The organism is Salinispora fenicalii (assembly GCF_000514815.1).
Classification (GTDB): domain Bacteria; phylum Actinomycetota; class Actinomycetes; order Mycobacteriales; family Micromonosporaceae; genus Micromonospora; species Micromonospora fenicalii.
Genome location: NZ_AZWQ01000024.1, coordinates 56,246 through 112,860, shown reverse-complemented (window position 1 = coordinate 112,860; position 56,615 = coordinate 56,246). Strand labels below are relative to the sequence as shown.

General features: G+C 69.3%; 50 protein-coding genes and 2 pseudogenes (2 of these 52 running past the window's edge). 23 read left to right on the top strand and 29 right to left on the bottom strand.

Translation table 11 applies throughout. The features are described 5' to 3' along the window. Nucleotides 1-444, bottom strand: the 5' portion of a protein-coding gene (locus B116_RS0113735) for a UTRA domain-containing protein (RefSeq protein ID WP_027660409.1). Its footprint begins 129 nt before the window's first position; only the first 444 of its 573 coding nucleotides appear in the window; its start codon is at nucleotides 442-444; its stop codon lies beyond the left edge, outside the window. Nucleotides 445-560: 116 nt separating this feature from the next. After that, nucleotides 561-1,721, bottom strand: coding sequence for a pyridoxal phosphate-dependent aminotransferase (locus tag B116_RS0113730; protein ID WP_027660408.1), 1,161 nt, complete (start codon nucleotides 1,719-1,721; stop codon nucleotides 561-563). 66 nt (nucleotides 1,722-1,787) lie between these two features. Between B116_RS0113730 and B116_RS0113725 the strand changes: the two genes are divergently transcribed. Both B116_RS0113725 and B116_RS0113720 read left to right on the top strand, forming a co-directional pair. Then, the gene (locus tag B116_RS0113725; RefSeq protein WP_018723314.1) at nucleotides 1,788-2,333 is read left to right on the top strand and encodes a helix-turn-helix domain-containing protein; all 546 of its coding nucleotides are present in this window, start codon (nucleotides 1,788-1,790) and stop codon (nucleotides 2,331-2,333) included. Between the two features lie 409 nt (nucleotides 2,334-2,742). Then, on the top strand, nucleotides 2,743-3,381 hold the full coding sequence (locus B116_RS0113720) for an MIP/aquaporin family protein (protein ID WP_027660407.1): 639 nt from the start codon (nucleotides 2,743-2,745) through the stop codon (nucleotides 3,379-3,381). 44 nt (nucleotides 3,382-3,425) lie between these two features. Here the strand turns inward: B116_RS0113720 and B116_RS0113715 are convergent, their stop codons facing one another. From B116_RS0113715 to B116_RS0113705, 3 genes are all read right to left on the bottom strand, one after another. Further along, a complete protein-coding gene (locus B116_RS0113715) occupies nucleotides 3,426-4,418 on the bottom strand; it encodes a tyrosine-type recombinase/integrase (RefSeq protein ID WP_027660406.1) in 993 nt (330 codons plus the stop codon). Between the two features lie 474 nt (nucleotides 4,419-4,892). Further along, nucleotides 4,893-7,286, bottom strand: a complete 2,394-nt coding sequence (locus B116_RS0113710) for an ATP-binding cassette domain-containing protein (protein ID WP_027660405.1) — start codon at nucleotides 7,284-7,286, stop codon at nucleotides 4,893-4,895. 80 nt (nucleotides 7,287-7,366) lie between these two features. Continuing rightward, complete coding sequence (locus B116_RS0113705; protein WP_027660404.1) at nucleotides 7,367-8,095, bottom strand: SDR family oxidoreductase; 729 nt, start codon at nucleotides 8,093-8,095, stop codon at nucleotides 7,367-7,369. Nucleotides 8,096-8,224: 129 nt separating this feature from the next. On the opposite strand from B116_RS0113705, the gene B116_RS0113700 reads away from it, so the two are divergent. After that, nucleotides 8,225-8,917, top strand: a complete 693-nt coding sequence (locus B116_RS0113700) for a hypothetical protein (protein WP_027660403.1) — start codon at nucleotides 8,225-8,227, stop codon at nucleotides 8,915-8,917. 75 nt (nucleotides 8,918-8,992) lie between these two features. Here the strand turns inward: B116_RS0113700 and cydB are convergent, their stop codons facing one another. After that, the gene (cydB, locus tag B116_RS0113695) at nucleotides 8,993-9,991 is read right to left on the bottom strand and encodes a cytochrome d ubiquinol oxidase subunit II (protein ID WP_027660402.1); all 999 of its coding nucleotides are present in this window, start codon (nucleotides 9,989-9,991) and stop codon (nucleotides 8,993-8,995) included. 16 nt (nucleotides 9,992-10,007) lie between these two features. Continuing rightward, on the bottom strand, nucleotides 10,008-11,420 hold the full coding sequence (locus tag B116_RS0113690) for a cytochrome ubiquinol oxidase subunit I (RefSeq protein WP_018723321.1): 1,413 nt from the start codon (nucleotides 11,418-11,420) through the stop codon (nucleotides 10,008-10,010). A gap of 171 nt (nucleotides 11,421-11,591) precedes the next feature. Between B116_RS0113690 and B116_RS0113685 the strand changes: the two genes are divergently transcribed. From B116_RS0113685 to B116_RS0113670, 4 genes are all read left to right on the top strand, one after another. Then, nucleotides 11,592-12,359, top strand: a complete 768-nt coding sequence (locus B116_RS0113685; RefSeq protein ID WP_027660401.1) for a lysophospholipid acyltransferase family protein — start codon at nucleotides 11,592-11,594, stop codon at nucleotides 12,357-12,359. Nucleotides 12,360-12,423: 64 nt separating this feature from the next. Further along, on the top strand, nucleotides 12,424-13,194 hold the full coding sequence (locus B116_RS0113680; protein ID WP_027660400.1) for a glycerophosphodiester phosphodiesterase: 771 nt from the start codon (nucleotides 12,424-12,426) through the stop codon (nucleotides 13,192-13,194). 19 nt (nucleotides 13,195-13,213) lie between these two features. Then, nucleotides 13,214-14,608: an MFS transporter gene (locus B116_RS0113675; RefSeq protein WP_018723324.1), complete on the top strand. Its 1,395-nt coding sequence runs from the start codon at nucleotides 13,214-13,216 to the stop codon at nucleotides 14,606-14,608. 54 nt (nucleotides 14,609-14,662) lie between these two features. Beyond that, complete coding sequence (locus B116_RS0113670; protein ID WP_026321912.1) at nucleotides 14,663-15,361, top strand: thymidine kinase; 699 nt, start codon at nucleotides 14,663-14,665, stop codon at nucleotides 15,359-15,361. A 27-nt stretch (nucleotides 15,362-15,388) separates the two neighbouring features. On the opposite strand, the gene B116_RS0113665 is transcribed toward B116_RS0113670, so the two are convergent. Then, entirely contained in the window at nucleotides 15,389-15,847 is a 459-nt protein-coding gene (locus B116_RS0113665) for an Rv0361 family membrane protein (RefSeq protein ID WP_018723326.1), read from the bottom strand. Between the two features lie 82 nt (nucleotides 15,848-15,929). On the opposite strand from B116_RS0113665, the gene B116_RS0113660 reads away from it, so the two are divergent. From B116_RS0113660 to B116_RS0113645, 4 genes are all read left to right on the top strand, one after another. Further along, a complete protein-coding gene (locus B116_RS0113660) occupies nucleotides 15,930-16,934 on the top strand; it encodes a Gfo/Idh/MocA family oxidoreductase (RefSeq protein WP_027660399.1) in 1,005 nt (334 codons plus the stop codon). Nucleotides 16,935-17,011: 77 nt separating this feature from the next. Further along, nucleotides 17,012-18,178, top strand: coding sequence for a 3-dehydroquinate synthase family protein (locus B116_RS0113655; RefSeq protein ID WP_027660398.1), 1,167 nt, complete (start codon nucleotides 17,012-17,014; stop codon nucleotides 18,176-18,178). After that, a complete protein-coding gene (locus tag B116_RS0113650) occupies nucleotides 18,175-19,086 on the top strand; it encodes a sugar phosphate isomerase/epimerase family protein (RefSeq protein WP_027660397.1) in 912 nt (303 codons plus the stop codon). The genes B116_RS0113655 and B116_RS0113650 overlap by 4 nt, the downstream gene beginning before the upstream one ends. 74 nt (nucleotides 19,087-19,160) lie before the next feature. Further along, a complete protein-coding gene (locus B116_RS0113645; protein WP_018723330.1) occupies nucleotides 19,161-20,093 on the top strand; it encodes an LLM class F420-dependent oxidoreductase in 933 nt (310 codons plus the stop codon). A 36-nt stretch (nucleotides 20,094-20,129) separates the two neighbouring features. Here the strand turns inward: B116_RS0113645 and B116_RS0113640 are convergent, their stop codons facing one another. From B116_RS0113640 to B116_RS0113620, 5 genes are all read right to left on the bottom strand, one after another. Then, nucleotides 20,130-21,128 carry a tyrosine-type recombinase/integrase gene (locus B116_RS0113640; protein WP_018723331.1) on the bottom strand — a complete coding sequence of 333 codons (999 nt, stop codon included), beginning with the start codon at nucleotides 21,126-21,128 and terminating at the stop codon, nucleotides 20,130-20,132. Nucleotides 21,129-21,141: 13 nt separating this feature from the next. Continuing rightward, the gene (locus B116_RS0113635) at nucleotides 21,142-22,113 is read right to left on the bottom strand and encodes a hypothetical protein (RefSeq protein ID WP_018723332.1); all 972 of its coding nucleotides are present in this window, start codon (nucleotides 22,111-22,113) and stop codon (nucleotides 21,142-21,144) included. A gap of 143 nt (nucleotides 22,114-22,256) precedes the next feature. Then, nucleotides 22,257-23,927, bottom strand: a complete 1,671-nt coding sequence (locus tag B116_RS0113630) for an RCC1 domain-containing protein (protein WP_027660396.1) — start codon at nucleotides 23,925-23,927, stop codon at nucleotides 22,257-22,259. 131 nt (nucleotides 23,928-24,058) lie between these two features. After that, nucleotides 24,059-25,231, bottom strand: coding sequence for an MFS transporter (locus B116_RS0113625; protein WP_155255750.1), 1,173 nt, complete (start codon nucleotides 25,229-25,231; stop codon nucleotides 24,059-24,061). 165 nt (nucleotides 25,232-25,396) lie between these two features. Further along, nucleotides 25,397-25,849 carry a MarR family winged helix-turn-helix transcriptional regulator gene (locus tag B116_RS0113620; RefSeq protein ID WP_027660394.1) on the bottom strand — a complete coding sequence of 151 codons (453 nt, stop codon included), beginning with the start codon at nucleotides 25,847-25,849 and terminating at the stop codon, nucleotides 25,397-25,399. Nucleotides 25,850-25,949: 100 nt separating this feature from the next. Here B116_RS0113620 and B116_RS0113615 point away from each other — a divergent pair, with 100 nt between their 5' ends. Continuing rightward, nucleotides 25,950-27,002, top strand: coding sequence for a bifunctional NAD(P)H-dependent oxidoreductase/GNAT family N-acetyltransferase (locus B116_RS0113615; RefSeq protein WP_027660393.1), 1,053 nt, complete (start codon nucleotides 25,950-25,952; stop codon nucleotides 27,000-27,002). 91 nt (nucleotides 27,003-27,093) lie between these two features. Here the strand turns inward: B116_RS0113615 and B116_RS0113610 are convergent, their stop codons facing one another. Beyond that, nucleotides 27,094-27,417: a GYD domain-containing protein gene (locus B116_RS0113610; protein ID WP_018723337.1), complete on the bottom strand. Its 324-nt coding sequence runs from the start codon at nucleotides 27,415-27,417 to the stop codon at nucleotides 27,094-27,096. 185 nt (nucleotides 27,418-27,602) lie between these two features. Here B116_RS0113610 and B116_RS0113605 point away from each other — a divergent pair, with 185 nt between their 5' ends. Then, the gene (locus B116_RS0113605; protein WP_033665632.1) at nucleotides 27,603-28,214 is read left to right on the top strand and encodes a TetR/AcrR family transcriptional regulator; all 612 of its coding nucleotides are present in this window, start codon (nucleotides 27,603-27,605) and stop codon (nucleotides 28,212-28,214) included. Here B116_RS0113605 and B116_RS0113600 read toward each other — a convergent pair. Genes B116_RS0113600 through B116_RS0113585 form a run of 4 tightly spaced genes read right to left on the bottom strand, consistent with a single transcriptional unit; the run spans nucleotide 28,166 to nucleotide 31,861 of the window. Then, the gene (locus tag B116_RS0113600; RefSeq protein ID WP_027660392.1) at nucleotides 28,166-29,464 is read right to left on the bottom strand and encodes a glycosyltransferase 87 family protein; all 1,299 of its coding nucleotides are present in this window, start codon (nucleotides 29,462-29,464) and stop codon (nucleotides 28,166-28,168) included. The two genes, B116_RS0113605 and B116_RS0113600, sit on opposite strands and share 49 nt — an antisense overlap. Further along, nucleotides 29,461-30,132, bottom strand: coding sequence for a class I SAM-dependent methyltransferase (locus B116_RS0113595; RefSeq protein WP_018723340.1), 672 nt, complete (start codon nucleotides 30,130-30,132; stop codon nucleotides 29,461-29,463). Before B116_RS0113595 ends, B116_RS0113600 begins: the two co-directional genes overlap by 4 nt. Next, nucleotides 30,132-30,851, bottom strand: coding sequence for a polysaccharide deacetylase family protein (locus tag B116_RS0113590; RefSeq protein WP_027660391.1), 720 nt, complete (start codon nucleotides 30,849-30,851; stop codon nucleotides 30,132-30,134). Before B116_RS0113590 ends, B116_RS0113595 begins: the two co-directional genes overlap by 1 nt. Further along, a complete protein-coding gene (locus tag B116_RS0113585; RefSeq protein WP_027660390.1) occupies nucleotides 30,848-31,861 on the bottom strand; it encodes a glycosyltransferase family 2 protein in 1,014 nt (337 codons plus the stop codon). The genes B116_RS0113590 and B116_RS0113585 overlap by 4 nt, the downstream gene beginning before the upstream one ends. Before the next feature lie 343 nt (nucleotides 31,862-32,204). Between B116_RS0113585 and B116_RS0113580 the strand changes: the two genes are divergently transcribed. The 7 genes from B116_RS0113580 to B116_RS0113550 are packed head-to-tail and all read left to right on the top strand — an operon-like array spanning nucleotide 32,205 to nucleotide 40,947. Next, the gene (locus B116_RS0113580; protein WP_082312807.1) at nucleotides 32,205-33,521 is read left to right on the top strand and encodes an aspartate aminotransferase family protein; all 1,317 of its coding nucleotides are present in this window, start codon (nucleotides 32,205-32,207) and stop codon (nucleotides 33,519-33,521) included. Continuing rightward, nucleotides 33,515-34,558 (top strand): NAD-dependent epimerase/dehydratase family protein, encoded by a 1,044-nt coding sequence (locus B116_RS0113575; protein ID WP_027660388.1) that lies wholly within the window; start codon nucleotides 33,515-33,517, stop codon nucleotides 34,556-34,558. The genes B116_RS0113580 and B116_RS0113575 overlap by 7 nt, the downstream gene beginning before the upstream one ends. 15 nt (nucleotides 34,559-34,573) lie before the next feature. Then, nucleotides 34,574-35,575, top strand: coding sequence for a UbiA prenyltransferase family protein (locus tag B116_RS0113570; RefSeq protein ID WP_027660387.1), 1,002 nt, complete (start codon nucleotides 34,574-34,576; stop codon nucleotides 35,573-35,575). A 14-nt stretch (nucleotides 35,576-35,589) separates the two neighbouring features. Continuing rightward, nucleotides 35,590-36,600 (top strand): glycosyltransferase family 2 protein, encoded by a 1,011-nt coding sequence (locus B116_RS0113565; RefSeq protein ID WP_027660386.1) that lies wholly within the window; start codon nucleotides 35,590-35,592, stop codon nucleotides 36,598-36,600. Then, entirely contained in the window at nucleotides 36,597-37,619 is a 1,023-nt protein-coding gene (locus tag B116_RS0113560; protein ID WP_027660385.1) for a glycosyltransferase family A protein, read from the top strand. Before B116_RS0113565 ends, B116_RS0113560 begins: the two co-directional genes overlap by 4 nt. Next, nucleotides 37,616-38,839: an endonuclease/exonuclease/phosphatase family protein gene (locus B116_RS0113555; RefSeq protein WP_027660384.1), complete on the top strand. Its 1,224-nt coding sequence runs from the start codon at nucleotides 37,616-37,618 to the stop codon at nucleotides 38,837-38,839. Before B116_RS0113560 ends, B116_RS0113555 begins: the two co-directional genes overlap by 4 nt. 17 nt (nucleotides 38,840-38,856) lie before the next feature. After that, a complete protein-coding gene (locus tag B116_RS0113550) occupies nucleotides 38,857-40,947 on the top strand; it encodes a glycosyltransferase (protein WP_027660383.1) in 2,091 nt (696 codons plus the stop codon). A 117-nt stretch (nucleotides 40,948-41,064) separates the two neighbouring features. Here B116_RS0113550 and B116_RS0113545 read toward each other — a convergent pair whose 3' ends face one another. Continuing rightward, nucleotides 41,065-42,960 carry an AfsR/SARP family transcriptional regulator gene (locus B116_RS0113545; RefSeq protein ID WP_027660382.1) on the bottom strand — a complete coding sequence of 632 codons (1,896 nt, stop codon included), beginning with the start codon at nucleotides 42,958-42,960 and terminating at the stop codon, nucleotides 41,065-41,067. A 626-nt stretch (nucleotides 42,961-43,586) separates the two neighbouring features. Here B116_RS0113545 and B116_RS25125 point away from each other — a divergent pair. Continuing rightward, nucleotides 43,587-44,003 (top strand): annotated as a pseudogene (locus B116_RS25125) (class I SAM-dependent methyltransferase); the annotation flags it as partial. Nucleotides 44,004-44,179: 176 nt separating this feature from the next. Further along, nucleotides 44,180-44,746, top strand: coding sequence for a hypothetical protein (locus tag B116_RS0113535; protein WP_026321920.1), 567 nt, complete (start codon nucleotides 44,180-44,182; stop codon nucleotides 44,744-44,746). 35 nt (nucleotides 44,747-44,781) lie between these two features. Here the strand turns inward: B116_RS0113535 and B116_RS0113530 are convergent, their stop codons facing one another. From B116_RS0113530 to B116_RS0113520, 3 genes are all read right to left on the bottom strand, one after another. After that, complete coding sequence (locus B116_RS0113530; RefSeq protein ID WP_018723353.1) at nucleotides 44,782-45,561, bottom strand: endonuclease/exonuclease/phosphatase family protein; 780 nt, start codon at nucleotides 45,559-45,561, stop codon at nucleotides 44,782-44,784. A gap of 164 nt (nucleotides 45,562-45,725) precedes the next feature. After that, on the bottom strand, nucleotides 45,726-46,229 hold the full coding sequence (locus tag B116_RS0113525; protein ID WP_018723354.1) for a peptide deformylase: 504 nt from the start codon (nucleotides 46,227-46,229) through the stop codon (nucleotides 45,726-45,728). 99 nt (nucleotides 46,230-46,328) lie between these two features. Continuing rightward, complete coding sequence (locus B116_RS0113520; RefSeq protein ID WP_027660381.1) at nucleotides 46,329-47,753, bottom strand: membrane protein; 1,425 nt, start codon at nucleotides 47,751-47,753, stop codon at nucleotides 46,329-46,331. 454 nt (nucleotides 47,754-48,207) lie between these two features. Here B116_RS0113520 and B116_RS25120 point away from each other — a divergent pair. Then, a pseudogene (locus tag B116_RS25120) lies at nucleotides 48,208-48,567 on the top strand (hypothetical protein); the annotation flags it as partial. 594 nt (nucleotides 48,568-49,161) lie between these two features. On the opposite strand, the gene B116_RS0113505 reads toward B116_RS25120, so the two are convergent. The 7 genes in view from B116_RS0113505 to B116_RS0113475 are tightly spaced (at most 46 nt apart) and all read right to left on the bottom strand, a layout consistent with a single transcriptional unit that may run on beyond the window. After that, nucleotides 49,162-51,246: a glucosidase family protein gene (locus tag B116_RS0113505; protein ID WP_027660380.1), complete on the bottom strand. Its 2,085-nt coding sequence runs from the start codon at nucleotides 51,244-51,246 to the stop codon at nucleotides 49,162-49,164. After that, nucleotides 51,239-52,216 (bottom strand): sugar kinase, encoded by a 978-nt coding sequence (locus B116_RS0113500; protein ID WP_027660379.1) that lies wholly within the window; start codon nucleotides 52,214-52,216, stop codon nucleotides 51,239-51,241. Before B116_RS0113500 ends, B116_RS0113505 begins: the two co-directional genes overlap by 8 nt. Beyond that, nucleotides 52,213-52,818, bottom strand: a complete 606-nt coding sequence (locus tag B116_RS0113495; protein ID WP_018723359.1) for a bifunctional 4-hydroxy-2-oxoglutarate aldolase/2-dehydro-3-deoxy-phosphogluconate aldolase — start codon at nucleotides 52,816-52,818, stop codon at nucleotides 52,213-52,215. The genes B116_RS0113500 and B116_RS0113495 overlap by 4 nt, the downstream gene beginning before the upstream one ends. After that, nucleotides 52,811-53,788, bottom strand: coding sequence for an acetylxylan esterase (locus B116_RS0113490; RefSeq protein ID WP_018723360.1), 978 nt, complete (start codon nucleotides 53,786-53,788; stop codon nucleotides 52,811-52,813). The genes B116_RS0113495 and B116_RS0113490 overlap by 8 nt, the downstream gene beginning before the upstream one ends. Beyond that, nucleotides 53,785-55,044 carry an enolase C-terminal domain-like protein gene (locus B116_RS0113485; protein WP_027660378.1) on the bottom strand — a complete coding sequence of 420 codons (1,260 nt, stop codon included), beginning with the start codon at nucleotides 55,042-55,044 and terminating at the stop codon, nucleotides 53,785-53,787. The genes B116_RS0113490 and B116_RS0113485 overlap by 4 nt, the downstream gene beginning before the upstream one ends. Nucleotides 55,045-55,090: 46 nt before the next feature. Beyond that, the gene (locus B116_RS0113480; protein WP_018723362.1) at nucleotides 55,091-55,891 is read right to left on the bottom strand and encodes an SDR family NAD(P)-dependent oxidoreductase; all 801 of its coding nucleotides are present in this window, start codon (nucleotides 55,889-55,891) and stop codon (nucleotides 55,091-55,093) included. Nucleotides 55,892-55,925: 34 nt separating this feature from the next. Then, nucleotides 55,926-56,615 carry the 3' portion of a carbohydrate ABC transporter permease gene (locus B116_RS0113475; protein ID WP_018723363.1) on the bottom strand. 126 nt of this gene lie beyond the right edge of the window, so 690 of the gene's 816 nt are visible here — the last part of the coding sequence; its start codon lies beyond the right edge, outside the window; the stop codon is at nucleotides 55,926-55,928.

Here is a 56,615-nt window from a genome sequence, read left to right as displayed (position 1 = left end):
GACCGGCTCACCGTCGCCGCCAGAAACACCCACCCGAATGATCTCCACCACCGGAAGGCTCACCGCGACCTCCAACAGGGCGGCCTCCCGCGTACTGGGCATCCGCGCGCGGTGGATCTCCATCCAGGTGATCGGCCAGTGACCTCCGGCCTCCAGCCGGTGTTGCCAACCGTCCGAACCGGCGGCAGGGGAGTCCAGCCCGAGCACGGCGGCTGCCCGCGGATGGAGCCAGGAGGTTGTGACCTGGAAGGGCGGCTCCGCCTCGGGCCCGCTGACCCGGAGCCGGCGCATCACCCGAGTACCGGGCTCAACCTTGAGCAGCTCGGCGATACGCGAATCGGTGAGGGGTGCAACAGCCACCACCGGCGCGATGTGCTCCCGCCACACCTCCTGAGGGGTAGCCGGCGGGAAGGAGTAGCCGGTGGCGGCGGCGTTCCGCTTCACCAGATCCCCCCGGGGCCGGCGTGGGCGGGCCGTTCCATACCGCACAATGACCCCCGAACCTAGCCGCCCCCTACTTCTTCTACACCCAGCAGCCGGCCGAGGTGACCGAACGCGGATTATCCGATGGCCTGACGGAAGCGGTCAGCCAGGCTGGCAAGCCGGTCGACCGGTTCGTTGGCGAACACGATCCGCAGGTAGCGCGCGCCGCTGGGGCCCCAGCCGTCCATCGCCGTGGCCGCCACCTTCGCCCGGTCGAACAAGAGCCCCGCCAGCGCGGCAGGCGTCAACCCCAGGGGCCGGGTATCCACGAGCAGCGACCAGCCCCCGTGTGGCCGAACGACCGGATAGTCCGAAAGCTGCTGCAGGACCATGTCGCCGCGCTGCTGCCATTGTTGGGTGGCGGCGGTGACATCGGCCTCGGCGTCGGGCGCGTCGAGCGCGGCGGCCACCGCCCCCTGCGCCAGCCCAACCTGGCAGACCACATTGGTCAGGCCGACAAGCTTGATGTCGGCGAGAATCGCGGCCGGGGCCACCACCCACCCGACCCGCCAGCCGATCAGCCGCAGTTCCTTCGATGCCGAACCAACGGTGATGGTGCGCCCGGCGAGGCCAGCATGAGCTGCTGGATGGCTGGGAGGAAGGCCGTCGAAACGGATCCGCTCCATGGCCGCGTCGTAGATCAGCCAGGCATTGTGCCGCGCGCAGGCAGCAGCCAACGCGGACCAGTGCTCGGCGTTCAGGACCAGCCCGGAGGGCATGGCCGGACCCATCATCAGCACCGCGGCGGTGTTGGGTCCCACCGCGCTGGCGAGGTGTTCCGGATCCACCACCCAGCCGGCCGGCGTGGGCTTGGCGGGCACGAAGCACGGCACCCCACCGGCGAGCCGGACCCGATTGACCAGGCCGGCGTAGATGGGGTCAACCAACACCACCTCCTGACCCGGCTCCACGGTCGCCAGCAAGGTGTTCAGGATGCCGTTCAGTCCACCGGCCACGCTGACGCACTCGGTGTCAGGGTCGTACCGTCGGCCAGCGATGCGCGACACGTGAGCTGCGGCGGCCGCGCGCAGGGAGCGCTGCCCCTGGAATGGTAGATAGCTGTTGGCCGCGTCGTCGTCGATCGCGGCCCGGGTCGCGGCGACCGCCACGGCCGGTGGCTTCAGGTCGGTGTCCAGATTCTCCAGCCGAAGAAAGTCCGGGTCGGCTACCGCGTCCGCGGCGTCGCCGACCAGGTCAACGCCGATGCCTGGGATGTCGCGTAGGCGGCTGACGGTCATGTGACACTCCTCAACGTCCCACTCCGTTCGTTTCGCTGGAACGAACGTAGCACTAAAGTGGTACGCATGGATCTGGCGCGTACGGTCGGCTCGAATGTGCACCGGCTGCGAAACACTGCTGGCATGTCCCTGGCCGACCTGGCCGCAGCCGGCGACCTCAGCAAAACCACCCTGCACAGCATCGAGCAGGGACACGGCAATCCCACCCTCAGCACCATGTGGGCCCTGGCCACAGCACTGCGGGTGTCGCTCGGCGAACTACTGGAGACGCCCACCCCCAACACCGACGTCGTACGCGCCGACGACCAACAGCCCCGCATCAGTGGGGACGCGGTCAGCGCCCGCCTACTCCACCGCATCCACCTGCGCGGCACCGTGGAGGTCTACGACATCGACGTGGCCCAGACCACCCAGCACTCGCCCGCCCACCTGCCCGGCGTGCAGGAGTGCCTCATCCTCACCCACGGAAGCGTCACCACCGGCCCTGCCGACGCCACCGCCACCCTGGCCGAACGCGACTCCATCCGGTTCGACGCCAACCGCCCACACCAGTACCAGGGCCATGGACAGCGCAACCGGGCGGTCCTACTCATGTTGCACCCCGAACCCTGACGGTCGCCACGTTCTCTGATCTCCGCCAGAAGGTACGTGGATCGACGGCGGGATCCTGCTAAATCTATGCAGTCCCTGCTAAAACGCATCCACTTCGGTCTTCACCGCGATGACCATCACCAGCCTCGGCCTCGCCGTGATGGTGCCCAGCCGGCCTACACCACCTACGCTGCCCGAGTCGGACGCTTCCTCCCTGGCATCGGCCGCAGCACCAAAGCTAGATCAACCCCTTAGCGAGGTATCGCTCACAAGGCACCATGGCCATTGCCTTCGGGGCAGACCGTCGGGAACCCGTCGGCGATCATCGCGCCAACACCCAACGATGTCTCTCAATCATGACACTACTTCGTAAGATTTGCATTAATCAATACATGTAGTGTCGGCGAGGGGATCGACAAGGGAGGCGGCAATGCGTCGGTACGCGACCGAATTCATCGGAACATACTTCCTGCTCCTGACGATCGGCCTGGCCGTCACCACGATGAACGCCCTGGCGCCAGTGGCAATAGGCGGAATTCTCATGGTCATGATTTACGCCGGCGGGCATATCTCCGGGGCCCACTTCAACCCCGCCGTAACACTGGCTGTTCTCATCCGTGGCCGCATCAAGAGAGCCGACGCCGGAGGGTACATCCTGGCTCAACTCCTCGGCGGCCTAACCGGCGCGGTGACCAGCCAACTCATCCTCGACAACGCAAAGCCGACAGCGCTGTCACCGGCAGGGCGCGAGATCTGGATGGCACTGGCGGTAGAAGCCCTCTTCACCTTCGCCCTCGCCTACGTGGTGCTCAACGTCGCCACCAGCCGCAGCCACCCGGACAACTCCTTCTACGGCCTGGCAATCGGGGGCACCGTCCTGGTAGGGGTGGTCACGGTCGGTGGAATCTCCGGCGCAGCATTCAACCCGGCAGTCGCCTTCGGCGGCGCCGCCATCGGCCTCTTCGCCTGGTCAGCAATCTGGATCCACCTACTCGCCCAAGCCGTCGGCGCGACGCTCGCGGCGATGACCTTCCTCACCCTCAACGAGGAAGACCGCAAGCCCGTCTGACACCGGCGCGGCTGGCCCCTTCGCACCACGGGCCAGCCGCCGCCTCACGTCGACAACAACTCCGCCAGCACCCGATGGGTGCGATTCGCACGCACCGCCGCCCGCTGCTGACCCGCCGTCACCTCAATGTATGCCTGCGAAGACGCCAGCGACACATGCCCCAGTAGCCGCATGATCTCCGCCGCGCTCGCACCATCCTCAGCCAGCCGCGTCGCGAACGTGTGCCGCAGCGCGTGCAGCCGCGCCCCCTGCGGCACCCGGTCGCCAATTCCCGCCCGCCGAAAGCAGGAGTCCACCAGATACTGCAACCCACCCCGGCGCAGCGGACCCCCGCGCCGATCCAACAGCAACGGCGCGTCCGGACGCACACTGCGGGAACCAAACCGGCGACGGCAACTATCCAGATAGTCCGCCAGCACCTGGTCCAACTCCGGCTCCACCGGCACCACCCGTGGCCGCCCACCCTTACCGGCCACATCAAGCCGCCGCTCGCCGACCCGCCCCGCCAGGGACGCCACCCGAAGTGCCAGCATCTCGGCCATCCGCAACCCGCCACACAACGCCAGCGCCAACACCGCTAGGTCCCGCTGCGGCCAGGGGTCTCGCTGCCGGCCGTTGACCTGGGTTACGGCCGTCAACAACTGCTCAGGAGTGTCCGCTCCGCGCAGTGGTTTGGGCCGGGGTAGGGGCGCGCGAGGACGTCCCACCGCTGGCATCGGGTTACCAGCGACGACTCCGTCCGCCACCAGGAACACGAAGAAGCTGTTCCAGGTGGACCAGGCACGATGCACCGACGCGGCGGAGCGGGTGGCGGCAAAGTGGGCGAACGCCGACCGCAGCGTGCGGGAGTGGAGCGCCGTCAACGGCAGGTCGTCCAAGGGGAGGGGAGGGGTGTGTGTGTCGGCGGCGATGCTCGCCACCGTACGCAGGTCCCGCCGGTACGCCGCCACGGTGTGCGGAGAGGGTTTGCGGGTTGCGCGATCAGTCAGGAACTCCTCGATCAGCCGTACTACCGGTTCACCCGACCTATGCTGCATAAGGAACATTATGCATGAAACTCGCGTTTTGGACAGGGGGGTGATACTGAGGACGCCCTGACGGGGGTGGGAGCGCCGGGCTCGCCGGCAATGCGAGGGTCGCGCGGGGCGATAGAAGTGCCGGGCCGTACGCGACGGCGGGAGTGTTCTGTGCGGGCGGGGGCCGCCATGCGGTGGCTGCCCGGACCATGGTGGAGCTCCAGCCCAAGATCGTGATGCTGCCCTGCGGGGTGAAACCCGAGGAGCCGAACAACCACACGCATCCGGGCCGAGCTCGACCGGGGCGCGCATTCTGGCGGGTCGAGCTCGATCTAGGCGCGTGCCTGGCGGGGAGGCCCCCGATCGTCAGAGGGGAGCTGTCAAGCCGTCTTACTTGACATAATGTGCATTATCGAATGTTGGCCGGCACTCAGGTCGGAGTCACCACGCAGGGCGCGGCGACTCCGGGGTAACGCCCCGAGCGCCGGCGCGCGCTCATGGGCTGACGTAGGCGGCGAGGTGCTCGCCGGTGCGGGTGCTCCGACTGGCGACCAGGTCGGCCGGCGTACCGTTGAAGACGATCTGGCCGCCGTCGTGACCGGCTCCGGGCCCGAGGTCGATGATCCAGTCGGCGTGGGCCATCACCGCCTGGTGATGCTCGATGACGATGACTGACCGGCCGGCGTCAACCAGCCGGTCGAGCAGTCCGAGGAGCTGTTCGACGTCGGCGAGGTGTAGCCCAGAGGTTGGCTCGTCCAGGATGTAGATCTCGCCCTTGTCGCCCATCTGGGTGGCGAGCTTCAACCGCTGGCGTTCGCCACCGGAGAGTGTGGTGAGAGGCTGGCCGAGGCTGAGATAGCCGAGCCCGACATCAGCAAGTCGATCAAGTATTCGGTGCGCGGCCGGGGTGCGTGCCTCGCCCGCGCCGAAGAACTCTCGGGCCTCGGCGACCGGCATCGCGAGCACTTCGGCGATGTTGCGGCCGCCGAGTGAGTACGCCAGCACCGAGGTCTGGAAGCGTTTGCCCTGGCACTCCTCGCAGGTGGACTCGACGGAGGCCATGACGCCCAGTTCGGTGTAGATGCTGCCGGCGCCGTTGCACGTGGGGCAGGCGCCCTCGGAGTTGGCGCTGAACAGGGCCGGTTTGACGCCGTTGGCTTTGGCGAACGCTTTACGGATCGGGTCGAGTAGGCCGGTGTAGGTGGCCGGGTTGCTTCGTCGGGAGCCGCGGATGGCACCCTGGTCGACCATGATCACGCCGTCGCGGCCGGCGACGGATCCGTGGATTAGTGAACTCTTGCCGGAGCCGGCGACGCCGGTGAGGACGCAGAGCACGCCGAGTGGGAGGTCAACGTCGACGTTGCGGAGGTTGTGCGTTGTCGCGCCACGGATCGGCAGGGTGCCGTTGGGTGTGCGTACCGATGGCTTCAGGGTGGCGCGGTCGTCGAGGTGCCGGCCGGTGGTGGTGACGCTGTGGCGTAGGCCGTCCAGGGTGCCTTCGAAGCAGACGGTGCCGCCGGCGGCGCCAGCACCGGGTCCGAGGTCGACGATGTGGTCGGCGATGGCGATGGTCTCGGGTTTGTGTTCGACGACGAGGACGGTGTTGCCCTTGTCCCGTAGGCGTAGCAGCAGGTCGTTCATGCGACGGATGTCGTGTGGGTGCAGGCCGATGGTGGGCTCGTCGAAGACGTAGGTGATGTCGGTGAGTGCGGAGCCGAGGTGGCGGATCATTTTGGTGCGTTGGGCCTCTCCCCCGGACAGGGTTCCGGTGGGCCGGTCGAGGGAGAGGTAGCCGAGGCCGATCTCGGTGAAGGAGTCGAGGAGGTGGCGTACTCCGGTCAGGAGTGGGGCCACAGTCGGTTCGTCGAGGTCTCGCAGCCAGCTGGCCAGGTCGCTGATCTGCATGCGGCACAGGTCGGCGATGCTCTTGCCGTTGATTGTGGAGGAGCGCGCTTCGATGCCCAGTCGGGTGCCGTCGCACTCGGGGCAGGTGGTGAAGGTGATGGCGCGCTGCACGAAGGCGCGCAGGTGTGGTTGGAGCGAGTCGACGTCCTTGGAGAGCATGGATTTCTGGATGCTCGGGATCAGGCCGGTGTAGGTCAGGTTGATGCCGTCGATTTTGACTTTGGTGGGTTCCCGGTGGAGTAGGTCGTGTAGCTCCTGCTGGGTGTACTTTCCGATGGGCTTGTCGGGGTCAAAGAAGCCGCAGCCGCGCAGAATGCGTCCGTACCAGCCCTCCATGCTGTAGCCGGGGATGGTCAGTGCGCCTTCGTTGAGGGTGCGGCTGTCGTCGTAGAGCGCGGACAGGTTGAAGTCGGTGACCGCACCCATGCCCTCGCAGCGGGGGCACATGCCGCCGACTCGGGTGAAGGAGACTTTTTCGGCTTTCGTGCGGGCTGCGCCACGCTCGATGGTGACCGCGCCGCTGGCGGTCACTGAGGGCACGTTGAAGGAGTACGCGTTGGGTGAGCCGAGGTGTGGTTGGCCGAGCCGGCTGAACAGGATGCGCAGCATGGCGTTGGCGTCGGTGGCGGTGCCGACGGTGGAGCGTGGGTTGGCGCCCATTCGTTCTTGGTCGACGATGATGGCGGTGGTCAGGCCTTCGAGGAGGTCGACCTCGGGTCGGGACAGGGATGGCATGAACCCCTGCACGAACGCGCTGTAGGTTTCGTTGATCATCCGCTGGGATTCGGCGGCGATGGTGGCGAAGACCAGGGAGCTTTTGCCGGAGCCGGAGACGCCGGTGAAGACCGTGAGTCGGCGTTTGGGTATGTCGACGCTGATGTCTTTGAGGTTGTTTTCGCGTGCGCCGTGTACGCGGATCAGGTCGTGGCTGTCGGCGATGTGCGGCCCGGGTGGCTGGTGTGTCGGGCTGGTGGCCGTGCTCATCGGGTCTCCTGGGTCGGATGTTGCCGGGTTCGGGTTTGGGCGGTGGCTCCGGTTGGCTGTGGGTCGGGTTGCTGGTGGGGTCAGAGGCCGCCGGCGACGCGGAGGATGGTGCCGGTGGTGTAGCTGGCGTCGGGTCCGAGGAGCCAGGCGATGGCGGCGGCGACTTCGTCGGGTTCGCCGGCGCGTCCGAGTGGGATGCGGGCGGCGACCTGGTCGGGTCGATCGGGCTGACCGGAGCGGGTGTGGATGTCGGTGCGGATGATGCCGGGGGCGACGGCGTTGACGCGGATTCCGCGGGGGGCGAGTTCTTTGGCCAGGCCGATGGTGAGGGCGTCGGTGCCGGCTTTGACGGCGGCGTAGTGGACGTATTCGCCGGGTGCGCCGAGGGTGGCGGCGGCGGAGGAGACGTTGACGATGGCGCTACCGGCGGGCATCCTCCGGGCGGCCTGTTGGGCGGTGAGGATGTAGCCGATGAGGTTGACGTCGACGACGTGGCGTAGGTCGGTGGGGTCGAGGTCGACGAAGGGGCCGATGAGGCTGGTGACGCCGGCGTTGTTGACCAGGCCGGTGAGGTCGCCGAGGTCTGCGGCGGCGGCGAACAGGGTGGCGAGTTGGTCGGGGTCACGGGTGTCGGCGGGGACGGCGATGGCGGTGGTTCCGGTGGCGCGTAGCTCGGCGAGGACGGTGTTGGCGGCGGTGTGGTCGCGTTGGTAGGAGAAGGCGATGTGGTGGCCGGCGCGGGCGAGGCGGCGGGCGGTGGCGGCGCCGATTCCGCGGCTGCCACCGGTGATGATGGTGACTGGACTCAACGGGGTCTCTCCTGGTCTGGCGGGGTGTGTGGCGAGGCTACCCCGGGGGTGTGATGGGGTGGCGCATCTTGGTTTGTTGGCGGCTGATATCAAGTACTGCTGTCGGACAGGTGTACGGAAGAGGTCGTGATGTCGGGGCAGGGTTTGTCCACCGAGGAGGTGGCGGGTATCCGGGAGGCGGTTGCCGCGGGCCGGAAGCCGAAGGTGGTGTTTACCGCGTCAGCTGGGCAGATCGCGGGGCAGGTCGGTCAGGTCGTGGCGTTGACTGATCCGGAGGTCTCGGACGAGTTCGTGGTGGTGCGGTTCGGGCGGGACGAGCTGCCCTTCTCCCCCGTTGATGTGGCGGTCGCGCCGCGGGGGGCGGGGCGGAAGGTGCCGCCGGCTGAGGAGCCGGCGGCGGAGCCTGTGGTGGCGCCGGAGCCGGAGTTCGTGCTGGGCACGCCGCCACCTGCGGCGCGGGCGGTCGGGGAGGATGCGTCGGCCCGGCCGGTGGAGTCGGCGAAGCCGGCGCGGCGGGCGGCGAAGCCGGTGAAGGCCGCGAAGGCGAAGGGGCCGGCAGGGCTGACCGTGACGTTGGCGTACGCCGAGGGTGAGTGGACGGTGGCGGCGCAGCAGGGGGCGAAGGTGCTCGCCAAGCCGTATGTGGTGAAGCCGGCGGAGGCGCTTCGGATGGTCGGGCTGGTGGATGTGTCGGGGGTGCAGGAGGCGGTGGAGCAGATCCTCGCTGCGGAGCGGACCCAGGCGGAGCAGCAGGCGGAGCAGCTGCGTTCGGAGTTGGCGGAGGTGGAGGCGCGGCTGGCGGAGCTGCGGGAGGCCGGCTGAGCGTTGACGACGACGGTCGCCCGTTCCCCGGGTTTCCGGGGAACGGGCGACCGTCGTTTGGGGTGTGGGTTGGGGTCAGTGTTGCGGGATGTGGGCTACGCCGATGCGCTTGCGGAAGACCCAGTAGGTCCAGCCCTGGTAGGCCAGCACGATCGGGGTGAAGATTACCGCGACCCAGGTCATGATTTTCAGGGTGTAGGGGGTGGAGGCGGCGTTGGTGGCGGTGAGGGTGCCGGCGGCGTCCAGGGTGGATGGCAGCACGTTTGGGAACAGGGCGGTGAACAGGGTTGCTACGGCTAGGCCGATCGCGGCGGCGGTGCCGATGAAGGCCCAGCCTTCCCGGCGGACGTAGGCGGCGGCGAGGCCGCCGAGCAGGGCCACGGCGGCGGCGACGGCGAGGGCGATGGCGGCCGTGTTGGCGCGGATGGTCAGGCTCCAGGTGAGGAACGCGACGGCGAGTACGGCGGTGGCGACGCCGACGCGGACGGCGAGGGCGGCGGCCCGGTCCCGGATGTCGCCGACGGTTTTGAGGGCGATGAACACGGCGCCGTGGGTGAGGAACAGGGCGGCGGTGGTGGCGCCGCCGAGGAGCGCGTAGGGGTTGAGGAGGTTGAAGAACCCGCCGGCGTATTCGTGGTCGGCGGTGAGGGGTACGCCGCGCAGGATGTTGGCGAATGCGACTCCCCACAGGATGGCGGGGAGTAGGGATCCGACGAAGATGGCGTGGTCCCAGCGGCGTTTCCAAGATGCTTCGGGGCGCTTGTGGCGGTATTCGAAGGCGACGCCGCGGGCGATCAGGGCGAGCAGGATGAGCAGTAGTGGTAGGTAGAAGCCGGAGAAGAGGGTGGCGTACCACTCCGGGAAGGCGGCGAACATGGCGCCGCCGGCGGTGATTAGCCAGACTTCGTTGCCGTCCCAGACCGGGCCGATGGTGTTGATCAGGACGCGGCGTTCGCGGTCGTCGCGGCCGAGGACCGGTAGGAGCATGCCGACGCCGAAGTCGAAGCCTTCGAGGATGAAGTAGCCGGTGAACAGCACGGCGACGAGGAGAAACCAGATGGTGGTGAGTTCCATGTGGGGGCTCCGCAGATCAGTAGGCGAAGGCGAGCGGGCGCTCGGCGTCGTCGGTGTCGTCGGGGTCGGGGTCCGGGGTCAGGTCGGGTACGCCGGCTTTGGCGTACCGGATGAGGAGTTTGCATTCGATGACGGCGAGGGCGGCGTAGATGAGGGTGAAGGCGGTGAATGAGGTGAGGACTTCGGTCATCGACACGCTGCGGGAGACGCCGTCGCGGGTGAACATTTCGCCGAAGACGATCCAGGGTTGGCGGCCCATCTCGGTGAAGATCCAGCCGAAGGAGTTCGCGGCGAGTGGTAGTAGGGGCATGATCAGGCCGGCGCGGAGTAGCCAGCGGCTGGTGGGGGTGCGGCCTTTGCGTTGGCTCCAGAGCACCAGGAGGGCGATAGCGGCGGCGGCCAGCCCGAAGCCGATCATGAGGCGGAAGCTCCAGTAGGTGACCGGGATGATCGGGGTGTAGCTGCCGGCGCCGTACTGGGCGGTGTATTGGGCTTGGAGGTCGTTGATGCCGCTCACGGTGCCGTTGGGGTCACCGGTGCTCAGGTAGGACAGCAGGTAGGGGATTTTCAGGGCGAAGAGTTCGCGGCTGCCGTCGAGGCTGCCGACGGTGAGTACGGAGAATGAGGCGGGGCTCTCCGTTTCGTAGAGGCCTTCGGCGGCGGCCATCTTCATGGGCTGCACCTGGGTCATGATCTTGCCTTGGATGTCGCCGGTGATCATGACGGCGGTGGCGGAGATGAGGGTGACCCAGGATCCGAACTTGGCGGCGAATCGGTAGGCCGGGGTGTCCGTGGAGTCGGGCCTGCGGATCAGGTGCCAGAGGGCGACGGCGACGAGGAGGGAGCCGGCTACGAGGAAGGCGCCGGCGATGGTGTGGGGGAAGGTGATCAGGGCGACTTTGTTGGTCAGGACGGCGACGAAGTCGGTCAGTTCGGCGCGGCCGGTGTCGGGGTTGATCCGGTAGCCGACGGGGTTTTGCATGAACGAGTTCGCGGCGAGGATGAAGTAGGCCGACAGGTTGGTGCCGATGGCGGCGGCCCAGATGGCGGCGAGGTGTAGGCGTTTGGGTAGCCGGTCCCAGCCGAAGATCCAGAGGCCGATGAAGGTGGATTCGAGGAAGAAGGCGACTAGGGCTTCGATGGCTAGGGGGGCGCCGAAGATGTCGCCGACGAAGCGGGAGTAGTCGCTCCAGTTCATGCCGAACTGGAATTCTTGCACGATGCCGGTGACCACGCCCATCGCGAAGTTGATCAGGAAGAGCTTGCCGTAGAACTTGGTGAGTTTGAGGTATTTCTCGTTGCCGGTGCGGTGCCAGAGCGTTTGCAGGATGGCGACCAGGATCGACAGGCCGATGGTTAGTGGAACGAACAGGAAGTGGTAGACGGTGGTGACACCGAACTGCCAACGGGCGACGTCTAACGCGTCCACCTGTGACCCCCAGATCTACGGACTTACTACGAAGCGTAGTAGATACTACAGTCCGTCGTAGGAGAAACCTCAGGGGCGGGGGGCCCGAGGTCCCGGGACCAACGGCCTTGATCATGGGGACAGCATCCCCGCTGGGTGGCCTACGCCTACCCGTGCGATCATGATGCGCTGATGGAGACTGGGCACCCTAAATGGCGAGCGCCGCTGATCTGGCGTACCGCACAACCGCTAGCCCGCGTCGTGGTCGGCGCCCTGGCCCGGCTGGAGGTAGCCGACGAGATTCCGAAGCGCCTGCGCCCCGGCCCCCTGCTGTTGGCCGCCAACCACATCAGCCCGTTCGACCCCATCGTGCTGGCCGCCGCCTGCCACTCGGTGGGGATCGCACCGCGGATCATGGCCACCGGTGGGCTGTTCCGCGCCCCGCTGGTCGGCGCCGCCATGCGGCACGCCGGGCACATCCGGGTCGACCGGGGTGCCAGCACCGCGGCCGGGGCGATGACGGTGGCCGCCGATGCCCTGGCCGGCGGCGCGGTCATCCTGGTCTACCCGGAAGGCCGCATCAGTCTGGACCCGGGGCTGTGGCCCGAGCGGGGCAAGACCGGCGTCGCCCGGCTCGCCCTCAGCTGCGGTGTGCCCGTGATCCCGGTCGCGCAGTGGGGCGCCCATGAGGTGCTCCCCTACCGGGCCCCGAAAGGCCTGGTACGCGCGCTCGCCCGCACCGTCACCCACCGGCGGGTGGTCCGGGTACGCTTCGGCGCCCCGGTCGACCTCGCCGACCTCGCGCCGGATGCACCCGGCGTGGCCCGCCGCGCCACGGACCGGATCGTCGACGCGATCACTGACACGCTGGCCCCGCTTCGGCCCGACGAACCCGACCGACCCCACTACGTTGATCCTGGGCGGCCGGTCGATACCAGCCGCTCCCACCGGCGGCGCTGACACCAGCGACTTTCGGGCTGTCGCCCACTACCTGACGATAGCTTTGGACGGCATACTTCTCGGCGTGCTGACCGGCCCGTGCCCCTACCTCGACACGCCAGCGCCGCTGGCCTTCGCCCACCGGGGTGGCGCCGCCGAGGGCGACGAGAACACGGCTGCGGCATTTGCCCGGGCCGTGGGCCTGGGCTATCGGTACGTCGAGACCGATGTGCATGCCACCGCCGACGGCGTCGCGGTGGTCTTCCACGACCCCACGCTGCACCGGGTCACCGGCTCCCCTGGTCGAATCGCCGAGCTGCGGTGGGCCGACCTGGCGGCGGTGCGCGTCGGTGGGGCGGCCGTCGTGCCCCGCCTGGACGAGGTGCTGCACGCCTGGCCGCAGGTGCGGTTCAACGTAGACGTCAAGGCCAGCTCCGGCATCGAACCGGCGGTGGCGGCCATCGAACGCGCTGACGCCGGCGATCGGGTGCTGTTGGCTTCCTTCAGCGACGCCCGGTTGGCCCGGATGCGGGCGCTGACCCAGGGCCGGATCGCCACCAGTCTCGGTGTGCGAGGCGTGGCGCGACTGCGGATGGCGTCGTTGACCGGGCGGCGGGTGCGGCTGCCGGAGTCGGTGGTCGCCGCGCAGGTGCCGGTGCGGTACGGGCGGCTACGGGTCACCGACCGCCGGTTTCTGGCCTACTGTCACCGCCTCGGGCTGCAGGTGCATGTCTGGACCATTGACGAACCCGCCGAGATGCACGAGTTACTGGACCTCGGGGTGGATGGCATCATGACTGATCACGTGGGCGTGCTGCGCGACGTCTATCGCAGCCGCGGCCACTGGGCCGCCTGAGCCAAGGGTAGATCCGGACATGTCCGCCACCGCCGCCCCCGCCGTTGACGACACTCCCCCCGCCCCGCGCAGCAGCCGCCGGGAACGCACCGGTTGGTACTTTTATGACTGGGCGAACTCGGCGTTTCAAACGACTGTCATTACCGTGTTCCTCGGTCCGTTCCTGACCACGGTTGCGGAGCAGGCGGCCGGCTGTGAGCTCGGCGCGGACAGCTGCGTGGGGTACGTGTACCCGCTGGGGATCAAGGTCGCCGCCGGGTCGTACTACCCGTATCTGATCTCGCTGTCGGTGCTGCTCACCGTCTTCGTGTTGCCGGTTGTCGGGGCGATCGCCGACCGGACGCGGCACAAGAAGCGCCTGCTCGCCGCTGCGGCCTACGTCGGTGCCGGTGCGACTGTCGCGATGGCCTTCGTCACCGGCGAGCGGTACCTGCTCGGCGGGGCGCTGTTCCTGGTCGCCAACATCGCCTTCGGCGCCGCGATTGTGGTCTACAACTCCTTCCTGCCGCAGTTGGGTGGGCCGGACGACCGGGACGGGATCTCGAGTCGGGGGTGGGCGTTGGGCTATCTCGGCGGGGGTCTGTTGCTGGCGCTCAACCTGGCCGTGGTCACCGCGTTCGCCGAGGAGGGCAACCCGCAGCGCACGCTGGACCTGGCCCGCTGGTCGATCGTCTCGGCCGGGGTGTGGTGGGCCGTGTTCACTCTGGTGCCGCTGCGTTGGCTCCGCGAGCATCCCACTGCCGCGGCGTTGGGCGGGGGCGGCAACGTGCTCACCGATGGTTTCCGGCAGCTTGGGCGCACCCTGCGGCAGCTGCGGGCGTATCCGTTGACGCTGTTCTTTCTGCTGGCGTTCCTGGTCTACAACGACGGCATCGCGACGGTTATCACCCTGTCCTCCCAGTACGGTACCGAAGAGCTACGGTTGACGCAGAGCACCCTGATCGTCACCATTCTGTTGGTGCAGTTCCTTGCCTTCGGTGGCGCGTTGCTGCTCGGCGCGCTCGCCCGGCGGATCGGCGCGTGGAAGACCGTCCTGTTGAGCCTGGTGCTGTGGATCGCGGTGGTGATCGCCGCGTTTCGACTGCCCGCCGAGGCGCCGCTGCCGTTCATGGCGCTCGGTGCGGCCATCGGGCTGGTGCTCGGTGGTAGCCAGGCGTTGAGCCGGTCGTTGTTCAGTCAACTCATCCCCACCGGTAAGGAGGGTGAGTACTACGGCTTCTATGAGATCAGTGACCGGGGCACCAGCTGGCTTGGCCCGCTCGCCTTCGGGCTGGTGTTCCAGCTGACCAACTCCTACCGGGTGGGCCTGGTCTCGCTGCTGGTCTTCTTCGTGGTCGGGTTCGTGCTGTTGTTGGCGGTACCGATGCGGCGGGCGATCATCGCCGCGGGGAATCGACCGCCGCGGGTGCTGTGAGCCGGTCGATCGCTGCCGCCGCTGCGGCGGGTTGATGGGTTAGGCTGCCGGACCGTGACTGACCACGCCCCTGCCGATTCGACCTGCCTGTCCCCCGCGCCCGGACCGCCCGTGCGCGCCGGTGGGGACGGCCGTCCGCTGCACGCCGCGGCGCTGCGGTTCTACTGGGGTCCGATGGACTGCGGCAAGTCCACCATGGCGTTGCAGATGAACTACAACCATGCTCGGCAGGGCCGGCGGGGCCTGGTCACGACCCGCATCGATCGGTCGTTGGGCCCGCGGGTGACCACCCGGATCGGGTTGGCGCACAATGCGGTTGAGGTCACTGATGAGCTGGACCTGCGTGCTCTGGTGCGCGGCCGGCGGGCCGAGGGGGGCCGGGTCGACTACCTGATCTGCGACGAGGCCAGTTTCTACCAGGTTGAGCAGGTCGAGCAGCTGGCCGAGTTGGTTGACGACGACGACGTTGACGTCTACGCGTTCGGTCTGGCGAGCGATTTCCGGTCTCGGATGTTCCCGGCCGCGCGGCGGTTGTTTGAGTTGGCGGACTCGGTGGCTCGGATCCAGGTGGAGGTGCTCTGCTGGTGCGGGCGGGAGGGGCTGCTCAACGCCCGTGTGGTCAACGGGCGGGTGGCGCGGGAGGGCGCGCAGGTGGTTGTCGGCGACACGGCCGAGACCGCCCAGGTGCGTTACCAGGTGCTCTGCCGGCGCCACCACCGCGCCGGCGAGTTGGGGCCGGTCGGGTCCGGCTGACCGGATCATCCCCGGGGGGGTGGCGATTCAGTACGGGTCGCCGCAGACCCGCCAGCCGCCGTCCTCGGTGACGATGGAGAGGTCCCGCTGTTCGGTGGTGCCGCTGTCGCGGGTCAACCGTACGGTGACGGTGCCCTGTGGTCGGCCGCGGCGGCTGGTGACCGCGACGTCGACGATCTCGTAGTCCTGGACGGTCGGCGGGGTTCGTACCCAGCTGGTGAAGCCGATCTTGCTCCACCGGCTGCGGGAGTCGGCGCAGAGCTGTTCGTAGGCGCCGGTGGTGTCCCCGGTGGTGAGCTGCCGCAGGAAGCCGTCGGCGGTGAGCCGTACCGGCCCGGCGGCGCGGGTCACGGCCTGTAGGTTCCACGCGGCCAGCCCGGCGACACCCACACAGCAGAGCAGGACCATGGCGCCTGCGACGACCAGGCCGGTGCGGACCGGCCGTCGCGGCTGCGACGGCCGAATCCACGGCGGCTCGGCGTTCACACCCTTCGACGGTAGAGACTTGGCCTTGGGCGATGGTGCGGAATACCGCGACGCACGGCGGAAGTATTCCCATAATCACGGTATGCGTGTTGCCGTTGTCGGGGTGGGTCGGATGGGCGCCATCCACGCCGCGAATCTCCGCCGTCACGCCGATGTCACCTCGTTGATGGTCGCCGACACAGACCGGCAGCGTGCCCTGGAGGTGGCCCGGCGCCTCGATGTCAGCGCGGCGGATTCGGTGGAGGAGGTGTTCTCCTCCGGGACCGACGCGGTCGTCATCGCCGCTTCTACCGCCGCGCACGCCGAGTTGATCCGGCAGGCCGTGCGGGCGGGTTTGCCGGCGTTCTGCGAGAAACCGATCGCGGTGGAGCTGTCCGCGTCGATCCGGACCATGCATGAGGTGCAGGCCGAGGGGATGACGTTGCAGGTTGGCCTCATGCGTCGGTTCGATCCGGGCTATCAGACCGGCCGGGAGCTGGTGCGTTCCGGACAACTCGGCCGGTTGCATACCATTCGTTCTGTGGGCGCGGACCCCGCTCCCCCGCCTGCCGCGTACCTGTCGGCCTCCGGCGGGATCTTCCGGGACGCGCTGATCCACGATTTTGACCTGCTGCGGTGGATCACCGGCCGGGAGGTCGCCGAGGTGTATGCGTGCGGCTCGGACGCCGGCCCGCCGATCTTCGCCGAACTGGGGGAACTCGACACGGCGATGGCGTCGCTGACGATGGACGACGGGACGCTCGCCGCCACCACCGTCACCCGGTGTAACGGGGCCGGCTACGACGTGCGTATGGAGGTGTGCGGGGACACGGACACCATCGCAATCGGGCTGGACTCGCGCACCCCGCTGACCTCCGTCGAGCCGGATACCACGTTCCCGTCGTCGGATCCCATCCGAGGCTTCTTGGAGCGCTTCGCGCCGGCTTTCGAGGCGGAGATCGACGCCTTCCTCCAGGTTGCCCGGGGAGATCTGGAGAACCCGTGTGACGGGCGGGAGGCGGTGGAGGCGCTTCGGGTGGCGGAGGCGTGCCGGCGGTCGCAGCGGGAGCGGCGGCCGGTCCGGATGACGGAGATCGCCGGTCTCTGAGGACGAGCTGCCGGCCGGTGCGGTGAGCCCGGCGACGGTAACGGCATGGTTTCGGACGCGGCGGGAACCAGGAGGGCATGCCCCGGCTTTGGAAGTGGGAGGCGCAGGTTGCCCGGCCCATGTCGTGGAGCACCGCGCTCTACGACGGGCTGCTGGAGCTCAAGCCCCGCAGCGAGCCCACACTCTTCGGTGAGCTGGACCGCTCCCGGCGACGTTTCGTCACCGTTGACGAGAGCGTCTGGCGGCGGTATCAGAAGGAGATCACCGGGCTGCTGGACCGCTACCGACTCGAGTGGAACAACCCGCCTTGCCTGTTGCCGGGCGGTGAGGACGCCAAGACCCGCGACGACGCTAACCGGATCTACGACGAGATGGATGCCTTCGGTGTTTCCCGGTTCGGCGAACCGCCGATAGCGATCGGTGGCGGCGTGCTGCACGACGTGTTCGGTCTGGTGGCCAGCGAATACCGGCGGGGCGTGTCGTGGAACTTCATCGGCACCACCCTCGTGGCGGCTGTTGATTCAATGTTCGCCCTGAAGTGCGGCGTGAGCGAGGGATGGAAGAACCGGGCTGGTCTCTACCATCCGGCACGGTCGTCGATGACCGACGCCCGCTTCTTTGCGACCTTGGAGCCGCACCGCATCAGTGATGGCTTCGGGGAGATCATCAAGGTCGCCGTCGCTGGCGAACCTGCCCTGTTCCGGCTGCTCGAGGAGCACGGGCCACGGGTCGCCGAAGAACGTTTCCAGGCCGCCGACGACGCTTCCCAGGAGATCCTCAGCCGATCGATCTCCTGGATGATGCGGGAACTGAAGCGCAACCCGTTCGAACACGAGACGGCCCGGGCCAGCTACCTCGGGCACAACATCTCGCCGGGGATCGAGCCCATTGTGACGCACGGCCACGCGGTGGCGTTGGACATCGCCTGGACCAGCATGATCGCCTGGCGGCGGGGGTTGATCGGGCGGTTCGTCCGCGACCGGATCCTGCGCCTGATCCGCTCCCTCGGCCTGGACGTGTGGCACCCCGCGATGGCGGACACGCAGCGACTGGTGGCCGCCCTGTCCGACACCGCCCGGCACCGGGGTGGCCAGCAGCGCATCCCGACGCCGACTCGGGTGGGTCGGGTGACGTATCTGGGGGATGTCACGACCGACGAACTGCGGCGCGCCGTCGAGGACCAGCACCAGTGGGAATCGGGCGACCTGCGGTCGGATACCGCGAAGGAGGGCGGTCGGCGATGAGTCCGTCGTACGGTCCGGACCACCGGATCCAGATTGGTTCGTCCCCGGACTCCTGGGGGGTGTGGTATGCCAACGATCCGCGGCAGGTTCCTTGGCCACGTTTCCTCGACGAAGTGGCGCGGGCCGGCTTCGAGTGGATCGAGCTCGGCCCGTACGGGTATTTGCCGACCGACCCGACCCGGCTCGCCGGCGAAACAGCCCTCCGTGGCCTGCGGGTCGCCGCAGCGACACTCTCGACGTCCCTGCACCGGGGCCACAGCGGCTGGCAGGAGACCTGGCCCCGGGTGGCGATGACCGCGGCGCTCGTACGGGCAGTGGGTGGGTCGTGCCTCGTGATCATGCCTGGCTACTGGCGTGACCCGTGGACGGGCGAGTTCACTGAGGAGCCCGACCTCACCGCGACGCAGTGGCGTGACCTCATCGTGTTGACCAACCGGCTCGCACGACAGGTCCGCGACTCTTTCGGGTTACGGGTCATGCTCCACCCGCACGCCTACACCCATATCAACAACGAGCAGGCGGTCACCCGTTTCCTCGACGCGACGGATCCGGAACTGGTCTCCCTCTGCCTGGACGTCGGGCACTACGCCTTTTGCGGCGGAGACAGCGTGAAGCTGCTCGACAACTGTGGCGAACGCGTCGGTCACCTGCACCTTAAGCAGATTGACCCCGCGGTGCTCGCCGACGTTGTCGCCAAGGACGAACCGTTCGCCACCGCCGTGGCCCGGGGAGTATGGTGCGAGCCGCCGAGCGGGCTCCCCGCGCTGGAACCGGTTCTGGCCGCGGCGCGACGACTCGACACGGACATGTTCGCCATAGTTGAGCAGGACATGTACCCCTGCCCCGCCGACAAGCCCTTCCCGATCGCGGAACGGACCCGCCGGCTCCTGCGCTCCTACGGGGTGTGACCCACCTGTCGGGTCGAAACCCTGATGTTGGTTGTTGCGCCGAAAGCCGGACCGATTCCCAGGAAACTGGGCTCATGCAGTGCCATGTCTTCACCAACCCCCAGCAGGGGGCGAGCTACGAGGAGGTCGCCTCCACCGCCAGGGCGGTGGAGGAACTCGGGCTCGACGGCTTTTTCCGCTCGGATCACTTCCTGGCCATGGCCGGTGCCCCGGGACTGCCCGGCCCCACCGACACCTGGGTGACCTTGGGCGCGCTGGCCCGGGAAACCCAACGCATCCGACTCGGCTCGTTGATGACCTCGGCGACGTTTCGGCATCCGGGCCTGCTGGCGGTCACGGTTGCCCAGGTTGACCAGATGAGCAACGGGCGGGTCGACTTCGGGTTCGGCACCGGATGGCACAAGCCGGAACACCGCGCCTACGGTGTCCCCTACCCCGCCCTCGGCGAACGGTTCGACCGCTTCGAGGAGCAACTGGACATCGTCACCGGCCTGTGGGGCACCCCGCCGGGCGAGCTGTTCACCTATTCCGGGCACCATTACCAGTTGACCGACGCGCCGGGGTTGCCGAAGCCCGTCCAGCAGCGTCCACCGATCATTATCGGCGGCAAAGGACCGACCAGGACACCCTGCCTGGCGGGTCGTTACGCCGACGAGTTCAACTACGCCTTCCCGACGTTGACGGAGATCGCGGAGCTGGGCGCCCGGGTGGACGCGGCCTGCGAGAAGGCCGGTCGGGCGCCGTCGAGTCTTCGCCGCTCCGCTGTTGTCCTGCTCGTTTGTGGCCGGAGCTCCGCCGAGGTGGCCCAGCGCGCGGAACCGGTCGGTGGGCTGTTTACCGCGCAGATGATGGAGCATGGGCTGGTCGGCTCCCCGACGGAGGTGGTCGACCGGATCGGGGAGCTGGCCGAGGCGGGCATCAGCCGGCTCTATCTGCAGACGCCCCACCAGTTTGATGTCGACCATCTGGCGTATTTCAGTCAGCACATCTTGCCGCAGCTGGACTGACGGGCGCCGGCCGGCACGGTGGACCGGGGCGGCGGGTCAGCTGCGGCGCCGGGCCCGGGCCGCCCAGATCGCGTACGCCGGGTCCCGGTCGAGGTTGTGCCGGTCGCGGTCGTAGCGGCGGGTGGTACGCGGGTCGGCGTGCCCCATCGCGTCCTGCACGTCCTCCAACGGCACGCCCTCGGCGCGGGCGGTGGTGGCGAAGGAGTGCCGCAGCGAGTGCGGTGACAACCGCGCCCACCCGGGGATGCCGGCCTCTCGGGCCAGCCGGCGGACCAGCCGGAACACCGAGTGCCGGTCTAGCCGGGCTCCGGTGGAGGTCACCAGCAGCGGACCGGTCAAGAGGTGCACCGGCACACCCGCGGCGCTGGCCCGCAGCGCCAGGTAGGCGTGCACCGCCGCCGAGCAGCCCGGGGTGAGGGCCCGCCGCCGGGCCCGGCCGCCTTTACCCGTGAAGCGGACACTCTGGTGGCCGCGCTCGGTGCCCAGGTCGCCGACGTCCAACGACACCAGTTCACCGACCCGCAGCCCAAGGTCGACCAGGAGCGCCACGGCGGCCCGGTTGCGGGCGGCGGTCGGGCCGGTGCCGCTGTCGGCGACGGTGAGCAGCGCGTTGACCTCCTCCGGGGTGAGTCCGATGGTCGCCGAGTGGTCGCGGTCAATGTGGGGGCGATCCGCGCCGGTCACCGGATTGGTCTCGACGGCTCGCAGCTTGACCAGGAAGTCGTACCAGCTGGACAGGGCGGAGAGCCTACGGGCAACCGTGGCGGGCGTCAGTGGCTTGCCGCTGCGGGCGTTCGGCATCGACTCCAACCACCGGGCGTACGCGTTGACGTGCAGGAATGTGGCCCGCAGCGGGTCGGCGTCGGCGTCGGCGCACCAGCCGAGCCAGCCGGCGACGTCCCGCCGGTAGGCGGCTCGGGTGTGTTCGCTGAGCCGGCGGTTGGCCAGCCACGCCTCGGTGAAGTCAGCCGCGCCGGCCGGCGGCACCGGCGTTGGTGTCGAGCGGCGCCGCACCGGAACCTCGGGGGAGAGCATGTGTGAAAGGTTCTCAGGATGGGGTGGGTAGCGGTCGGAGGCGCGCCCGCAGGAGCACCACAGTCACCGCCGCGAGGGTGACCGCGGCGACCGCGGCGAACGCGGTCAGGGTCGCCAGGTCGGGGTGCAGGACTGACTGGCCGCGGCTGGCCTGCCAGCTGAGCACCGCGAACACCCCGGTTCCGCCGAGGGCGGCGGTACCGACCAGGTCGGCGCGGGTCCGCTCGTCGCGCAGCCAGGGCCGCCGGGCCGAGGCGGCGCCCAGGGCGACGGTGAGCAGCAGCAGCCCCTGGATGGCGTGCATTCCCACGAAGTGCGAAACCCGCAGGTCCCCACCGGTCGCGCTCCAGCCGGTGACTGGCATTCCGTTGCCGTCGGGGTCACCGATGCCGTGCGCACCGATCAGGGACACCTGCTGGCCGTTGGCGTCGGCCACCACCCGCGGCGTCTGCTCCGAGGTGCTCAGCCACAGGGCCACGGCCATGCTGGCGACCGCCAGGCCCAGCCCGGCGCGTAGCGCCCGGGTCAGCGCGCGGTCGCCGACGCGCTGAATCAGCAGCAGGATCGCCACGAAGAAGGTGGTGAGCAGGAGCGGCATGATGCCGACGGAGAACAACGCCTGTACGGTGCGGGCCACCGGGTCGGTGTTGTCGTTGAAGTGGCTGAAGGTGCCGTTGGCGGCGGCGTAGGCGACGGCTCCGACGTCGAGCACCCCGGCGACCGCGAAGATCGTACCGAGCCACCAGCCGATGCGTCGGCCCCGGTGAAGCTTGCCGAGCAGCCACGCCAGCACGAGGGCGTGCACGCCCATGGCAAACCCGAACTTCAACGGTTTCAGCCAGACCGGCTCGCCGGCGAGGTGCCGGTCGTCCAGTAGCAGGCCACCGATGGACACTACGGCGACGGTGAACATGAAGACCGCGTTCGCGAGCAGCGGCCGATGCCACTCGGTCTGCACGCGGTGAGGTGCGGTGATGGTACTCATGCGTCGCTCCGTCCGCTGGCGCGCACTCGGCCCGATGCCGGGTGCGCTTCGAGCGTCTTCGAACGCGGAGCGCAGCACCATCCCACAGGCCACCGGACGGGCCGGGGGTTAACCCCCCTTCTGCAGATCCGGCCCAGGCGCGGCTATCGCGGCTGGTGGGATCGGGGCCGGCGGGTGCGGTGGATGAGGGCGGCGCCGGTGAGGATGAGCAGGGTGGCGGCGCTGAGCAGGGTGGGCAGGCTGGCCCCGGTGACAGGTAGGTCGGGGTCGGTCGGGGCGGTGGAGTCGGCGATGGTGATGGTGGTGGCCGCGGATTGGCTGTGGGGGCAGGTGGTGGTGCTGGTGTAGTCGGCGGTGAGGGTGTGGGCGCCGGCGGGGAGCCGGGTGGTGTGGGTGGCGGTGCTGGTGCTGTCCAGGGGCACGGTGGCGAGGTCGGTGGTGTTGGTGCGGAAAGTGACGCTGCCGGTCGGGTCTGTGAGGTCGCAGGTGACGGTGGCGGTGAGAGTGACGTCCTGATCTGCGGTCGGGTCTGGCGGCGAGATCCGCAGGGTGGTGGTGGAGCTCGCTTGCGCGTCAACGAGGGCGAGGCTGTGGTCGTCGCCGGCGGCGACGGCGGTGATCGCGGTGCCAGCGGGCAGGCTGACCACGACCGGCTCGCTGCTGTCGGTGGTGGTCCCGTTGCCCAGCTGGCCTTCGTTGTTTCTGCTCCAGGCGAGGGCGGTGGCGGTGGCGGTCACCGCCACGGCGTGGTCGCGGTGGATGGCGACGGCGGTGAGCGTGACGCCGCTGGGCACTCGGACGGCGACCGGGGTGTCGCTGCCGACGGTGCTGCCATCGCCGAGCTGGCCTTGCCCGTTGTCGCCCCAGGCGAGGGCGCCGCCAGCAGCGGTCAACGCCAGGCTGTGGTCGGCGCCGGAGACAACGGCGGTGGCCGTGGTGCCGGCGGGTACCCGGACGGTGACGGGAGTGGTGCTGTCGCTGGTGCTGCCATCGCCGAGCTGACCGAAGGAGTTCGCACCCCAGGCATGGACGGCGCCGGTGGAGGTCAGGGCCAGGCTGTGGAAGTCGCCGGCGGCGACCGCGGTGACCGTGGGCAGCTTCACGAGGATGGGAATGCTGCTGTCGGTGGTGGTGCCGTTCCCCAACTGGCCGCGGGCGTTGCCACCCCAGGCGAGGGTGGTGCCGGTGGAGGTGACGGCGAGGCTGTGGCCGAGGCCGCCGGCGATGGCGGTGACGGTGGTGCCCGTGGGCAGCCGCACCGGGACCGGGATGCTGCGGTTGGCGATGGTCCCGTCCCCCAACTGACCGACGCCGTTTCTGCCCCAGGCGAACAGCGCACCGGTGGAGGTGATCGCCAGGCTGTGGCCGGTGCCAGCGGCGATGGCGGTGACGGTGGTGCCGGCGGGCAGCCGCACCGCGACCGGAGTGCTGCTGCGGGTGGTGGTGCCGTTCCCCAGCTCACCGAAGGTGTTTCCACCCCAGGCGAGCACCGTGCCGGCGGAGGTCAGGGCCAGACTGTGGGTGTCACTGCCGGCGATGTCGGTAACGGTGGTGCCGGCGGGCAGCCGCACCGGGACCGGGGTGCGGCTGCTGGTGGTGGTGCCGTTGCCGAACTGGCCGAAGGAGTTGTTGCCCCAGGCCAGGATGGTGTTTGTCGCGACGGCCGCGGTTGGTGTGGGCTGGGCATCTGCCGGCGGTACCCCGGCTGCCTGGGTGGCCGTGACCGCCAGCGCGAGGCAGAACCCGCCGGCCAGCGCGCGTGCCGCCCATTGCGCGCCAGCGCCGTGAAGATCTGGCTGACGAATTCCCGGCATCGTGCACACCTCCGAACGGACAAGTGCCCGTCAATAGGACAGAGGCCATTATTGACCACCTATCCATCGGAGAGCGGCAGGAACATGCGCCCAAACCGAAGCTCGCCTGTTAGCCGGGCCGGGCCGCAGCCCTACCGGCGGCGGGCACCGGCCAACACGCGGACCAGGATGAGCATCGCGGCGGCCTGCGCGGCGGCGACCGCGGCGAAGAGCCCGGCCCGGGAAGAGTCGTACAGGGCACCGGCGGCGACGCCACCGATGAGCGCACCGGCGGCCTGAACGGCGGCGAAAACGCCGTAAGCGGTGGCCCGACGCGCCCGGGGCACAAGGTCGGCCACGAAGGCCTTGACGGTGGAATCCTGCACCCCCAGCGCGGCGCCCCACACCAGGACCCCGCCGGCGGCCACCGCCAGGCCACTGGTGAACGCCAGTGGGGGCACCACGGCTACCAGAATGGGCAGGACCAGCAGGACCCGGGCTCCGATGCGGTCGTAGGCCGCACCGGTGGCGAGCGCGGCCACGGCCGCCGCCGCCATCGCCGCCGCGTACAGCAGCGGCACCCCTGCTGCCGGCACCAGACCGGTCTGTGCCAGGTGGAACCCGATCAACCCGAAGGTCATCAGCCCCGCGGTGCACAGGGCGCAGGCCGCCGCGAACCATCCGAAGGAAGCCGGCAGCGAGGCACGCCGGGCGGGGGCATCGTGCTCGTGCCGGTTGTCGACGGCGACGTCACCGGGGTGCGCGATGCCGGCGCGGCGGCGCAGGAGCACGAGCAGGACCATCGCCAGTGCCCCCGGCACCGCCAGCCCGGCCAGCCCCGGCCACAGGAGTCCCCCCGCTGCGGTGGTGAGTGCTGCCAGCAGCAGCGGGCCGGCGAACGCCCCGACCTGGTCCAGGGCCTTGTGGACGCCCATTCCGCGGCCCATCCCCACCGCGCCGGCAGCATCGGCCAACAGCACCGACTTCGCCGGTGACCGCACGGCCTTACCCAGCCGCTCCACCACGATCAATACCGCGGCCGCCACCAGCCCCGCGGCACCCAGCCGCGGGGTCACCGCCAGCAGCGGCACGCACACCGCCGTCAACGCGTACCCGACGGTCGTCAACGTCCAGTAGCGGCGGGTCCGGTCGGCCAGCGGCCCCGACACCAGTCGCAGCGCCAGCGCGGCCGCCTCACCAGCACCGGTGATCAAGCCGACGATCAGTGCGGAGGCACCCAACGATGCCAGGAGCGGCCCGTACACCGACCGGGCGCCCTCGTACACCATGTCGGCGGCCAGGCTCACCACACCGAAGCCGATCACCGTCCGCCACGGCGACCATCCCAACGCCCGTCGATCGTCGGGGTCTGCTGGAACGCGCGGCGCCGGCGTGGAATCAGTAGTTAGCACAGCCTTACCTAATCGGAGTTCGGGCTATGCGGTCAAACCGAGATCGTGTGGACGCCTGGATGGGCTACCGACCGATTGTCACGTCGCCGGGCGATCTTCGCTGGCTTGGGGCTCTTCCAGCCTGCGGGCGATCTGTTCGATGGCGGTGAGGTCTGCGGGGGTGAGCCGGTCGATGAAGTGGCGTCGTACCGACTCGACGTGGGCTGGTGCGGCGTCTTCGAGCGCCGTCAGACCCTGTGCGGTGAGCACCAAGAAGCAGCCCCGGCCGTCGTTGGGGTCGGGTGTGCGTTTCAGGAGACCACGCGCCGCCATCCGGGTGGCGTGTCGGGATAGCCGGCTGCGTGACCAGCCCATCTTGTCGGCCTGCTCCCCCAGGGTGCTGGTGTGGCCGGGTCGTTCCGACAGGGTGCTCAGCACTTCGTAGTCAGGTTCGGAGAGCCCGATCGCGGCTAGGTCGCGCGCCGTGCCGGCTTGGACGGCGACCGTGATGCGCAGGAACGCCCGCCAGGCGCGTTCCTGGTCCGGGTTCAACCAGCGTGCGGCTCCGGTCGAGGGTTTAGTTGACATGTAATCAAGCTAGCACCTACACTTCGTTTCCATGTTAACTAAACCGGTTCGCGTTCTTCTGCTGATCTGCAGCACCCGCCCCGGCGCTCTCGGTCCCCACGTGGGCCAGTGGCTGGCCGAAGCGATCTCCCCACGCGCCGCGGAGCTCGGCGTCGAGCTGATGCCGGTGGCCCTCAGCGAGTTGAACCTGCCGCTTCTTGACGAGGAGGAACACCCGTCGTCGGGCGTCTACCAGCATGAGCACACACGGCGCTGGAGCTCGATCGTTGACCTGGCGGATGGGTTCATCGCGATCACCCCGGAGTACAACTACGGGATGCCGGCGACCCTGAAAAATGCGCTGGACTATCTCCACCGCGAATGGGCGTGGAAGCCGATCGGTTTCGTCAGCTACGGCAACACGTCGGCGGGCACCCGATCGGTACAGCACGCCAAGCAGGTGGTGACCACGCTGCGTCTGGTTCCGTTGGGTGCCACGGTCGCGATCCGTCTCACTGACGCAACGACGGATGGACGACTACTACCCGACGCCGCCCGCGACCGGGCGGGCCGCGGCCTACTGGACGAACTGGTCCGGGTCGCAAACGCCCTGCGGCCACTGCGTGAACACGCACAGGTCGACAGCCGATCCGGACCGCTGCCAGGGTCCTACGTCAGACGGCTGAGCGGCGACGACGCGCCTGAGGTGACGGTACTGCAGCGGTGCTGCTGGGTGGACGAGGCCCTCGCCAACGAGACCACAGACATTCCCGCCTTACACGAGTCGCCGGAACAGGTACGCGGATGGCTCGCGGCGTGGCACACCACGGGTCTGTGGCGTGACGGCCGCCTCCTGGGGATGGTGCGCGCCCGCCGCCTCGATACCGACTGGCACGTAGGTCGGCTCGCCGTCGTGCCCGACCTACGTGGCCAAGGGCTGGGCCGATGGCTGCTGCGCACCGCCGAGGCCGACGCCGCCTCCGATTGCGATCGCATCCTCCTGGCGACCGGAGCCAAGAACCTGCGGAACCTCGACTTTTATCACCGCGAGGGATACCACTCGACCTCGCTCGCCAGCCCAGACGGAACCACCTGTCTCAGCAAGGACGTGACCCACCCGCGCGCACGCCGTACCTGAAGTCAGGGTGGGTTCCCGCGCTGGCCAACCAAGGTAGATGCCACCACCTTCGCCAGCGGAGCCGGGGCGAGGCAGAGCGTGCTGGCCGGCCCTACTCCGCCCGGCCGGGCGCCTGGTAGGTGACCGGAAGTTTCGCTGCCTCGTCGATCTCCTCCGGAGTCAACAGTGGCACCATGATTGTCTCCCCACCGCCGGAGGCGCGGACGGCGATGCTGAGCGCGGCGGCGACCACGTTGTCCCGCAGGTCACACAAGACATACACGTCGTGCTCGCCGAAGGAGAAGTACAGCGACTCCACCTGTCCACCGGAGTTCTCGATGAGCGCCCGGACCACCTCGGCCCGCCGTGTCCCCCCTTCTTTGCCCAGTCCGCTGACACCCTGGGTGGTGTAGGTCGCTATCGCCAAGAACTTCACTACGCTGGCACCACCTTTCACCGTCGCTGGTGCTCCCGCTGCCTTCGCCCTGTACCCGCAATCCGCCCCGCCACGCCTCGCCGGCTCGCGGCGGAACCGAGCAGAGGGACAGGTGCGTGGGCCGGGCGCCGGAGCGTGGGGAGGTGACCGACCCCCACCGCACCCGGGTTGTTACCGTGGTGAACATGTATGTACCCGAGGATCGCACCGCGAAGGCGATCATTCGGGATGTCGCCCTGGAGCTGTTCGGCGAGCAGTGGCCGGCGGCGGCGTCACTCAAGCAGGTGGCGCAGCGGGCGCAGGTCTCGCAGTCGCTGATCATCAAACACTACGGGTCCCGTGACGGTCTGGTCGCCGCGGTGGACACCCACGTGCTGGGCCTGTTGGGCAACGCGTTGGAGGCGCTCGCCGACAACGACGGAGCCGGTTCACCCAGCCGCTTTCTCGCCTCGGCCGACGTGCTCCGGGCGCCGGCCACCACCCGCTACCTCGCGCACCTCCTCATCGGCGACACCGCACGCTCGGTCGAGGCGTACCGCCGGATGCAGGAGTTCACCGACTCGCTGGTGCGTCGAATGGCCGAGGCCGGTGCGGTCGCCGAGGGCACGGACCAGGCGCAGCTCTCGGTTGTGCTCCTAGCCCACGAGCTGTCGATCATGTTGTTGCGGGATCGCATCGCCGACGTGCTCGGCGTGGACCCGGTGGGCCGCGACGGCCTTCGCCGCTGGTGGGACACGATCGACCAGCTCTACTCCGGCGCGGCGATCCGGAAGCCATCCGGAGGACCCGAGAAATAGTCCCGCCCGCGCTCAGCGGTGGCGGCGTTTCGCCGGGACAGCCATCCGGTGAGCAGGACCAGCCCGGCGAGCGCCATCAACACATACAGGTTGCTGTACACCAGGCCGAGGCCGGTGAAGTGCAGATCCCAACCGCCCGGCGCGGCCAGCACCCAGCTGGTACTGGCCACCAGCACGAGCCAGACCACGCCGAGCGTGACGGCGCCGAGACGGTGGCCGTGCCGGCGGCAGCGCTCGGCGAGCAGCACCAGCGCGGGCACCCACCAGACCCAGTGGTGATGCCAGGAGACCGGGGAGACCAACAGCCCGGTGCCGGCGCACGCCAGCACCGCGACCAGCTGGTCTGCGGCGCGCGCGCACCAGACGGCGAGGGCCATGCCGGCCGCGGCGACCACCACCGCGGTCACTGCCCACACCCAGGCCACATCGGGGGTGTCGGTGATTCGGGCGAGAGCGCCGGCCAGCGACTGGTTCAGGATCGTGCGGGGATCGCCGGTGACTCGGGCTGTGTCGAGCAAGCCCCCGCCGAAGAACCAAGCCGAGTCCGTTGGTCGCCAGGCGAACCCGATACCGATGGTCGCCAGGAACCCGACCATGGCCGTGACCGCCGCCCGAATCCGGCCGGTGAACAGCAGGAAACCCACGAAGATCAGCGGGGTGAGTTTGAGCCCGGCTGCCACCCCGATGCCGACCCCGCCCCACCGGCTGGTGCGGCCGGGCAGCAGGTCGTAGAGCACCATCCACAGGAGGAAGAGACCGACCTGCCCCGCCTGCAGATGGCCGGTGACGGGAAAGATCGGCAGCACGGCGAGCACCGCCAGCAGTGTCATCAACCGTCGGCGACCAGGTTCGACGCCGGTGGCGTTCAGGGTCAACCGGACGACCGCCACCAGCGCGGCCACCGACGCGGCCGTCCAGAGCCCGACGGCGACCTCGGCGGGGATGGCGGCCAGCGGCCGCAGCAGCAGGGCGGCGAACGGCGGATAGGTGAACCCCAGCTCGATTCCGTCCGCGCCCCGGTAGGCGACCTGGTACAGGTTGCCGTCCCCGGCGGCTGCCGCGGCGGCGCCGGTGCGGTAGGCGGCCAGGTCACCCCAGAATCGTCCGGTGCTGTGGTGCACCAGCGCCGCCGCCGTGGCCAGCAAGGCGATGACCCCCACCAGCGTCGCTCTCGACGCCGCCGTTGCCGCCAGCGGGGTCGCCGGCGGTGTCCGGGAGAACTCGGAGCCGGTGGTCGGGGCGTCGGTCACCGCCGCTCCCCCGCCGTGCTCGGCCCGGTGACCTCGCCGGCCTGCTGGCCGGCCGGTGCCGGGCCGAGCACGAACGTGCCCCCGGCCGGCGTACCGTCGCGGAGCCGGGTCTTCTCCTCGTGCACGGTCAACCCGCAGCCCCGGATCTGGTCAGCCAGGGCGGCGTGCGCGCCGCCGCTGTCGTACAACCAGACGATGAGGACCCCGCCGGGGGTGAGCGCGCGGGCCATCCGGTGCAGCAGTGCGATGGCCTGGTCGGGTGGAAAGTAGTAGAGCACCTCCCGCAGCAGGATCACGTCGTATGCCTGTGTGACCTGGTAGGTGAGCACATCGGCGACCTGGAACGAGCTACGCGGGCGGCGCAGCGAGCGGGCGCGGCGCAGGGCGGTCCGGCTGATGTCGACCCCGTGGTAGTGCTGGTAGCCCGCGGGCGGCAGCACAAGATTCACTGTGGAGCCGCAGCCGAGGTCGAGGATCCGGGGTCGTGGCGCCCACCGGTGGATGAGCTGCACGATGGTGTGGTCGCCGGCCCGGTCCAGGTAGTTCCACCGACCCAGGGCGTACTGCGTCTCCCAGAGCAGCGCGTTCAGCCGAGGGTACGGGCGGATCAGTACCGCCAGCGGCCAGTGCAGTACGCGGGCGACGGCCCGCACCACGGCGCTGCCCATCAGCTTCGCCCCGCGCGGCTCGGGTGCCCCGGACCCGGTGCGGGCGACACCGGGACGAAGCGTAACCCGCGTCGCTGCAGCCGGGGGATCACCGCCGCCAGCGCGACCACGGTCTGCCGGCGGTCGCCGCCGCCGTCGTGGCAGAGCAGGACATGGCCGGAGCGGCTGCGCGTCAACGTCCGCGTGATGTGCGCTACGCCCGGCTGCTTCCAGTCGCTGGAGTTGACCGTCCAATCCACGGGGGTGAGCCCGGCCTGCGCCACCGTGTCGAGGACCCGGGGCGACCACCCGCCGCTGGGCGCCCGGAACAGCCGTGGCGCCTGCCCGACGGCATCGGTGATCTGCTGCTGCGCCCCCTGCACCTCATCGTGCAGCAGCCCGGTGGGGAGCGCGGCGAAGGGCATCGGGTGATGCATCGAGTGGTTACCGATCTCGTGTCCGGCCTCGGCGATCCGGCGGGCCAGCCGGGGGTGCTGCGCCACCCGCGCGCCGATGAGGAAGAAGGTCGCCGGCACGGCGTACGCGTCCAGCAAGTCCAGCAGGGCCGGGGTCCAGCGGGGGTCGGGTCCATCGTCAATGGTCAGGGCCACCCCGCCGGGCTCGACCCGGAACATCGGCCACCGCCGGCGGGCCTTCGCGCTGGTCGGCCGCAGCCGGTGATAGGTCCGCACGCCGAGGAAAGCCGCTTCCCACGCCCGGCCCACCAGCACCGGGGTCACGAGTCGGCCCGCGCCGGAGCAGGACGGGACGGGCCGAAGTCCCGATCGGTGAGGAAGCGCACCCCACCCACCGCCGCCCCGGCGATGATCGCCACCTGTACCAGCAGGTGAGTGGCGAGGAAGAAAGCGAGAAACGCCGGGCCGCGTTGGCGTAGCACAAACCGCGCCAGCCCCGGATCGGCCACGGCGAAGCCGAGCAGCGCGGCGGCGGGCAGGGCGAACAGGACAGGTGCGAACAGGCCAGCCGGGAGGGTACCGACGGCCAGCGCCGCCGCCAGCACCCCGGAACTGCGGTTGGCCCGCAGCCCCGCCGGCCCGCGTTCCCGGACGGCCACCGGTACGAGTAGCTGGGAGCGGCCGAACTGTTTACGTAGCATCGGCCACAATCGGCTGTCATCGTCGTGCCGACACGTCACCTCGGCGCTGAGCCAGATGCCGTGCCGGTCGGCCATCCGGTCGCTGAGTTCGACGTCCTCGGAGGCGCGCAGGTTCTCGTCGAAGACGCCGACGTCGTCGAAGACCGTCCGGCGTACGGCGCAGAGCGCGAAGATGGCGGTACGGACCCGACCGGTGTTGCGGATGCGCCAGTAGTGGGCGTGCAGCAGGCGGTACGCCTCCACCGGCCCGTCGTCGAACAGCGGCTCGGTCAGGTAGATGCCGTGTACGCAGTCCACGTTGGGGGTCTCGGTGAGTACTCGCAGGGCGTTGGCGAGCGCGTCGGACGCTGGCGCACAGTCGGCGTCCACGAAGAACACCACTTCGCCCTGGCTTGCCTGGATGCCCTGGTTGCGGGCAGCCGCTGGACCTCGGTTGACCGGGTGCGGCAGCAGCACAACGGCCGGGAACTCCCGGGCGATTCGCTGCGTCCGATCGGTGCTGGCGTCGTCGACGACGATCACCTCGTGCGGCGGGTGGGACTGGGCGAAGACCGCGGACAGGCAGGCGCGCAGGGTCCGCTCGCTGTTGTAGGCGGGAATGACGACCGAGACGTTCGCAGGCACGAACACCACCTATGTCGAATGGCCGGGCGCCCGCCGGGACTCGTACGCGAACGCAATGACATTTCGTGCACGGTAACGACGTGGCGAGTTCCGTACAAGCGCCCCAACGGGGTGTACAGCCGGTCTGCGGCGGGGTTCCAGTCGTCGTTCAGTCGTAGTTCAGTGCCGGTCGAAATAATGTCCGGGGGCCGCCGGGGCTGGTCGGTTCTTAACGTGACCCAGGTCCGTGCCAGCACTGAAGAAAGGGGGGTGCATGACGAAGTTACTCAGCGTTGAGGATTGTGAACGTCTTTCGGTGAAAGACGTTCACAGTCTGTACCGACGTTTTGTCAACCGAAGTCAGGTCGGCCTGATGACGTCGTTCGGCTTTGGCCGGGAACTGGTAGACCACGCCGAGGGCGCGTACCTGTATCTGCGCGACGGTCGCCGGATACTCGACGTCACCGGTGGGGTGGGCGTGCTCAACCATGGCCACAATCATCCGCGCCTGCTCGCGACCCGCCGCCAGTTCGCGCAGCGACGTCGGATGGAGGTACACAAGACCTACTTCTCCCCGTACGTGGCGGCGTTGGCGCACAACCTGGCCCAGGTGCTGCCGGGCGACCTGAACATGTCCTTCCTGCCGAACTCCGGGGCGGAGGCGGTCGAGGGTGCGGTGAAGTTGGCCTACAAGTACCACGGCGGCCGGCGCAACACGATCCTGCGCGCCGATATCAGCTTCCATGGCAAACTGCTCGGCTCCGGCAGTCTGACCGGCGCCGCGCAGAATCATTTCGCGTTTCCGGGGATTCCCGGGGTGGTCTCGTACACCTATGACGACCTGGAGTCGGTGCGCGCCGCCGTGGCGGCGCACCCCGATGACGTGTACGCCATTCTCGTCGAGCCGTTCAGCGCCTCCACCATGCGCTGGTGTTCTGCGGATTTCCTGCATGGGCTGCGGGAATTGTGCACCGAGCAGGACATCGTGCTGGTGTTCGACGAGATCTACACCGGCTGGGGCAAGACCGGCAACATGTTCTACTTCATGCGCCACCCGGGGCTGCTACCGGACGTGGTGACCACATCAAAATCATTCGGTGGCGGTAAATCGTCAATATCTGCCTATGTGGCCCGGGAGCCGGTGTTCCGGCAGGCCTACGACAATCCGGTCGACGCGCTGCTGCACTCGACGTCGACCACCTACTACGGTTTCGGCGAGGAGTGCGCCACCGCCATCGAGGCGATCGCCATCGCCGTCGAGGACGACTACCCGGCCCGGGCCCGACGCATCGAGCAGCTTCTCGGACCGGGCCTGCGGCGGATCGCCAAGCAGCACCCCGAGGCGGTCGCCGAGGTCACCGGTGCGGGCGCGCTGTGGGGGGTCTTCCTCGACGGCGGACCGAAGGTGCTGGACCTGGCCGCGAAGATCGCGCCCGCCGGCCTGGCCCGCGATCCGCGACTACGCACCAAGCTGATCACCGCATCGGTAATCAACGAGCTTTACCGGGAGCACGACATCTACACGTACTACACCCTCAACGGCGCCAGCCCGCTGGTGGTCGGACCGCCGCTGGTGGCCACCGACGACGACATCGAACACTTCCTCCACGCCCTCGACACGGTCCTCGACCAGGGGCTCAACCGCCTCCTAAGCCGGTTTGTCGCCCAGAAGCTCGGCTCGCTGTGGTGATCGCGGTGACCGGCGCCGCCGGGATGCTCGGCTCGACCGTAGTGGCGCGGCTGACCAGCGCCGGATGCGCGGTGACCGGCGTCGACCTCCGGACCGCCCCCGACGGTCCCGACACGCCGGGCTACCGGCACCTGGTTGGGGACATCCGCGATCCGGCAGTGCTGCGGGCCGCCTTCGACGACGCCGAAGCGGTCGTGCACTGCGCCGCCGCGCTCCCCAGCTACCCGCCGGAGCAGATCCGGGCCATCGTGGTCGACGGCAGCCGGGCCGTGCTGGACGCCGCCCGAGCCGCCCAGGTGCCCCGGTTGGTCTACATCTCCTCCACCGCCGTGTACGGGCTACCCACCCAGGTGCCGACACCGGAGCAGCACCCGTACGCGCCGGTTGACGCGTACAGCACCGCCAAGGCCGACGCGGAGCGACTCGCGGTGGGCTACCGCGAGCACGGCCTGATCCTGCCGGTGCTGCGGCCGAAGACCTTCCTGGGCCCCGGCCGGATGGGACTGTTCGCGATGCTGTTCCAGTGGGCGCACGAGGGACGTAACTTCCCGGTGCTCGGCGACGGCGCGGTGCGCATCCAGATGCTGCACGTCGCGGACCTGGTGGACGCCGTCGAAACGGTGCTGCGGGTGCCTGCCGAGGCCGCCAACGACACGTACAACATCGCGGCGGCGACGTTCGGCACGCTCCGCGAGGACTTCCAGGCGGTCCTCGACGCCGCCGGACACGGCAAACGGGTCATTGGTCTGCCGGCCCGACCGGCCCGGGTCGCGCTCGGGCTACTCGAACGCAGCGGCCTCTCGCCGGTGTACGGGCGGCTGCTGCACAAACTCATGGCCGACTCCTACGTCGATATCGACCGGGCCCGGCAGCGCCTCGGATTCCACCCGCGACACAGCAACCGGGACGCGGTGCTGGAGACCTTCCGGTGGTGGCGTGGCCAGCAAGCCACCACCACCGCCACAACGGCCAGCGGACCTACCAGCCGCGATCCGTGGCGGCAGGGCGTGCTCGCCGCCGCCCGGGTCTTCTTCTAACGCAGGAGGTCAGCTATGACCGCGGTCGAGGTGACGGCGGAATCGGTGCCGGCCGAGACCCCCGACGCTACCGGCGGCAGGCGTAACCCGGCGCAGCCGGCGACCGAGACCGAACGACTCGACCTGCGCCTGGCCCGCCGCGCCAGCGACCTGGTTCTGCTGGCCCGGCCCCGCCAATGGGCCAAGACGGTGCTGGCCGTGCCGCTGGCCCTGCTCGACACTCCGGCCTGGACGGTTGGTGCGCTCGCCCGCACCGGCTGGGCGGTGCTGCTGTTCACCCTCGCCTCGTCGTTGGTGTACGTCGTCAACGACATCGCCGACCGTGACCTGGATCGGAGGCATCCGGTGAAACGGGCCCGGCCGGTGGCCAGCGGCCGGATCTCGGTGGCCACCGCCGTCGGGTTCGCCGGCGTCCTCGCCGGACTGCTGGGCCTGGCGTTCACCGTCGGCCCCGCGCTGCCCGGGTGGCCGCTCGCCGCCTACCTGGTGCTGAACGTGGCCTACAGCCGCTGGCTCAAACACATCCCGCTGGTGGACATCAGCGTGGTGGCGACCGGGTTCGGGCTGCGGGTGGTGCTGGGCTACGCCGCGACCGGCGCGGCCGTGTCGGTCTGGCTGCTCACCGCCGTCTTCACCGCCTGCCTGGTGCTGATCCTCGGCAAGCGACGCGGGGAACTCGCCACCCAGGGCACCGGGTACCGGCCCGCGCTGCGCGGCTACACCCTGAACCTGGCCGATCACCTGATCAGCGTCAACGCCACCCTCACCGTCGCGGCGTTCCTGATGTACCTGCACACCGACGCCCCGATCGGCGCGCACCGCGAGGCCATCGTGCTCGCCGCCCTGCCCCTGACCCTCCTGGTCATCTCCCGCTACCTGCAGGCCGTCCTGGTGCACCACGGCGGCGCGGATCCGGTCCGCACCCTGCTGCGGGATCGGCTGATCGTCGGCTCCGCCGCCCTGCTGGCGGCGGCCGTCGGCGCCGGGCTGCTCGCCGCCTCCCTGCCAACCTCCTGAAAGCGGTCTGCCTCATGCCCGAACCCCTGGTCTCGGTCGTCGTGCCGAACTACAACTACGCCCGCGCCATCGGGCTGTGCCTGTCCGCGCTACAGGCCCAGACCTACCCGAACCTGGAGATCATCGTTGTGGACGACTGCAGCACCGACGACTCAGTCGCCGTGGCACGCTCGTACGGCGTGCGGGTCGTGCGCACACCGGCCAACGGCGGCCCGTCGGTGGCCCGCAATCTGGGCGCGGCCCACGCCCGCGGTGCGATCCTGTTCTTCGTCGACTCCGATGTCGCGGCCAAACCCGACGCGGTGGCGAACGCGGTGGCGCTGCTGACCGAACGACCGCAGATCGGGGCGGTGTGCGGCAACTACGACCCGCGGCCGTTGATCCGCGACAGCCTGCTGGAGGAGTACCGCTGTCTGCAGCAGTCCTACTGGCTGATCGCCGACGAGGGACGCATCTACACCCTGTACACCGCGCTGCTGGCCATGCGCGCCGACGTGTTCGCCGAGATCGGGCCCTTCGACCCGCGGCTGCGCGAGACCGAGAACGCCGACTACGGCCTGCGGTTGGCCCGCTCGTACGAGATCTGGTTGACCCCGGCCGTCCGCGGCGTCCACGACCACGACCATGACCTGCGCGTCCTGGTCCGCAAGGTGTTCACCCGCACCATGCTGCACATTCCGATGTTCGCGCGCGCACCCCGCTTCCCCGGTGGGCTACGCAGCGGTCCACGCGCGTGGAGTAGCGTGGCCGCTCTGGTCGTGCTCTTGACCGCGGCGGCGCCGGCGCTGCTCGGCGCGGTCTGGGTGGTGCTTCCCGCGGTCGGGTTCGCCGGCTACCTGAGCCTCGACTGGCCGATGTACCGGTTCGTCGCCGCCCGCCGCGGCCCCCTGTTTGTCGCCTACTTCGTCGCCATGCACTTCCTGCTCAACCTGGTGATCGCCGTCGCGGCCGGCGTCGGCGTGTTCGGCCTGCTGACCTCGAAGACGTTCCGGCGGCTGTACGACAAGCCCGCGGAGGCGCTGTGAACTCCACCCCGCTGGTCTCGGTCATCGTGCCGAGCTACAACTACGCCGCCTCACTCGACGTCTGCCTGCTCGCCGTGCTCGACCAGACGTACCCGGCCATCGAGGTGCTCGTCGTGGACGACCACAGCACCGACGACTCGGCCGCCGTGGCCCGCTCCCTCGGCGTACGTGTGATCGCCCTGCCGGACAACGGTGGCTGCGGTCGGGCCCGCAACGTCGGGGTCGCCAACAGCGCCGGCGAGATCCTGTTCTTCGTGGACGCGGACGTGGCGATGGCCCCCGACGCGGTCGCCGAGGCCGTTGCCGTGCTCACCGCCGAGCCGCAGGTCGGCGCGGTGTGCGGGATTGAGGACCCGGAGCCGCTGCTGCACGACACGGCGATCGCGCGCTACCGGGGGTTGCAGTATCACCACTGGTCGGCCAGCGGGGAAGGGGAGGTCACCTTCCTCTTCCCGGCCATGTGCGCGATCCGACGGTCCGTCTACGACCAGGTCGGCCCCTTCAACCCGGCGCTGAAGCAGACCGAGGAGGTGGACTACGGCTACCGGCTGTCCCGCCGGCACCGCCTTCTGCTCACCTCCCGGGTACGCGGCCGGCACGACCACGACCACGAACTGCTGCCGCTGCTGCGCAAGCTGTTCCACCGGGCCCGGCTGCGGATTCCGCTGTACGCCCGGGCCCGGCGATTCGCCACCGGATTCGAGACGGCCGCACGGGCCTGGGGGTCTTTGCTGGCGGCGGCCAGCCTGCCCGCGCTGCTGCCCGCCGTGTTGCTGGGGCCGCTGTGGCTGCTCGCCCCCGCCGCCCTGTTCGGCGCCTCGATCACCGTCGACCGCGCGATGTATGCGCTGGTACTTCGGCGACGTGGGCCGCGCTTCCTGCTGTTCTTCGTGGCTGTGCACTTCATGGTCAACGTCACCATCACCACCGGAGTGGGCGTCGGGGTCCTGCAGTGGCTGACCTCCCGCCCGTTTCGCCGGTTGTACGACGGCACCTTCCCGGCCGAGGCCCCGGCGTGACCGCACCGCCCCGCACGCCGTCCGCGATGATCCCTTCCGTGTCGCTCGCGGACTCCGCCGCGATGATCCCTTCCGTGTCGGTCGCGGAGCCGACCGCGGCGGTGGTCGACGATGGGCCGGTGCGGGTGGGGCAGGCCGGGTCCACGGTCGCCGGTGCGCCCACCGAGCGGTGGTGGCAGCGCTGGCCGCGCCGGACCCTGCTCGCGGCCGCGACGCTGTGGCTGGGCTTCACCACCGTGCACCTGCTGCTCAGCGGTCGACTCTGGTGGTGGCGGCTGGCCGACCTGCTACCGCCGATCGTCTTCCTCACGATCCCGGTGCTGCTCGCGGCGCTCGCGTCCGGGAGCCGGCGGGCCCGCCGGCCAGTGGCGTTGCTGTCGCTCGCGGCCCTGCTGATCGGCGCCGGTCTGACCGGGTTGAACCTGCCGGGCCCGCTGCGGTTGGCGCAGCCGGCGCCGTCGGACGCGCTGCGGGTGGTGTCCTGGAACACCGAATACTGGCATTCGGCGGACCGGGCCACCGAGTTCTACGACCTGCTGCGCACCCAACGTGCGGACGTGTACCTATTGCAGGAGTACCTCGACGAGGTGGGCGGGGAGGTGGTCCGCGCCGACGAACTCGACCAGGTCCGCCAACAGCTGCCCGGCTACCACATCGCGGTAGTGGGTGAACTGCTCACCCTCTCCCGGTATCCGATTGTGGCCGCCACGCCGCTGTCGGCCACCGGCCTGCCGCCCCCGCCGACCGACTTCACCGACTTCTGGAACCACCAGGTGCTCCGCACCGACCTGCTGATCGACGGCCGGGTGGTGTCCGCGTACAACGTGCACCTGCCGGTGCCGCTCTGGGCGGGCGGTCCGAGCCTGTTCAGCGGCGCCTTCCACGAGGCGATCCGCACCCAGCACGAGCGCCGGGTGCCCCAGTTTCGGGCGTTGGCCGCCGACGTGGCGGACAACACCAACCCGATCCTGGTCGCCGGGGATCTGAACACCTCACCGGCGATGGGCGACACTCACCGGCTTCCCCCGCAGCTGCGCGACGCCAGCTACGCCAGCCGCTCCGCGTACCCGGTCTCCTGGTCGGCCGGGGGCCCGAGTCCGCTGCTGTGGCGGCTGGACTGGGCGCTGGTCTCCGACGACGTCGAGGTGCATCGCTACGAGTTCCGGGACCCCGCCGGCCACTCCGACCACCGGCTCCAGTTCCTGTCGATCTCGGTCTGAGTCCGGGGAGGAGTGCCATGACCTCGATGATCGACCCGGCCCGGACGGTGGCGCCAGAATCCGGCAACGTCCCCGACGGGCCCGAGCCGCCCGCGCCGACGGTGTCGGTGATCGTGCCCAACTACAACAAGGCCGCCAGCCTCACCGACTGCCTACGCTCCATCCAGGAGCAGACCCGCCCGCCCGTCGAGATCATCGTGGTGGACGACGCGAGCACCGACCGGTCCCGGGAAATCGCGGCCGGATTCGGCTGCCAGCTGATCGCGCTGCCCACCAATCGGGGCGTCTCGGCCGCCCGTAACGTCGGTGCCGCCGCAGCCAGCGGCGACGTGTTGTTCTTTCTCGACTCCGACATCGCCCTCGCGCCGGAGGCGATCGCCACCGCGGTGCGAACCCTGCGCGCGCATCCCGACTGTGGTGTCGTGCAGGGTATCTACGATGCCCAGCCGCTGCACGACGGCGGCCCGGTGGGGGTCTACAAGACCCTGTTTGAGCACTACTGGCGTCGACGGGGCGCCGGGGTGGCCGATGCCACGTTGTTCGCGTTGACGGCCATACCCCGACCGGTGTTTGAGGAGGTCGGCGGCTTCGACGAGACGCTGCGCGACGCCGAGGACATCGAATTCGGCACCCGGCTGCCGGCCCGCTACGAGATCCGGATGAGCGCGGACGTGCTCGGCCGGCACGACGACGTGGACCGGTTCGGACCGTACCTGTCCGAGCACGTCCGCCGCGCCGTCGGCTACGGTCGGCTGCTCGCCAACATGCTGGCCGGTCACCGGCGTGCGGCGACCGATACCGCCGGCACCCAACCGGACGGGAGGCGGGCCGGGAAGAAGACGGTGGACAGGGCTGCCGTCGCCGCCATGCTCTGTTGCGCCGGGGTGCCGCTGACCCTGCCGCTGGTGGCGATCGCCGTCGAACTGATCGCCGTTCCCCTGCTGCTGGCGGCCGGTTTCACCGTGGTCGACCGGGGCCTGCTCGGCTTCGTCCGGCGCCGCAAGGGTCACCTGTTCCTGGCGTACTTCATCGGTATGCACATGATCATGCACGCCACCCAACTCGTCGGGATGGCCGTCGGTGCTGCTGTCGCCACCATGGACTTCCGCCGCCACCGACGCGGTAGCACTGCAGGCTGGCGGCGGATACTGCACCGGGCCGTCACCGTGCTGTTCGTGGCGCTGTTGACCGTTGGTCTGGTCACCGTGCTGCATGGGCAGGACTGGCGCCCCGTCCGGGAGCTGGCGGCGAGCCTGGACCTGGCCACGGTGTATCTCGCACTCGGCGCGGCCTTCACGATCAACTGCGTCGGTCTGGTGTTCGGGGTGCTCTCCTGGCGGGCGCTCTTTGCTGACCTCGGGGCCCGAGTGGACCCGTGGACCGCCTCCCGGATCTTCTTCGTCGGGTTCCTGGTGAAGTTCGTACCCGGCCGCTTCGTCGCCCTGCCGGTGCTACTTCGACTGGGCAAGGCCGTTGACGTGGGGCCGGTCCGGCTCGCCTCGGTGTTCATGGTGAGCTGGGGCATCGTGGCGTTGACCGGGGTGACCGTCGGACTGGGCGCCGCGCCCGCGGTCGCCGGCACGCAGACGTGGTGGCTGCTCGGGCTGGCGGCGTTGCCGGTGCTCGCCCTGCTGATCCGGCCGGATCTGCTCAACCTGGGTATCCGCACCGCCGCGCGGATGTTTCGCCGGCCGGCCCCGACATTCGCCGCGTCCCGGTCGGGACTGCGGCGGGCCATCGTCACCCAGTCCCTGTCGTGGATCATCTCCGGCCACCATCTCTGGCTGCTCGCCGTGGTCGCGGGTGCGCCGCCAGGGCGGGCCTACCTGCTCTGCGTGGCCGGGTTCGCCCTGGCCACCGTGGCCGGGCTGGTGGTGATGGTGGCCCCGGACGGGATCGGAGTCCGGGAGGGGGTACTCGCCCTGGCGCTGGCGACCGTCCTGCCGCTGCCTCTGGCCGGCACGGTGGTGTTGGCCAGCCGAATCGTCTCGGTGCTCAGCGACGTCGTCGTGGGAGCGGGCGGGCTGCTGCTCGCCCAACACCTGCACCGACGTCGACGCCGGCCTCCGACGGCAGCACCGGCAACCACTGTCACCCTGGGCGGGTGACCGGGATGCCGCAGCAGCATTCGCGGCGCCGGTTCGGCGGGGAACAGCTGTTCCTGTTGTACCTCGCCCTCGGCGGTACCGCTGCAGTTGGCTGTGGCGAACAGGCTAGGCCGACGGTCAGCCGGGCAGACCGATCGCGGCCGGCCGTTCGGTGTGCGCGTGCTCGGTCTCCACCAGGTGGACGGCGTAGGCCCGCAGTAGTGCGTGCATACCGTAGCGGCAGCCCGGGCCGCGTTGAAGAAGGTGGGCGCGGGCCAGCAGGTCCAGCAACCGCCACGCCTCCGCGACGGTGGTGCCGAGGATTCCGGCCGCGACCTGCGGCTCCACGTCCGGTTCGCAGTCGCGGCCGAGCAGCCGGAACGCGCGGGCGGCATCCGCCGGCAGGCGCCGATAGGACCAGGAGAGCACCGCGCGTACGCCGGTGCGCCGGTCGCCACCGGCGTCGAGCAAGTCCAGTCGATGGCGCTGGTCGGCCAGTTCCTGGACTAGTTCGGTCAGCGGTGTGCCCGGCCGGCTGTCGGTCATCTCGGCCGCCAGTCGCAGCGCCAGCGGCAGTCGGGCGCACTGCACGGCCAGCGCCGCCGTCGCGCCCGGCTCGTTGGTGAGCCGCGGGTCGGTCAACCGACGGATCAGCACCACGGCGTCGTCCTGCGGCAGCACGTCCAACTCAATGCGCCGGGCACCGTGCCGTGCCACCAGGGCGGCGAGTGAGTCTCGGCTGGTCACCAGGACGAAGCAGGACGGCGAGCCCGGTAGCAGCGGACGGATCTGCTCGGCGGATACGGCGTTGTCGAGCACCACGAGCATCCGCCGGCCATCCATGCGGCTGCGGTACGCCGCGGCCCGCTCCTCCGTACCGGGCGGGTGATCAGCGCCGGCCACACCGAGCCCGCGGAGGAACCCGGCGAGGGCCTGCCGGGCCGCCACCGGCGGATCCGCGTCGTGCCCCCGCAGATCCACATAGAGCTGGCCGTCGGGGAACCAGCTGCGTACCCGGTGGGCCCAGCGCACAGCCAAGGCGGTTTTGCCCACCCCGGCCGTACCGGACACGGCGACGAGGGCGGCGGGAGCCGCACCGGCCGAAGTCGGCCCGGGCCGTTCGGCGAGCAGCCGGTCCAGGTGGCGCAGCTCGGCGCCGCGGCCGGTGAAATCAGGAATGTCGGCGGGCAGTTGGGCCGGCACCACGAAGGCGCCACCGGCGGCTTCCGTGGATGCTGCCGGGACGGTTGCGGGACCTGGCTCGGCTGGTGCCGCCGCCGGCGCCTCGTCGCGCAGTAGCGCGGTGTGCGCGGTCGTCAGCTGTGGTCCCGGCCCCACCCCGAGTTCTTCGGTCAACAACCGCCGCACCTGGTGATAGCGGCTGAAGGCGCGGGAGCGCCGTCCAGCAGCGTGGTAAGCCCGGATCAGGCGGGCCTGGGCTGACTCGTCCAGGGGCTGGGCCGCGGCTGCCTCTTCCAACACGGGCAGTGCCTCCCCCGCCCGGCCAGCGGCGATCATCATGTCGCCGTAGCGGTCGAGCACGGCCTGCCGCTCCGCGGCCAGGGCGACCACCTTGGGATGGGCGGTCAGCGCCGGAATGTCAGCCAACGGGGAACCGTTCCACAGTGCGAGGGATTGCCCGAGTAAGTCGGCTGCGCCGTTGATCTCGCCACGGTGGGCGAGGCCGGTGGCCGCGGTGACCTGGTGTCGAAACCGCACCACATCAACCGCGGCGCCCGGCACGTGCAGGGCGTAGCCGTCACCGACCTGGCGCAGGATCTTGCTCGGCGCCCGTCGTCGCCGGTCCGGTTCGAGGATGGAGCGCAGATGCTTGACGTGCGTCTGGATCACATTTCGGGCGGTGGGCGGCGGTAGCCGGTCGGGCCATACCGCCGCCAGAAGCTCGGCGTGTGACAGCGGTTGTCCGCAGACGATCGTCAGCAGTCCCAACAGGGCTCGTTGAGCCGCGGGGCCGAGGTCCAGGGGTTCGTGGTCGCGCCAGGCAGAGATCGGGCCGAGGATCTGAATTCGCACAGTCGCCATCCTCGCCAGTTGTGCCGACGTCGCCGCCCGCAACGGTTAACTGTATTAAGCGTTCGCCTGCTTCAAGCTAATCAATATTTGCGGACCCCGCAACGGGCAAGAACGTTGCATCAACAAATGGTGCGGCATCAATTGGTACATCTTCATTGCAGTACTTCCGGACGACTAGCGGTGTTTTTCCGATACGACCCCAGTGGTGCGCTAACCCCGATCTGCGGCACCACTTAACCTCGGCGAAACGTTGGATCAGAAAGATCCGTTCGTCGGTCAACCAATAGAAGATTGCCGTCGGGGCGACGACACTCCTGGCTTCGGATGGGAGCGCTACACCTCGGCGAGCGTCGACCTCCAATGCTGCCCGAAAAGGCGACCAGGCAGCAGGCGAATGAACCGAATCAGCCGATGAAACGCGTCGAATGGTTGACCTGCCCGCCTCACCTGGTGGGCATCCGCGCCGATTTGGGGATCCCCCATCCATCGATTGTCATTGAGGAACGCAATCAGTGCCGACGATCGTCTCGCCTGCTACTGGCGCCTTGCGCTTAAATCCGCGGTGCGGAATTCAACTCCTCGGTTGCGCGCTGGATCGACGGAGCCGGAAGCCACGCCGGAACATCGTCGACCTCTCTCCCGGCATGATCGAGGTCGCGCGCCGTGACCATCCGGCGTTTCCGTTCTAGGTAGCTGACCTGCGCGACTTGCCATTCCCGGATGCCGCTTTGGCGGGCGTCGTGTGCTGGTACTCGCTGATCTTTCTGGCACCGTCGGACCGGACGGTGGCGTTCTCCAGACTCGCGCGGGTGCTGCAGCCGGGTGGGCATCCGGTAGCTGCGTTCAAGGATGGCGACGGTCAGCGCCGGCGCGGTGGCCGGTCCGCCGGCTTGGGCGTGGAGTTCGACTCGTACTGGCTGTCCGCCCGGGAGATGCTGGACTTGGGCGCCGACGCCGGCTTTGACCTGGTGTTCCACGTTGGCCGCCCGCCCGAGGAGCCGGAGACCTGCCCGCAGGGCTACTTGTTGCTCCGCAAGGCTTGACGGATCCGCCAGAACCGCTGGACCGGCACCGATCATCGGGGAGGCGGGCGCCACTTTAAGAGCCCCGACTCTCGACAGAGCCCAGCCGGTGCGTCGTAGACCATCCTCGACGGGTGCATGTATGTTCACTAAAGTGAACGAGGCTGCACCAGCTTGAGTGAAGGATGGAGATGCCCATGACAGCTCCCATGCCCCTGCCGCGACGCGCCACCTCGCGGCTCAACGACCTGCTCATCGCCCCCGGTGCCACCCGGGTGGAGCGGTGGCTCAGCTACTGCACCGCGGTCGCCGGCGCCGGCGTCGCCGCAGCCATCGGCGCCGCAGCGGGCTACTCGCCCCCGATCGTCGTGGTGTTGGCGATCCTCGGTTTCGACATTTTCGGCGGGGCCGTGGTCAACGCCACCACCTCGGTGTCGCGCCGGTTCCACACCGGCGCGACCGCCGCCCGCCGGCAGGTGATCTTCGTGGCGGCCCACGTCCACCTGCCCGTCCTGGCGCTGATCCTGCCCGCGTACCCATGGTCGACTGCGATCACGCTCTACGCCGGCACCCTCGCCGCCGCCGTGTTGGTCGCCACCGCCGCTCCGATGGTGAAACGCCCGTTGGCGTTCGCCGCCGCGGTCGGGCTACTGGTTGTGGCGGTCACACTCCTGCCCACCCCGCCAGCGCTCGCCTGGTTGGCGCCGCTACTGATCCTTAAGCTCCTCCTCGGGCACCTGCTGCCCGGCCCCCGGGTGACGTAAGCAACGCGAGCCCAACACCACGCCAGCGCCGCCGGTCAACCGAGGTCAACCACGAGGGGTCGGTGATCGGAGATCACCGACAGTGGGGTTTGCACGGCCATCACCGGTGGGAGTCGATGGCGGTCCTGTCGGTCGGCGAGGATGTGGTCGAGCTGGATGCGGGGTTGTCCAGCCGGATACGTGGGTCGACGGCCGAGGGGACGCCACCCGGTCAGGAGTCGGGCCGCCCCGGCGGGCAGGTTGAGGTCACCGAGCAGGATCCGTGGTGCGGGCAGGGCCCGCAGCGCACGGACGGTCTGGCGTAGCTGGCGGGCGTTCCAACCGGGAGCGAACGACAGGTGGGTGGTGGCGACGGTCAAGAGACCGTGCGGGGTGCGCAGGACCCCCGCGAGCACGACGCGGGGCTCGTCCCGGAGCAGCGCGAGGCCACCGCGGCCTCCGGGTACGTAGATCGGTGTGCGGACCGGTGCCGGCTTCAGCCGGATGACCTGCCAGGAGAGGACCGGGTGGCGGCTGACCAGGCCGACGCCGAAGCGGGGTTCGTCCTGGCCGTCGTCGTCGTGGGTCAACGGGCGGACCTGCCCGCCGGGCTCACCGACGACGGCGGCGGCGAAGCGGTGTTCACCGGCGGCGAGAGCATGGGCGGCGAGAGCGGTCTGGTCCAGGTAGCCGCTGCGGCCCTGCCCCCGGTCGACCTCTTGGAGGGCAAGGACATCGGCATCAAGGGCAGCGACGGCGGCCGTAAGCCGTGGCGACTCGACCAGTCCGTCGGTGAGCGACCGCCCGTGCAGCAGGTTGAAGGTGGCCAGGCGCACCGGGTCAGCCTAGAGCCGTGGCATGGTGGGCCAGTGGTGAAAGTGTTCATCTGCTCGGTGCTGGTGTTCGTGACGGTTGGGTCGCTCGGTCTGTGGCTGCGGCAACGTCGAGGACGATGAGGTGAGCGCGGCCAATCGGTAGGTGTTTCGGCGAGGGGCGGCGGTCACCGACTAGGCGGCGCGTAGCGGCCGGAGCGCATCTCCCGCAGGGCCCGGCGGCGGGTCTCCCCGCGCAGCGTGTCCACGTAGAGGCGACCGGCGAGGTGGTCGGTCTCGTGTTGCAGAGCGCGGGCGAGAAAGCCGGTGCCGGTGATGGTCAACGGTTGCCCGTCCTGGTCCACACCGTGTGCGGTGGCGCGCATGGCGCGCGGGGTCGGGAAGTACAGGCCGGGAATCGACAGGCAGCCCTCATCGTCGTCCTGGCGGTCGTCGCCGAGTTCCAGCGTGGGGTTGATGAGGTGGCCACGGTGGCCGTCGGCGTCGTAGACGAACACCTGGGCGGAGACGCCGATCTGCGGGGCGGCCACCCCGGCGCGACCTGGGGCACCGAGCAGCGTGTCCATCAGGTCGGCGACCAGCGCGCGCAGCTCGGCGTCGAAGCTGGTGACCGGTGCGGCGGGAGTGCGAAGCACCGGGTCGCCGATGATCCGAATCGGGCGCATCGTCATGGCCCAGAGACTATCGCCCTGCTTCGGGCGGGGAAGACGGGCCGGCACGAGCAGGGAGGCGCCCCGGCGATCACCGCCGGGGCGCCTCGAGTAGGTCGGTCAGCCGAAGCAGGTTGGTACGGGGTTGGGGCTGCCGGTGCAGTTGGTGGGTCGGTTGTTGATGATGGTGATGGTGCCGAAGACGTCGATTACGCCGTTGTTGTAGACACCGCCGGGTTCGTTTTGGGCGATGTTGTCGGTGACGCGGACGTCGGTGAGGGTGAGGACGGTGGTGGGGTCGCTCGGGTCGAAGAAGATACCGCCGGCGACTCCGGCTGCTTGGTTGCCGGAGACGGTGGTGCGGCGCAGGGCCACCACGGGTTCGCCGACGATGGCGATGCCGCCGCCGTCGGTGGTGGTGGCGGTGTTGTACACGATCTTGCTGTCCTCCACGGTGGCACCGAGATCGGTGGTGAGGTAGAGCCCCCCACCGGAGGTGGCGCTGTTCTCGGCGACCTTGACATGCTGGAGCAGGAGGGACTCTTCGCCGTTGTCGTAGATGCCGCCGCCGAGTCCGCTGGCGGTGTTGCGGGTGATGGTGCTGTGGACGATCTCGGAGATGTCACCGTCGTTGTCCACACCCCCACCGTCAGTAGCGGTGTTGTCGCTGATCAGAGTGTGGCGGATAGTGGCGGAACCATTGTCGTTGGAGAACCCGCCGCCGGTGGTGCCGGCGGTGTTGTTGGTCAGCTTCGACTTGCTGATCGTAAAGGTGCCCTGGTCGCTGGAGACGCCACCGCCCTCGTCGCCGGCGGTGTTGCGGGTGATGGTGCTCTTGGTGATCGTGACCTTGCTCCGGTCACCCCAGACGCCGCCGCCGTCGCCGTTGCCGCCGAGGGTCATGTTGTCCCGGACGGTGACGCGTTCGAGGGTGAGTCGGGTGCCTTCGCCGGCGCGGATGCCGCCGCCGTCGTCGTTGTTGCCCTCGAGCCTTCCGCCGGCGACGGTGAGGTCTTTGAGGGTGAGGTCGCCGCCGGTGATGACCTCGAAGATGCGGAAGTCGTCGGCGGCGGCGGCCCGGATGATGGTGGCGCCCTGGCCGTAGATGGTGATGGGTTGGAAGACCTGGGGTAGTCCGTTGTCGTCCTGGTTGATGGTGAGGGTGTAGGTGCACTTCTCGGCGAGGCGGAGGGTGCCGCCGCCGGCCTGGTTCGCCGCGGTGATGGCGGCGATCAGGGCGTTGGGGTCGCAGGGCACCGGGGTGCCCTTGTCCTTGCCGTCACCATGGCCATCGCCCTTCCAGCCCGAGTGACCGGCCTTTCCCCAGTCACCACCCCACTCGCCGTCAACCTTCGACCATTCCCGGTGCGGTTGGCCGTCAGTGACGGCCCGGTCGGGCGAGGACTGGAACGCGCTGGCCTGGCCGGTGCCGGCCAGGCCAGCGACTCCGGTGAGGGCCACGGCACTGACCGCCGCAACGGCCCGGGGTGCGCGGCGCCGACCGCGCCCCCCGGACGGGCGGGGGATTCTCCTGCTCTGCAACATCGTGGTTCATCGCTTTCTGTGCGGTCGGTCCGGGTGCGGTGCCAGTGGTGCTGACGCCACAGCAGGAGTTAAGTACACAAAACCTCACAAACCACCCAGAGAGCGCAGAAATGAACCTAACGTGTGAAATCACCCCATGTTAGGTATTTTCGGGTGGCCGGCGTTACTGTCGGTCTCGCCGCTTCCCTTGCAGCCGCAAGGCGTCGAGTACGCCATGATCGATCGCCCGCTCCCGGAGCGATTGCCGCACTAGCGCGACGCCGGGGGCAGTTCCGGGCCTGACGTGCTACCCACGGCCCGGCGTTCTGCCGTCGCATCACCAGGGGCCGCCCGCGTGGCGGGCGGGGACAGTCCAGCCGTTTGGTGTTCGGACTGTTCGGATGGGTGGGATGAGCTTCGTGATGACTGCTGGGGTGCGGGCGGAACGGGAGGTACGTCGCGGTTGGATGTACCGATGACCGTTCATGGTGTAGTCCGTGCCTTGCCGGACATCCAGGTGCTGCGCGAGCGGTGTCGCGCGTTGGCGACACTGGACGCGGTCATGAGTCGGCATCCGGAGCCGCGGTACTACTCGTTCGATTCGCGCTGGGCACCGGATGAACAGATGGCGTCCATGCGAAACGGGTCCGGCGATGAGTGGTCGATCGTGTTCTCGCCGGTCGGCGCGTTCATCCGTGGCTTCGATCACGAGTCGCCAATGAGCCCGGCGGTCAACGATGACGAGCTCTGGCCCGGACTGGTCGACCCCGTACCGAAGGAGCTGGGCGCCGAGGTGCCCCAGAGCTACATCGAGCAGCCGGCGAACGGACACGAACTGGCCACCAACTAACTCCTGGCCAACACAACGAAGGCCCCGTCCGGATTCCGGGCGGGGCCTTCGTTCGCGCAGCGCGGAGTCCACGCGGCGGCCAACGGCGTCTTTGGGGCATATCGGCGACGGACTATGATCGGGCAGTTCAGCCCCGGTTCCCCGTCCGGGGCTGGGCTCTGCCCCGGCCCCCTTCGTGGCGGACCGACCGGTGTTGATCAAAGCCGGACCATCCGGTATCAGCTCGCCGGATGGCAATGAATCCGTTGCCGTACGGGTCCTGCGGATCGTTTCGGTACCCGGCGTGCAGCGCCCGGGGGCATCGAGCCAGCCCCGCCGCGAGCCTTCAGGTGATAGCCGAACTTCCCGTCACCTGGTAGGGCTGCGTGGGCGCCGCGCCGCCGGCCGAGTCCTTCACCGACGTCATCACCGTCGAACTGACGAAGCTCAACTCCGACCGCCCGCCCTGACCCTGCAGCGGGGGTGCCGGAGCTGCCCCCTGAGCTGTCAGCGGTGCCGCTCCTCACCGCGTAGCTGCCGGGGCCGACTGACCGTCGGGGTGTCCCGTCCCACCCAGTAGGGGGTCCGACGGACTCGGCCCTAGTTTGCGGCGTCGACGACCCCCACGGCCGTGACGTCATAGCTTCGACCGGCAACGGCCAGCCCGCGCAGGGTGGCCTGGGGGTCGAGGCCATGCAGCTGTGGCTTCGCCGTGACCTCGCCGGCCAGGGACACCTCGATGCCGAACACGCCCTCGATCACGAGGCTCACCCAGGCCCCCGAGGCCGAGCACGCCCAGTCGGTGAGGTACGGGAACTGCGGCGGGGCCTTGCGGGCGCCGCCCGCGATCGGTGCTTCCGCGTCCTCGACGTAGTGCGCCTGGCCGCAGGGGCCCTGGTTCGCCGACTTGGCCAGGCCCGGCAGCCACTCGGCGGCGACATGGGAGCTGCCCATGAGGAACAACGCTCGAGCGGAGTCGGCTGGCCAGGCCGAATAGGCACCGTTCCACTGATGGTCTGGGCGGAGGCTGAATGCCGCGTCACGGTCGTAGGGCGACAGTGCACGCATCCAGGTCGGGGTCTGCAATTCGCGGACGAAGAAGTCCGTCATCTCCGCACGCTGCTGCCCGGTCAGATCCTGCGCGATGGTGGTGCCGACGGTGGCGAAGTCGTAGCAGTGGCGCACCGCGACCAACGTCCCATCGGGCTGGCGGGCGTGCCAGAAGCCGGCACCCGCAACGTACAGCCGGTTGACCGCCGCGGCGAGGTCGTTGGCCTGGCAGCGCAGGTCCACCGCGTGGTCGGGACGCCCCTCCAAGTCAGCGACCTCGGCCGCCACGCGAAGACACCACACGTTGGACGCGTTGAGGCTGGCCACCTCGTGGATGTAGCTGCTCACACACTCGAGCAGGTTGTCGATTTCCCCATAGTCGGCCAGTTCGTGCCGACCGCGCAGCCCCTGCCAGGCGGTCGCCCACTCCAGCAGGTGCTCCGCGACGCGGCGCTTCGCACCCGCGCGCGGCGCAATGGCCTTGTCGAGGAAGGCCCGGTCGCCGCTGAAGCGGACGTAGTCGCGCACGAGACGCGTCATCGCGTAGTCGTTGACGGAGTACCAGTAGCCGACCGGAGCGCCCGTGAGCCACTCGGTGCCGAAGTGCGCATGGATGTCGGTGGAGATCCAGTGTTCGATGTGACGGCGCATCGGCTCGGGGTCAAGCAGCCCGTGCACCAGCGAGCTGAGACTGAAGTCCCAGATGAACGTCGTCGTCTGCCAGTAGCGCGGCATCAGCGTGTCGTAGGTGCGGCCGAGCACACTGGCCGGGTTGTCGCGACGGAACCACAGCACGCCGAGCGCGCCCCACCAGTAGAGCGTACGCAGCGCCTCGTTGTCGGTCTCCAGGACCGGCAGGTGGCCACTGAACGAGCTGTTGCCGGGGGTGAACATCGCCTCCAGCTCGGCGTCCCACATCCTGGTCGTCGCGGCGACCGCGCCGGGCACGTCGGCAGACAGTGCCTCGAAAGTGGCCAGCGCCGAGGGCACGTTCGTGGCGATGACGTGCACGAATCCGAACCGCTTGCTCTGCCCGGCGGCCAGCTGCAGCGTCACCTCAACGAAGTCGGGATCGAGGCGGCTCGGCGTGACGTCGACACCCTGCACACTCGCCGCCGCCGAGCGGCTGGCGGTGCCGACGGCCGCCCGACCACAAGCGTGCACGGTGAGCTGGTTCGGCTCCGACGGCGGCTCCGAGCGCAGCCAGGGCCCGCCGGAGTCGGTGACGCTGGACGACAGCGCGAGCCCCAGCCGCACGGTACGCGGCTCGGCTCGGTCGTTGGTGACACGAACATCCACCACGACCCCGGTGACGTGTGGTGGACACGCGGTCACCGTTTCGATCACGATGTCGTCGACGCGAGCACTGCGCTGCACGTGGTCGGGCCGCCACACTACTGACACGGGCGTGCCGTGGGAGCGAAACAGCCGTCCGTCGAGGTACAGCTGACCGGTGATCGTGTCTCCATGCGACAGCGGCGCAAAGTTGATGCTGCGCAGTGCCACGATGTCGTGGTCGACCTGCGCGGCGCCCAGGAAGTTGGTCAGCCCCGGCGGGTTCACCATGTCGTCGAAGGAGTCGACGATCACGGAGCTGGCCAGGTCGCGGGTCGTCGGGATCGTGCGCTTAACCATGGATTGTCCTCGGATAGCTGGGACTAGAATCGATGTGGCTTGTCGCAGGCACAGCCGGTGGCAGGAGCGCGGTCGGCACGATGGCGCCGGGGTGTTGGATGACGCTGCCCGCGAGCCGGTGCCCCGCCCGGGCTGCCTCGACCAGCGACGCACCCTGCAGCCGGGCAGCGAGGAACGCGGCGTTGAAGGCGTCGCCGGCAGCGGTAGTGTCGACGACGCGCGCCACGACGGTGGGCGCGACGTGGTACGCGTCGGTCGCGGTGAAGGCCACACACGGCGCGGGGCCGTTCTTGACCACGCCCTCGGCGACTCCAAAGGCGCGGAGTCTGTCGATGCAGTCGTCGGGACTGTGATCGCCGAACAGCGCCTGCTCGTCGGACCACGTTGGCAGTGCCACATCCGTGCGGCGCAGCGCTGCCTCGGCCGCAATGCGCGCCTGCCGCGCGATGGGCCAGCCCGTGGGCCGGTAGTTGCCGTCGAAGACGACCCGCCCGCCGTGCGCCCGCACGTTGTCCAGGACATCCCACAGCCGGGCCCGGGCGACGGGCGTGAGGATCTGCAACGTGATGAGGGAGAGGTAGACCACGTCGTACGACGCGATCGCCGCGTCGGCGTCCGGGTCATGCCCTGGACCAAACAGACCCGTGGCCGCGGATCCGGCGCGGTAGTAGACGAAGTGCCGTTCACCCGTGTCATCGGTGCGCACGAGGTAGAGCCCGAGCCGCCGGCCGATGCGACGCCAGACCAGCCGGGTGCCCAGTCCCTCCTCGGCAAGACGCTCGACCAACCCCTCGCTGTAGGGGTCGTCGCCGACGGCCGTGGCGTAATCGACCGAGCCGGTGGACCCAAGTAGCCGCCTCAGATAGACGGCCGTGTTGGCGGTGTCTCCTGCGTACGACAGGGACAGGACAGTGGGGCCCTGGTGGGTGAGCTCCACCATCGCTTCGCCGATCGCGAGGATGCGCGTCATGCCGACCCGCCGATGCCCAGCGACGCGAGCCGTTCCGGCAGGTCGCCCGAGAAGAGGTCGTTGCCGACGCCGACCGCGAAGGCTCCGGCGGCGAGCCATCGGGGGACGTCATCCAGTGGGATTCCCCCGGTAGGGACGACGCGGGCGCCGGGCACCACGGCCAACAGGCTGCGCAGGTAGGCCGGGCCTGCGACGTGCGCCGGGAACAGCTTGGCGACGCCCTGGCTTGCGGCTGCGGCGACCTCGCTCGGAGTGAAGCCGCCTTCGATGAATAGTGTGTGCGCCCGGGCCGCGACGCTGCGTACCTCAGGCACCGGATAGGGGCTGACAAGGAAGCGGGCACCGCGCTCCAGAGCCTGCTCGGCGGCCACGGCGGTGGTGATTGTGCCGGCACCGACCACGCAAAGCGGATACTCGGCGGTGGCAGCCTCGAGCACCTCGGACCAGCCGGGGATCGTCGCGGTCACCTCGACCACGCCAATGCCCGCTGTCACGAGCGTCGTGACGAGACGGTGTGCGTGGTCGGCCGTTTGCGTCCTGACCACCGGCAGGATCCTCGTGCGGCCGACTACCTCGACGACCGGATCGGTGGACTCACTCATCGGGACCTGCCACGAGGTTGGCGCCCCAGTCGAGAAGCAGCCGGTCGTCGTCGACTCCGCCGCCTTCGTGCCCGTTGTAGGGCCACACCTCGACGTGTACGGGACCTGCGAACTCGTTGGCCGCAGCGAACACGCTCGACGGCGGGCACACGTCGTCCATCAGCCCGGCCGAGAACCACCCGGGGCGTCTCGCCCGTCGCGCCATGAAGACTCCGTCGAAGTATCCCAGCACGCCAAAGGCATGCGCGATCTCATGGCGATGGATGCCAAGGAACCGGCGGAGCTCGGCGTACGGATCGCTGTCGGTCACGGCGACCGCACGTCGGATCGCGCAGAGGAAGGGTGAGCGCGCGGCGACACCGGCGATGTCGGGCACCAGCCCGGAGACAGCCAGTGCGATGGCGCCGCCTTGGCTCGAACCGGTGACGATGACGCGGCTTGCGTCAACGACGGGTAGTGTCCTGACGGCCTCGACGGCACGCACTCCGTCACTGAACACGCGCCGGTAGTAGTAGTCCTCGGGCGAGTTGATCCCGCGGGTGAGGAACCCGGGAGCGCTCGAGCCGGTACCGTACGGGTCGGGTGTGTCGGACACGCTCCACACGCCGCCCTGGCCGCGCGTGTCCACAACGAGGTGCGCGAATCCCGCTGATGCCCAGAGCAGCTTCTCGTGAGGCAGGCCGCGACCGCCGCCGTACCCGATGAACTCCACCACGGCCGGCAACGGTCCGGCGAGACCGGCCGGGCGGACCAGCCACGCCCGTACCCGGTCGCCGCCGAACCCGTTGAACGCCACGTCGTCGACCGTCACCGTGCGCAGCCGGGTGTCGACGGGACACTGCACGACGTCGAGTTCGTGGTGGCGGACCTCACCGAGCGTCTTGGCCCAGAACACGTCAAAGTCCGATGGCTCCGTCTCGTCGTACCGAAAGGCGCGGAGTTGGTCAAGCGGCATGTCAAACTGCGTCATCGCGGCTCATGCCTTCCGGGTGAGGTGAGCGGAAGCTGCGTCACTGTCGGGTCGGCGAAGTCGGAGTTGGGAAGCAACGGAAACCAGCCCGGGCGGCCGGGGTCGCGGTCGTACGGGTATCCGCCGAGTTCCTGGTAGAGGTCGGCGTACTTGCGAACCTTGGCCTCGTCGAGGCGGACGCCGAGCCCTGGCGTGTCCGGCGCGGTGATGGCACCGTTGTGGTAGGTCATCCTGCCGCCCTCGATCACGTCGTCGAGCAGGTGGTGGTAGTGCGCGTCCGCCGCGAAGGTGAGGTTGGGGACCACCGCACCAAGGTGCAGCATCGACGCGAGCTGGATGCCCAGTTCTCCCGAGGAGTGCACGGCCACGCCGATCTGGAACGTCTCGCAGACCGCGGCAGCCCGGATGCAGGCGCGAATGCCGCCCCAGAAGGTCGTGTCGAGAAGCACAACGTCGACCGCGGGGTCGCGCACTGTCGTCGCCAGTTGCTCGAAGTTGACCACGACGGTGTTGGTCGCGATCGGGATCGACGTCTTCTCGCGGATCCGGCGGAGCCCGTTGAGTCCGAACGCCGGGTCCTCAAGGTAGTCGTTGTTCACGGACTCGATGGCCTTGGCGAAGCGGATGCCCTCCTCGACGCTCAACGCTCCGTTCGGGTCGTACCGAAGGCGGTCCTTCGGGAACGCCTCAGCCAGCGCCCGGTAGCACTCGAGTTCGTAGTCGGGTGGGAAGACACCGCCCTTGAGCTTGTGGATGGTGAAACCGTGTTTGTCCTTGAGGGCTCGCGCGTGCGCGACGAGCTGCTCAGCTGTGCGAACCTCGCCCTTGCCGGATGCGTCGGGGTAGCGGAAGAACAGGTAGCTTGCGAACGGGATCCGTTCGCGGATCTTGCCGCCCAGCAGGACGTGCACGGGGACGCCGAGGTGCTGGCCCTGCAGGTCGAGGCAGGCGAACTCCACGGCGGCCAGCAGCTGGGTGCGATTGTTGTAGAGGCTTGCGGTCGGATTGGCGAGCATGAATCGCAGGACCTCGGTGCGGGCCGGGTCGTGCCCGACGAGATAGTCCCGCAGTGACACCACGGCAGCCTCGGCGCTCTGGCCGCCGCCGCCCATTTCTCCGATGCCGATGAGCCCGTTGTCGCTTTCGATCTCGATGATGGTGCGGACAAAGCGTCCCCAGTGAGCGCCGTTGCTGTGGCGCAGGGAGGCTTCGAGCGGCACGGTGACCGTGGTTGCCCGGAGATCGGCGATGCGCATGAGGGTTCCTTCTTCTTGTGGTGCCTAATGTGTGCGGGCGCGACGGCTACTTCGGCAAAGCGACGGGGAGCCCTGCGGTCAGCCCGCCGTCGACGCGAATGTCCGCGCCCGTGACGAAGCTCGCCTGGTCGCTGAGCAGGAAGGCGGCGACGTCGGCGACCTCCGCTGGCTGCGCCACCCGTCCGAGAGGGTGGGCGCTCCCCCAGTCGGCAAGCACGTCGTCGGTTGGCCGGTCCCCGCTGAACAGGGTGGCGGCCCACCGCAGCATTGGCGTGTCCACCGAACCAGGGCATACCGCGTTGACCCGGATGCCCTCCGTCGCGTGGTCCACGGCCATGGCCTTGGCGAGGGACAGCAGTGCGCCCTTGGTCGCCGCGTAGGCGGCGACGCCGTGCTGGGCGGCGTATGCCTGCACGGACGCCACGATGACCACCTGCCCCCCGCTGCCCTGCATCAATGGCAGTAGGTGGTGGCAGGTGAGGAATGTGCCCCGCAGGTTGACGCCCATGATCTCGTCGAACAGATCGGCGGTCGTCTCCACGACGGTTCCGTAGCGCTGGATCCCTGCGGCACAGACGAGCCCGTTGAGACGTGCGAAGTCGGAGCGCAGGCGGACGCCCAGCGCGGCGAGGGACGAGTCGTCGGCGACATCCGCGACGTGCGGGACCACCCGCCCTGAGAACGTGCCGGAGGAGTCGTCGAGCTCGCCCAGGGCGTCCTCGTCGCGGTCAACGGCGACGACCGTGTCACCAGTTGCTGCCAGGCGCTCCACGACTGCCCGGCCGATTCCGGCGGCCCCACCCGTGACGACGATGACCCGGGAGGAGCCCGTTGGCTGCGTGGTCACAGCTTCTCCAATCAGTTGGTTGGGCGCGACGTTGCTAGGACTGGCCGAGGGTTAGGCCTCGCGCGAAGAGCCGCTGGGTGGCGAGGAAAAGTGCCACGGTCGGCAGCGAGACCAACAGGCCACCTGCGAGGACGGTCGGCAGTGCTGATCCGCCGTAGGTGCTCTGCAGGCTCGTCAGGGCCGGCATGATGGGCCGGACGTCGTCCGACTGGCTGAGCGTGAGTCCGAGCAGGAGGTCGTTCCAGATGAATGTTGCCTGCAGGATGAAGATCGCGGACAGTGCACTTTTGGCGAGTGGCAGGTAGATGCGCCAGAAGATGCGCCAGGTCGATGCGCCGTCGATGACTGCGGCCTCGAACACCGAGTACGAGACACCTGTGAAGAAGTTACGCATCAAGAACGCGGCGAACGGCACGCTGATGGCGGTGTAGACGAGGTACATGCCGGTTCGGGTGTCGTACAGGCCGGTATTGGCATATCCGATGAACAGTGGCATGAGGATCATCTGCAGCGGGAAGATCGTGCTGCCAAAGGTGAAGACGAACCACAGGAAGCCGTGCCTGAGTCGCAGCGCCACGATCGCGAACCCGATGGCGGCACCGAGGACGACGGCGGTCAGCGGCGCGATCGTGCTGTAGAGAAGGCTGCTCGGGATGCTGTCACCGAGCTGGGCCTTCTGCCACGCATCACGCATGTTGTCGACCAGCGCGAAGTCGGGAAGCGG

What these genes read in the sequence shown, in the direction of transcription:
- B116_RS0113570 (WP_027660387.1), top strand. Translation starts at nt 34,574, where the DNA reads ATGACCGCGGTCGAGGTGACGGCGGAATCGGTGCCGGCCGAGACCCCC.
- B116_RS0113565 (WP_027660386.1), top strand. Translation starts at nt 35,590, where the DNA reads ATGCCCGAACCCCTGGTCTCGGTCGTCGTGCCGAACTACAACTACGCC.
- B116_RS0113580 (WP_082312807.1), top strand. Translation starts at nt 32,205, where the DNA reads ATGACGTCGTTCGGCTTTGGCCGGGAACTGGTAGACCACGCCGAGGGC.
- B116_RS0113630 (WP_027660396.1), bottom strand. Translation starts at nt 23,927, where the DNA reads ATGCCGGGAATTCGTCAGCCAGATCTTCACGGCGCTGGCGCGCAATGG.
- B116_RS0113520 (WP_027660381.1), bottom strand. Translation starts at nt 47,753, where the DNA reads ATGTTGCAGAGCAGGAGAATCCCCCGCCCGTCCGGGGGGCGCGGTCGG.
- B116_RS0113660 (WP_027660399.1), top strand. Translation starts at nt 15,930, where the DNA reads ATGCGTGTTGCCGTTGTCGGGGTGGGTCGGATGGGCGCCATCCACGCC.
- B116_RS0113715 (WP_027660406.1), bottom strand. Translation starts at nt 4,418, where the DNA reads ATGCAGCATAGGTCGGGTGAACCGGTAGTACGGCTGATCGAGGAGTTC.
- B116_RS0113500 (WP_027660379.1), bottom strand. Translation starts at nt 52,216, where the DNA reads ATGACGCGCATCCTCGCGATCGGCGAAGCGATGGTGGAGCTCACCCAC.
- B116_RS0113490 (WP_018723360.1), bottom strand. Translation starts at nt 53,788, where the DNA reads ATGACGCAGTTTGACATGCCGCTTGACCAACTCCGCGCCTTTCGGTAC.
- B116_RS0113700 (WP_027660403.1), top strand. Translation starts at nt 8,225, where the DNA reads ATGTCGGGGCAGGGTTTGTCCACCGAGGAGGTGGCGGGTATCCGGGAG.
- B116_RS0113495 (WP_018723359.1), bottom strand. Translation starts at nt 52,818, where the DNA reads ATGAGTGAGTCCACCGATCCGGTCGTCGAGGTAGTCGGCCGCACGAGG.
- B116_RS0113650 (WP_027660397.1), top strand. Translation starts at nt 18,175, where the DNA reads ATGAGTCCGTCGTACGGTCCGGACCACCGGATCCAGATTGGTTCGTCC.
- B116_RS0113730 (WP_027660408.1), bottom strand. Translation starts at nt 1,721, where the DNA reads ATGACCGTCAGCCGCCTACGCGACATCCCAGGCATCGGCGTTGACCTG.
- B116_RS0113685 (WP_027660401.1), top strand. Translation starts at nt 11,592, where the DNA reads ATGGAGACTGGGCACCCTAAATGGCGAGCGCCGCTGATCTGGCGTACC.
- B116_RS0113710 (WP_027660405.1), bottom strand. Translation starts at nt 7,286, where the DNA reads ATGAGCACGGCCACCAGCCCGACACACCAGCCACCCGGGCCGCACATC.
- B116_RS0113535 (WP_026321920.1), top strand. Translation starts at nt 44,180, where the DNA reads ATGACAGCTCCCATGCCCCTGCCGCGACGCGCCACCTCGCGGCTCAAC.
- B116_RS0113720 (WP_027660407.1), top strand. Translation starts at nt 2,743, where the DNA reads ATGCGTCGGTACGCGACCGAATTCATCGGAACATACTTCCTGCTCCTG.
- B116_RS0113505 (WP_027660380.1), bottom strand. Translation starts at nt 51,246, where the DNA reads ATGGTTAAGCGCACGATCCCGACGACCCGCGACCTGGCCAGCTCCGTG.
- B116_RS0113605 (WP_033665632.1), top strand. Translation starts at nt 27,603, where the DNA reads ATGTATGTACCCGAGGATCGCACCGCGAAGGCGATCATTCGGGATGTC.
- B116_RS0113595 (WP_018723340.1), bottom strand. Translation starts at nt 30,132, where the DNA reads ATGGGCAGCGCCGTGGTGCGGGCCGTCGCCCGCGTACTGCACTGGCCG.
- B116_RS0113525 (WP_018723354.1), bottom strand. Translation starts at nt 46,229, where the DNA reads ATGACGATGCGCCCGATTCGGATCATCGGCGACCCGGTGCTTCGCACT.
- B116_RS0113485 (WP_027660378.1), bottom strand. Translation starts at nt 55,044, where the DNA reads ATGCGCATCGCCGATCTCCGGGCAACCACGGTCACCGTGCCGCTCGAA.
- B116_RS0113655 (WP_027660398.1), top strand. Translation starts at nt 17,012, where the DNA reads ATGCCCCGGCTTTGGAAGTGGGAGGCGCAGGTTGCCCGGCCCATGTCG.
- B116_RS0113725 (WP_018723314.1), top strand. Translation starts at nt 1,788, where the DNA reads ATGGATCTGGCGCGTACGGTCGGCTCGAATGTGCACCGGCTGCGAAAC.
- B116_RS0113550 (WP_027660383.1), top strand. Translation starts at nt 38,857, where the DNA reads ATGACCTCGATGATCGACCCGGCCCGGACGGTGGCGCCAGAATCCGGC.
- B116_RS0113675 (WP_018723324.1), top strand. Translation starts at nt 13,214, where the DNA reads ATGTCCGCCACCGCCGCCCCCGCCGTTGACGACACTCCCCCCGCCCCG.
- B116_RS0113635 (WP_018723332.1), bottom strand. Translation starts at nt 22,113, where the DNA reads ATGAGTACCATCACCGCACCTCACCGCGTGCAGACCGAGTGGCATCGG.
- B116_RS0113645 (WP_018723330.1), top strand. Translation starts at nt 19,161, where the DNA reads ATGCAGTGCCATGTCTTCACCAACCCCCAGCAGGGGGCGAGCTACGAG.
- B116_RS0113640 (WP_018723331.1), bottom strand. Translation starts at nt 21,128, where the DNA reads ATGCTCTCCCCCGAGGTTCCGGTGCGGCGCCGCTCGACACCAACGCCG.
- cydB (WP_027660402.1), bottom strand. Translation starts at nt 9,991, where the DNA reads ATGGAACTCACCACCATCTGGTTTCTCCTCGTCGCCGTGCTGTTCACC.